Source organism: Cupriavidus sp. 05L411, from assembly GCF_056398045.1.
The window spans coordinates 1-55,728 of sequence record NZ_JBFTOQ010000012.1 but is presented as its reverse complement, the minus strand read 5'-3'; the positions used below and the strand labels follow the sequence as shown (position 1 = coordinate 55,728).

General features: G+C 65.7%; 55 protein-coding genes and 2 pseudogenes (1 of these 57 only partly in view). 29 read left to right on the top strand and 28 right to left on the bottom strand.

What is annotated here, in order from left to right; genetic code table 11:
• Positions 1-431, top strand: partial view of a LysR family transcriptional regulator gene (locus tag AC1DQR_RS16405; RefSeq protein WP_416051046.1) — the end only. 469 nt of this gene lie to the left of the window's left edge; 431 of the gene's 900 nt are visible here — the last part of the coding sequence; its start codon lies off the left edge, out of view; it ends in the stop codon at positions 429-431.
• Positions 432-443: 12 nt separating this feature from the next.
• Here AC1DQR_RS16405 and AC1DQR_RS16400 read toward each other — a convergent pair whose 3' ends face one another.
• Both AC1DQR_RS16400 and AC1DQR_RS16395 read right to left on the bottom strand, forming a co-directional pair.
• Positions 444-1,961: a sensor histidine kinase gene (locus tag AC1DQR_RS16400; RefSeq protein WP_477133370.1), complete on the bottom strand. Its 1,518-nt coding sequence runs from the start codon at positions 1,959-1,961 to the stop codon at positions 444-446.
• Positions 1,958-2,680: a response regulator transcription factor gene (locus AC1DQR_RS16395; protein WP_477133369.1), complete on the bottom strand. Its 723-nt coding sequence runs from the start codon at positions 2,678-2,680 to the stop codon at positions 1,958-1,960. The genes AC1DQR_RS16400 and AC1DQR_RS16395 overlap by 4 nt, the downstream gene beginning before the upstream one ends.
• Positions 2,681-2,906: 226 nt before the next feature.
• Here AC1DQR_RS16395 and msrB point away from each other — a divergent pair, with 226 nt between their 5' ends.
• The 3 genes from msrB to msrA all read left to right on the top strand — a co-directional run bounded on the left by msrB (position 2,907) and on the right by msrA (position 6,105).
• Entirely contained in the window at positions 2,907-3,419 is a 513-nt protein-coding gene (msrB, locus tag AC1DQR_RS16390; RefSeq protein ID WP_416051049.1) for a peptide-methionine (R)-S-oxide reductase MsrB, read from the top strand.
• 45 nt (positions 3,420-3,464) lie between these two features.
• On the top strand, positions 3,465-5,282 hold the full coding sequence (locus AC1DQR_RS16385) for a cytochrome c biogenesis protein DipZ (RefSeq protein WP_416051050.1): 1,818 nt from the start codon (positions 3,465-3,467) through the stop codon (positions 5,280-5,282).
• Between the two features lie 82 nt (positions 5,283-5,364).
• Entirely contained in the window at positions 5,365-6,105 is a 741-nt protein-coding gene (gene msrA / locus AC1DQR_RS16380; RefSeq protein ID WP_477133368.1) for a peptide-methionine (S)-S-oxide reductase MsrA, read from the top strand.
• Positions 6,106-6,129: 24 nt separating this feature from the next.
• Here the strand turns inward: msrA and AC1DQR_RS16375 are convergent.
• Both AC1DQR_RS16375 and AC1DQR_RS16370 read right to left on the bottom strand, forming a co-directional pair.
• A pseudogene (locus AC1DQR_RS16375) lies at positions 6,130-6,201 on the bottom strand (hypothetical protein); the annotation flags it as partial.
• A gap of 23 nt (positions 6,202-6,224) precedes the next feature.
• Entirely contained in the window at positions 6,225-6,680 is a 456-nt protein-coding gene (locus tag AC1DQR_RS16370) for a cupin domain-containing protein (RefSeq protein WP_477133367.1), read from the bottom strand.
• Between the two features lie 213 nt (positions 6,681-6,893).
• Between AC1DQR_RS16370 and AC1DQR_RS16365 the strand changes: the two genes are divergently transcribed.
• Positions 6,894-8,063 carry an MFS transporter gene (locus tag AC1DQR_RS16365; protein WP_416051052.1) on the top strand — a complete coding sequence of 390 codons (1,170 nt, stop codon included), beginning with the start codon at positions 6,894-6,896 and terminating at the stop codon, positions 8,061-8,063.
• Positions 8,064-8,132: 69 nt separating this feature from the next.
• Here the strand turns inward: AC1DQR_RS16365 and AC1DQR_RS16360 are convergent, their stop codons facing one another.
• Complete coding sequence (locus AC1DQR_RS16360) at positions 8,133-9,134, bottom strand: tripartite tricarboxylate transporter substrate binding protein (RefSeq protein WP_416051053.1); 1,002 nt, start codon at positions 9,132-9,134, stop codon at positions 8,133-8,135.
• A 281-nt stretch (positions 9,135-9,415) separates the two neighbouring features.
• Between AC1DQR_RS16360 and AC1DQR_RS16355 the strand changes: the two genes are divergently transcribed.
• From AC1DQR_RS16355 to AC1DQR_RS16345, 3 genes are read left to right on the top strand one after another with little or no spacing between them, the layout of a single operon-like run.
• Complete coding sequence (locus AC1DQR_RS16355) at positions 9,416-10,378, top strand: chromate resistance protein ChrB domain-containing protein (protein ID WP_416051054.1); 963 nt, start codon at positions 9,416-9,418, stop codon at positions 10,376-10,378.
• A 37-nt stretch (positions 10,379-10,415) separates the two neighbouring features.
• Positions 10,416-11,606 (top strand): chromate transporter, encoded by a 1,191-nt coding sequence (locus tag AC1DQR_RS16350; protein ID WP_477133366.1) that lies wholly within the window; start codon positions 10,416-10,418, stop codon positions 11,604-11,606.
• 47 nt (positions 11,607-11,653) lie between these two features.
• A complete protein-coding gene (locus AC1DQR_RS16345; protein WP_477133365.1) occupies positions 11,654-12,112 on the top strand; it encodes a chromate resistance protein ChrB domain-containing protein in 459 nt (152 codons plus the stop codon).
• A 22-nt stretch (positions 12,113-12,134) separates the two neighbouring features.
• On the opposite strand, the gene AC1DQR_RS16340 is transcribed toward AC1DQR_RS16345, so the two are convergent.
• Positions 12,135-12,452, bottom strand: coding sequence for a chaperone modulator CbpM (locus AC1DQR_RS16340; RefSeq protein ID WP_253930597.1), 318 nt, complete (start codon positions 12,450-12,452; stop codon positions 12,135-12,137).
• Between the two features lie 4 nt (positions 12,453-12,456).
• On the bottom strand, positions 12,457-13,404 hold the full coding sequence (locus AC1DQR_RS16335) for a DnaJ C-terminal domain-containing protein (protein ID WP_416051057.1): 948 nt from the start codon (positions 13,402-13,404) through the stop codon (positions 12,457-12,459).
• Between the two features lie 174 nt (positions 13,405-13,578).
• On the opposite strand from AC1DQR_RS16335, the gene AC1DQR_RS16330 reads away from it, so the two are divergent.
• The 3 genes from AC1DQR_RS16330 (at position 13,579) to AC1DQR_RS16320 (ending at position 16,075) form a co-directional block, all read left to right on the top strand.
• Complete coding sequence (locus tag AC1DQR_RS16330) at positions 13,579-14,895, top strand: NRAMP family divalent metal transporter (RefSeq protein WP_416051058.1); 1,317 nt, start codon at positions 13,579-13,581, stop codon at positions 14,893-14,895.
• A gap of 252 nt (positions 14,896-15,147) precedes the next feature.
• Complete coding sequence (locus AC1DQR_RS16325) at positions 15,148-15,519, top strand: BON domain-containing protein (protein ID WP_477133364.1); 372 nt, start codon at positions 15,148-15,150, stop codon at positions 15,517-15,519.
• A 94-nt stretch (positions 15,520-15,613) separates the two neighbouring features.
• Complete coding sequence (locus AC1DQR_RS16320; RefSeq protein WP_416051060.1) at positions 15,614-16,075, top strand: PRC-barrel domain-containing protein; 462 nt, start codon at positions 15,614-15,616, stop codon at positions 16,073-16,075.
• A 28-nt stretch (positions 16,076-16,103) separates the two neighbouring features.
• On the opposite strand, the gene AC1DQR_RS16315 is transcribed toward AC1DQR_RS16320, so the two are convergent.
• Complete coding sequence (locus tag AC1DQR_RS16315) at positions 16,104-16,721, bottom strand: acetate uptake transporter (RefSeq protein ID WP_416051061.1); 618 nt, start codon at positions 16,719-16,721, stop codon at positions 16,104-16,106.
• Positions 16,722-16,810: 89 nt separating this feature from the next.
• Positions 16,811-18,784, bottom strand: coding sequence for an acetate--CoA ligase (acs, locus tag AC1DQR_RS16310; RefSeq protein WP_477133363.1), 1,974 nt, complete (start codon positions 18,782-18,784; stop codon positions 16,811-16,813).
• 368 nt (positions 18,785-19,152) lie between these two features.
• Between acs and AC1DQR_RS16305 the strand changes: the two genes are divergently transcribed.
• Positions 19,153-19,470 carry a collagen-like protein gene (locus tag AC1DQR_RS16305; RefSeq protein WP_477133362.1) on the top strand — a complete coding sequence of 106 codons (318 nt, stop codon included), beginning with the start codon at positions 19,153-19,155 and terminating at the stop codon, positions 19,468-19,470.
• A gap of 113 nt (positions 19,471-19,583) precedes the next feature.
• Here the strand turns inward: AC1DQR_RS16305 and AC1DQR_RS16300 are convergent, their stop codons facing one another.
• Entirely contained in the window at positions 19,584-19,964 is a 381-nt protein-coding gene (locus tag AC1DQR_RS16300) for a hypothetical protein (protein ID WP_416051064.1), read from the bottom strand.
• Between the two features lie 453 nt (positions 19,965-20,417).
• Between AC1DQR_RS16300 and AC1DQR_RS16295 the strand changes: the two genes are divergently transcribed.
• The 4 genes from AC1DQR_RS16295 (at position 20,418) to AC1DQR_RS16280 (ending at position 24,198) form a co-directional block, all read left to right on the top strand.
• Complete coding sequence (locus AC1DQR_RS16295) at positions 20,418-22,115, top strand: ABC transporter ATP-binding protein/permease (protein ID WP_416051065.1); 1,698 nt, start codon at positions 20,418-20,420, stop codon at positions 22,113-22,115.
• Between the two features lie 159 nt (positions 22,116-22,274).
• The gene (locus tag AC1DQR_RS16290) at positions 22,275-22,757 is read left to right on the top strand and encodes a Spy/CpxP family protein refolding chaperone (RefSeq protein ID WP_477133361.1); all 483 of its coding nucleotides are present in this window, start codon (positions 22,275-22,277) and stop codon (positions 22,755-22,757) included.
• Between the two features lie 79 nt (positions 22,758-22,836).
• Positions 22,837-23,232 (top strand): hypothetical protein, encoded by a 396-nt coding sequence (locus AC1DQR_RS16285; protein ID WP_477133360.1) that lies wholly within the window; start codon positions 22,837-22,839, stop codon positions 23,230-23,232.
• Positions 23,233-23,478: 246 nt separating this feature from the next.
• Positions 23,479-24,198, top strand: coding sequence for a Crp/Fnr family transcriptional regulator (locus AC1DQR_RS16280; RefSeq protein ID WP_416051068.1), 720 nt, complete (start codon positions 23,479-23,481; stop codon positions 24,196-24,198).
• Between the two features lie 47 nt (positions 24,199-24,245).
• Here AC1DQR_RS16280 and AC1DQR_RS16275 read toward each other — a convergent pair whose 3' ends face one another.
• From AC1DQR_RS16275 to AC1DQR_RS16265, 3 genes are all read right to left on the bottom strand, one after another.
• Complete coding sequence (locus tag AC1DQR_RS16275) at positions 24,246-25,547, bottom strand: UDP-N-acetylglucosamine 1-carboxyvinyltransferase (protein WP_309405051.1); 1,302 nt, start codon at positions 25,545-25,547, stop codon at positions 24,246-24,248.
• Positions 25,548-25,762: 215 nt separating this feature from the next.
• Complete coding sequence (locus AC1DQR_RS16270; RefSeq protein WP_416051069.1) at positions 25,763-25,939, bottom strand: hypothetical protein; 177 nt, start codon at positions 25,937-25,939, stop codon at positions 25,763-25,765.
• Between the two features lie 129 nt (positions 25,940-26,068).
• Positions 26,069-26,278, bottom strand: a complete 210-nt coding sequence (locus tag AC1DQR_RS16265) for a DUF2188 domain-containing protein (protein WP_416051070.1) — start codon at positions 26,276-26,278, stop codon at positions 26,069-26,071.
• A gap of 140 nt (positions 26,279-26,418) precedes the next feature.
• Here AC1DQR_RS16265 and AC1DQR_RS16260 point away from each other — a divergent pair, with 140 nt between their 5' ends.
• Complete coding sequence (locus AC1DQR_RS16260; RefSeq protein WP_477133359.1) at positions 26,419-27,621, top strand: dipeptidase; 1,203 nt, start codon at positions 26,419-26,421, stop codon at positions 27,619-27,621.
• Positions 27,622-27,637: 16 nt separating this feature from the next.
• On the opposite strand, the gene AC1DQR_RS16255 is transcribed toward AC1DQR_RS16260, so the two are convergent.
• The 5 genes from AC1DQR_RS16255 to cyoA all read right to left on the bottom strand — a co-directional run bounded on the left by AC1DQR_RS16255 (position 27,638) and on the right by cyoA (position 32,689).
• The gene (locus tag AC1DQR_RS16255) at positions 27,638-28,465 is read right to left on the bottom strand and encodes an SURF1 family protein (RefSeq protein ID WP_477133358.1); all 828 of its coding nucleotides are present in this window, start codon (positions 28,463-28,465) and stop codon (positions 27,638-27,640) included.
• Positions 28,462-28,869 carry a cytochrome o ubiquinol oxidase subunit IV gene (cyoD, locus tag AC1DQR_RS16250; protein ID WP_416051073.1) on the bottom strand — a complete coding sequence of 136 codons (408 nt, stop codon included), beginning with the start codon at positions 28,867-28,869 and terminating at the stop codon, positions 28,462-28,464. Before cyoD ends, AC1DQR_RS16255 begins: the two co-directional genes overlap by 4 nt.
• Complete coding sequence (cyoC, locus tag AC1DQR_RS16245; protein WP_416051074.1) at positions 28,866-29,522, bottom strand: cytochrome o ubiquinol oxidase subunit III; 657 nt, start codon at positions 29,520-29,522, stop codon at positions 28,866-28,868. The genes cyoD and cyoC overlap by 4 nt, the downstream gene beginning before the upstream one ends.
• Positions 29,515-31,518: a cytochrome o ubiquinol oxidase subunit I gene (cyoB, locus tag AC1DQR_RS16240; protein ID WP_043353078.1), complete on the bottom strand. Its 2,004-nt coding sequence runs from the start codon at positions 31,516-31,518 to the stop codon at positions 29,515-29,517. The genes cyoC and cyoB overlap by 8 nt, the downstream gene beginning before the upstream one ends.
• A 91-nt stretch (positions 31,519-31,609) precedes the next feature.
• Entirely contained in the window at positions 31,610-32,689 is a 1,080-nt protein-coding gene (cyoA, locus tag AC1DQR_RS16235) for a ubiquinol oxidase subunit II (protein WP_416051075.1), read from the bottom strand.
• A 147-nt stretch (positions 32,690-32,836) separates the two neighbouring features.
• Here cyoA and AC1DQR_RS16230 point away from each other — a divergent pair, with 147 nt between their 5' ends.
• Complete coding sequence (locus tag AC1DQR_RS16230) at positions 32,837-34,183, top strand: MFS transporter (protein WP_416051076.1); 1,347 nt, start codon at positions 32,837-32,839, stop codon at positions 34,181-34,183.
• A gap of 70 nt (positions 34,184-34,253) precedes the next feature.
• Here AC1DQR_RS16230 and AC1DQR_RS16225 read toward each other — a convergent pair whose 3' ends face one another.
• The 3 genes from AC1DQR_RS16225 to AC1DQR_RS16215 form a co-directional block, all read right to left on the bottom strand.
• On the bottom strand, positions 34,254-35,861 hold the full coding sequence (locus AC1DQR_RS16225) for an alpha/beta hydrolase family protein (RefSeq protein ID WP_477133357.1): 1,608 nt from the start codon (positions 35,859-35,861) through the stop codon (positions 34,254-34,256).
• A gap of 196 nt (positions 35,862-36,057) precedes the next feature.
• Complete coding sequence (locus tag AC1DQR_RS16220) at positions 36,058-37,170, bottom strand: CaiB/BaiF CoA transferase family protein (protein WP_477133356.1); 1,113 nt, start codon at positions 37,168-37,170, stop codon at positions 36,058-36,060.
• A 7-nt stretch (positions 37,171-37,177) separates the two neighbouring features.
• Positions 37,178-38,182 (bottom strand): Bug family tripartite tricarboxylate transporter substrate binding protein, encoded by a 1,005-nt coding sequence (locus AC1DQR_RS16215; RefSeq protein WP_416051079.1) that lies wholly within the window; start codon positions 38,180-38,182, stop codon positions 37,178-37,180.
• Positions 38,183-38,273: 91 nt separating this feature from the next.
• Between AC1DQR_RS16215 and AC1DQR_RS16210 the strand changes: the two genes are divergently transcribed.
• From AC1DQR_RS16210 to AC1DQR_RS16195, 4 genes are all read left to right on the top strand, one after another.
• Positions 38,274-39,239 (top strand): LysR family transcriptional regulator, encoded by a 966-nt coding sequence (locus AC1DQR_RS16210; protein WP_416051080.1) that lies wholly within the window; start codon positions 38,274-38,276, stop codon positions 39,237-39,239.
• 158 nt (positions 39,240-39,397) lie between these two features.
• Positions 39,398-40,096: a YceH family protein gene (locus AC1DQR_RS16205; RefSeq protein ID WP_416051081.1), complete on the top strand. Its 699-nt coding sequence runs from the start codon at positions 39,398-39,400 to the stop codon at positions 40,094-40,096.
• An 881-nt stretch (positions 40,097-40,977) separates the two neighbouring features.
• Entirely contained in the window at positions 40,978-41,844 is an 867-nt protein-coding gene (locus AC1DQR_RS16200; protein ID WP_416051082.1) for an isocitrate lyase/PEP mutase family protein, read from the top strand.
• Positions 41,845-41,974: 130 nt separating this feature from the next.
• Positions 41,975-42,337, top strand: coding sequence for a translation initiation factor Sui1 (locus tag AC1DQR_RS16195; RefSeq protein WP_043353062.1), 363 nt, complete (start codon positions 41,975-41,977; stop codon positions 42,335-42,337).
• Between the two features lie 56 nt (positions 42,338-42,393).
• On the opposite strand, the gene AC1DQR_RS16190 is transcribed toward AC1DQR_RS16195, so the two are convergent.
• The gene (locus tag AC1DQR_RS16190) at positions 42,394-42,570 is read right to left on the bottom strand and encodes a hypothetical protein (RefSeq protein ID WP_170301757.1); all 177 of its coding nucleotides are present in this window, start codon (positions 42,568-42,570) and stop codon (positions 42,394-42,396) included.
• 356 nt (positions 42,571-42,926) lie between these two features.
• Between AC1DQR_RS16190 and AC1DQR_RS16185 the strand changes: the two genes are divergently transcribed.
• The 7 genes from AC1DQR_RS16185 to AC1DQR_RS16155 all read left to right on the top strand — a co-directional run bounded on the left by AC1DQR_RS16185 (position 42,927) and on the right by AC1DQR_RS16155 (position 48,598).
• Entirely contained in the window at positions 42,927-44,144 is a 1,218-nt protein-coding gene (locus AC1DQR_RS16185; RefSeq protein WP_416051084.1) for an amine dehydrogenase large subunit, read from the top strand.
• On the top strand, positions 44,141-44,761 hold the full coding sequence (locus AC1DQR_RS16180; RefSeq protein ID WP_416051085.1) for a MauE/DoxX family redox-associated membrane protein: 621 nt from the start codon (positions 44,141-44,143) through the stop codon (positions 44,759-44,761). The genes AC1DQR_RS16185 and AC1DQR_RS16180 overlap by 4 nt, the downstream gene beginning before the upstream one ends.
• A gap of 10 nt (positions 44,762-44,771) precedes the next feature.
• Complete coding sequence (mauD, locus tag AC1DQR_RS16175) at positions 44,772-45,359, top strand: methylamine dehydrogenase accessory protein MauD (protein ID WP_416051086.1); 588 nt, start codon at positions 44,772-44,774, stop codon at positions 45,357-45,359.
• Between the two features lie 19 nt (positions 45,360-45,378).
• The gene (locus tag AC1DQR_RS16170) at positions 45,379-45,900 is read left to right on the top strand and encodes a methylamine dehydrogenase light chain (protein WP_416051087.1); all 522 of its coding nucleotides are present in this window, start codon (positions 45,379-45,381) and stop codon (positions 45,898-45,900) included.
• Positions 45,897-46,352, top strand: a complete 456-nt coding sequence (locus tag AC1DQR_RS16165) for a c-type cytochrome (protein ID WP_416051088.1) — start codon at positions 45,897-45,899, stop codon at positions 46,350-46,352. The genes AC1DQR_RS16170 and AC1DQR_RS16165 overlap by 4 nt, the downstream gene beginning before the upstream one ends.
• A gap of 1 nt (position 46,353) precedes the next feature.
• Positions 46,354-46,839, top strand: coding sequence for a cytochrome C (locus AC1DQR_RS16160; protein WP_416051089.1), 486 nt, complete (start codon positions 46,354-46,356; stop codon positions 46,837-46,839).
• 304 nt (positions 46,840-47,143) lie between these two features.
• Positions 47,144-48,598 carry an amidase gene (locus tag AC1DQR_RS16155; RefSeq protein WP_477133407.1) on the top strand — a complete coding sequence of 485 codons (1,455 nt, stop codon included), beginning with the start codon at positions 47,144-47,146 and terminating at the stop codon, positions 48,596-48,598.
• Positions 48,599-48,673: 75 nt separating this feature from the next.
• Here AC1DQR_RS16155 and AC1DQR_RS16150 read toward each other — a convergent pair whose 3' ends face one another.
• From AC1DQR_RS16150 to AC1DQR_RS16125, 6 genes and pseudogenes are all read right to left on the bottom strand, one after another.
• Positions 48,674-50,065 carry an XAC2610-related protein gene (locus AC1DQR_RS16150; protein WP_477133355.1) on the bottom strand — a complete coding sequence of 464 codons (1,392 nt, stop codon included), beginning with the start codon at positions 50,063-50,065 and terminating at the stop codon, positions 48,674-48,676.
• A 39-nt stretch (positions 50,066-50,104) separates the two neighbouring features.
• The gene (gene tssJ / locus AC1DQR_RS16145; protein WP_477133354.1) at positions 50,105-50,710 is read right to left on the bottom strand and encodes a type VI secretion system lipoprotein TssJ; all 606 of its coding nucleotides are present in this window, start codon (positions 50,708-50,710) and stop codon (positions 50,105-50,107) included.
• A 59-nt stretch (positions 50,711-50,769) separates the two neighbouring features.
• Positions 50,770-51,747: a type VI secretion system baseplate subunit TssG gene (gene tssG, locus AC1DQR_RS16140; RefSeq protein ID WP_477133406.1), complete on the bottom strand. Its 978-nt coding sequence runs from the start codon at positions 51,745-51,747 to the stop codon at positions 50,770-50,772.
• Positions 51,748-51,821: 74 nt separating this feature from the next.
• Positions 51,822-53,645, bottom strand: coding sequence for a type VI secretion system baseplate subunit TssF (gene tssF / locus AC1DQR_RS16135; protein WP_477133353.1), 1,824 nt, complete (start codon positions 53,643-53,645; stop codon positions 51,822-51,824).
• 23 nt (positions 53,646-53,668) lie between these two features.
• A complete protein-coding gene (gene tssA / locus AC1DQR_RS16130) occupies positions 53,669-55,243 on the bottom strand; it encodes a type VI secretion system protein TssA (protein ID WP_477133352.1) in 1,575 nt (524 codons plus the stop codon).
• Positions 55,244-55,289: 46 nt separating this feature from the next.
• Positions 55,290-55,728 (bottom strand): annotated as a pseudogene (locus tag AC1DQR_RS16125) (ImcF-related family protein); the annotation flags it as partial.

The window sequence follows — 55,728 nt, the reverse complement described above, 5'->3', positions numbered from 1 at the left end:
GCTCGGGCGTGGCGGGAATCGAGCGCATCCGGATCGGCAATGTGATGCTATGGCCAGTTGCGGCGCCGGGCCATCCACTGGCCAGCGGCAACCCGAATCCACCGGGCGCCGCGCGCCATCATGTGCAACTGGTGCTGTCGGACCGCTCGGCGTTGACGCGCGGCATGGATTTCGCGGTGGTCAGCACGCATACCTGGCGGCTGGCCGATCTTGGCGCCAAGCACATGCTGCTGCGAGAAGGCATCGGCTGGGGCAATATGCCGGTGCCCATGGTGCAGGAAGACCTAGACGCGGGCCGTCTGGTGCTGCTCGACCTGCCCGACAATCACGGCAACTTCTACCCCTTCGATGCGATCTACCGGACCGACACGCCACCCGGCCCCGCCGCCGCGTGGCTGATCGAACGCTTCTCCGGCCAGGCAGCGGACTGAACCTGCCCGCCGCTAGCGGGCGTTGCCGGCAGCACCGCCGGACACCGGCAACTCAAAGCTGAACACCGTACCGCTGCCGGCGCGCTCCACCAGCCGGATCTGGCTGTGATGCAGCTGCAGCATGCGCTGCACGATCAGCAGCCCCAGCCCGCCGCCGCGATGCGCGCCGCCGGCGCTGAACGGCCGCTGGAACAGACTCTCGCGCAGTTCCGCCGGAATGCCGGGGCCGGTATCGCTGACGGTGACCGCCACCTTGCCGTCGCGCAGGGCGAGATCGACATCGATGGCGCCTTCGGCGGGCGTATGGCGGATCGCGTTATCCAGCAGGTTGGTCAGCACGCGCTCGATCATGCCAAGATCGGCCGTGACGGCGGGCAGGCGCTGCGGGATGCCGGCACGCAGCCGCACATGGCGCGCCTCGGCCGGCAGCTCGAACTTCTGGAACACGTCCTGCACCAGGTCCACCAGGGAGAAATCCTCCAGCGCCGGCTGCACAATGCCGTGCTCCAGCCGCGCCAGCTCAAACAGCGATTGCGCCAGCCGCCCCACCTTGACGCTTTGCGCCAGCGCGATGGCCAGGTAGCGCTGGCGCTCGGCATCGCTGAGCGTATCGGCCTTGAGCGACAGCGTTTCCAGGTAGCCGTGCAGCGAGGTCAGCGGCGTGCGCAGGTCATGGGAAATATTGGCAACCAGCTCGCGCCGCTCCTGGTCCTGCTTGGTCAGCGCGCGCCATTGCTCGGCGATGCGGTCCGCCATTTGCGCGAAGGCCGCTTCCAGCGCGACGATTTCATCGCGTGCATTGCCAGACGGCGAGCGCGGCACGCGCGGCTGCGTCTCGGGCGCGCCATCGGCATCAAACCGCCGCATCGCCTCGGTCAGGCGGCGCAGCGGCCGCGTGATGAGGCCGAACGCCATCAACCCGGCCAGCAAACCCAGCAGCGCCACCAGCCCCATCGACCACAGCGTGGTGCGCAGCACCGAGTTGGCGGAGGCGCGCGCCGCCAGTTCGTCATGCGCCTCGCCCAGCAGCACCACGTAGATGTAGCCGGCGGGCTCGGCACCGCCCACGCGCAGCGGCGCGGCGCTGAACACCTTGCGCCCGCCCGCGCTACGCGGATCGTCCCCAAGGATAGGCAGCGGCTCGCCGGCCAGCAGGCGCTGCACCGGCTTGAGGTCAACCTGCTGGCGCTGCAGGTGCCCGGCCGGCGCATCGTGCCCCTGGATCCGGCCCTGGCTGTCCAGCAGGTACACCTCCACGCTCGGGTTCACCACCATCAACTGGCCGAACAGGCGGCGCAACGCATCCGGCTTGAGCCCGTTGGCGTCCATCAGCGACGCATTGCGCGCGATATGGCCGGCCAGCCCGCGCGACAGGTCCTGGATGACTTCCTTCTCGCGCATGTCGTTGGAGCGGACCTGCAGCCACGCGGAGGCGCCGCAGCAGGCCAGCAGCAGCACGGAAAACACCAGGGACAGCCGCTGCGTCAGGGTCAGGCGGCGGCTCAGGTTCAGTCCAAGGTCAAGGCTCACGGCGCGCCTCCCTGGGTTACCGCCGCGAGCTTGTAGCCATGCCCCCACACGGTCAGGATGCGGCTGGGTTGTGCCGGGTCGGCCTCGATCTTGGTGCGCAGCCGGTTGATATGGGTGTTGACGGTATGTTCGTAGCCCTCGTGCTGATAGCCCCAGACGGCGTTGAGCAGGTCCATGCGGGAGAACACCTTGCCGGGATGCCTGGCGAAGAAATACAGGAGGTCGAACTCGCGCGGGGTGAGCTCGATGCGCCGGCCGTCCACGCTGGCCTCGCGCGTGAGCGGGTCGATCGACAGGCCGCCCAGCTCCAGGCTGCCCGCGTCGATGCGCAGGTCCTTGGCCATGGCATCCACGCGGCGCAGCAGCGCCTTCACGCGGGCCACCAGCTCGAGCACCGAGAACGGCTTGGCCAGGTAGTCGTCGGCGCCAAGTTCCAGGCCAAGGATGCGGTGGACTTCGCTTGCGCGCGCGCTGGTGATGATGATCGGCGTGTAGCGCGTCATGGCGCGGGCGCGCCGGCAGATCTCCAGCCCGTCCACGCCCGGCAGCATCAGGTCAAGGATCAGCGCGTCCCAGTTGCCCTGCGCCAGCAGGCGCAGGCCTTCGTTGCCGTCGGCGCTGTGCACGACTTCGTAGCGCTCGTCGCGCAGGTGCAGGCTCAGTACGTTGGCGATGTCGACGTCGTCTTCGACGATCAGGATGCGCTTGGGGTGATCCATGTTCAGCCTAGAGGCGCGAGCCGGCTCGCGCGTGACAGGGGAGGCACAGGAAAAGCGCCGGCCTGGCTATTGTGCAAAATTTCGAGGCGGCGAGTTATCACATTTAATTTAACCTTTGGTGAGGACTCCGGGATGGTGCCAGCCATACGATGCGGCCAACGATCCATGGCAGCGATCGACGGCAAGTCGGTCGCCGCGATCGATACATTGAGGCAAGGAGCACATCATGGGAAGCAGAAGGCGCTTTTTGGTATCGGGCAGTGCCGCCGTGGCGGCGCTAGCGGCCGTTAGCGGCTGGCGCGCGCTGGCCGCCGGCACGGCGAATGCGGGCAAGCCCACCGAAACCTTCGAGGTAGTGCGCTCCGACGCCCAGTGGCGCCAGATGCTCAGCGCAAGCCAGTACAACGTGCTGCGCCAGGAAGGCACGGAGCGGCCCTACAGCAGCCCGCTGAACGATGAGCATCGCGCCGGCATCTTCGCCTGCGCCGGATGCCAGCTCGACCTGTTCTCGTCGCGCACCAAGTTCGACAGCCGCACCGGCTGGCCCAGCTTCTGGGCACCGCTGGAGAACGCCGTGCGCACGAACGAGGACCGGTCCTTCGGCATATCGCGCACGGAGGTGCATTGCCGGCGCTGCGGCGGCCACCTGGGCCATGTGTTCGACGACGGCCCCAAGCCGACCGGGCTGCGCTACTGCATGAACGGCGTGGCGATGACGTTCAAGCCGCAAGCCGCCTGAGCCCGCGGGCCTCCAACGCCGACAACAACCAGACTGAAGCATTCCATGTTCCTCCTTATCCTCGCCTACCTTGGTGGCGCGCTCACCATCCTCAGCCCGTGCATCCTGCCCGTGCTGCCCTTCGTGTTCTCGCGGGCCGACCAGCCCTTTGTGCGCAGCGGCCTGCCGCTGCTGGCCGGCATGGCGCTGACCTTCGCGGCGGTGGCAACGCTGGCGGCGGTTGGCGGCGGCTGGGTAACCCAGGCCAACCAGTACGGACGCTGGCTGGCCATTGCCTTGCTGGCCGTGTTCGGCCTGACGCTGCTGCTGCCGCGCCTGGCCGAGCGGCTGATGCATCCGCTGGTAAGCGCGGGCAGCCGGCTCTCCGCGTTTGCGCAGGCCGATGGCGGGCAGGTCCGGCCGGGYTCCTCGTTCCTGCTCGGCATTGCCACCGGCCTGCTGTGGGCGCCTTGCGCCGGCCCGATCCTCGGCCTTGTGCTGACCGGTGCGGCGCTGCGCGGCGCCAGCGCCGGCACCACGCTGCTGCTAGTGGCCTACGCGGCCGGCGCGGCCACGTCGCTGGCGGTGGCCTTGCTGATCGGCGGCCGGGTCTTTACCGCGATGAAGCGCTCGCTGGGCGCGGGGGAATGGGTCCGGCGCGGCATTGGCGCGGCCATGTTGCTCGGCGTGGTTGCCATCGGGCTAGGGCTGGACACGGGTGTGCTGGCCCGCGTCTCGACCGTGGCCACGGGCGGCATCGAGCAGCAGCTGGTCGACAAGCTCTCCGCTAAACAGGCCGAAACCGGCAACGGCGCGGCCATGGCCACGTCGTCCGGCGCGATGATGCGCGCAACCAGCCTCAAGACCGGCAAGACCAGCGAGAGCGCCGCCGCGGCACTCCCCGTGGAAGGCCAGTTGCCCGGGCTGGGCGGCGCCGTGGCGTGGCTGAACTCGCCGCCGCTCACGGCCGAGGCGCTGCGCGGCAAAGTGGTACTGGTCGACTTCTGGACCTACTCGTGCATCAACTGCCTGCGCACCCTGCCCTACGTGAGGGCCTGGGCGCAGAAGTACCGCGACCAGGGGCTGGTGGTAATCGGCGTGCATGCGCCGGAGTTTGCCTTCGAGCGCAACCTCGACAACGTGAAGAAGGCCACGCGCGACCTCGGCATCGACTATCCCGTGGCGGTCGACAACAACTATGCGATCTGGCGCGCCTTCAACAACCAGTACTGGCCTGCGCACTATTTCATCGACGCGCAGGGGCAAATCCGCTTTCACCACTTCGGCGAAGGCGAGTACGCGAAATCCGAGCAGGTGATCCAGCAACTGCTGGCGCAAGCGGGCCACGCCGATGCGGCGAAGGTGGCGATGGGCATCAGCCATGCCGATGCGCAAAGCGTGCAAGGCGTGCAGATGGCTGCCGACAAAGCGGAAATCCAGTCCGGCGAAACCTACCTTGGCTATGAGCGGGCGCAGAACTTCGCCTCGCCCGGTGGCGAGGCGCAAGACAAGGCGCACACTTATACCGCGCCCGCAAACCCCGCGCTCAACGACTGGGGCCTGGCCGGCACCTGGCAGGTGGGTGCGGAGCACGCCACGCTGGCCGGCGCCTCCGGACGGATCGTCTACCGCTTTCACGCGCGCGACCTGCATCTGGTGCTGGGGCCGGGCAAGGATGGCAAGCCAGTGCGGTTCCGGGTGAGCGTGGACGGGGGCGCACCAGGCAGCGCGCACGGCACCGACGTGGCGGCGGATGGCAGCGGCACGGTGACCGAGCAGCGGCTATACCAACTGGTGCGGCAGACGGGCAGGGTGGCCGATCGCACGTTCACGATCGAATTCCTGGACCCCGGCGTGGAGGCTTACGCCTTTACCTTCGGTTGACGCGCACGCGAGCCGCCATATCGCCATATCGCCATATTCCATGCATTGATTACGACACAGCAACGTTCAAGGACAGGCAATCATGACCACGCAAACATCAACCGGTTTCTCATGGTGGACGCGCTCGTCCGCCGCAAAAGTCGCTGGCCTCGTCATGCTGGCGGCGGGCCTGCTGGCCTGGCAGCGCGTGGCCAACTCGGCTGAAGACGCCGTCAAGATCCCCCCGCCCGCGCTCGATGAAAAAGCCAGCGCGGCGCCGACGGAAACGGCCGTGTTTGCCGGCGGCTGCTTCTGGGGCGTGCAAGGCGTGTTCCAGCACGTGCGCGGCGTGAAGCAGGTCACGTCCGGCTATGCCGGCGGCGCGGCCAGCACGGCCCAGTACGAGACCGTCAGCGGCGGCGGCACCGGCCATGCGGAATCGGTGCGGGTCACGTTCGACCCGGCACAGATCAGCTACGGCCGCCTGCTGCAGATCTTCTTCTCGGTCGCGCACAACCCCACCCAGCTCAACTTCCAGGGCCCGGACCACGGCACGCAGTACCGCTCGGCGGTGTTCCCGCTCAACGCCGAGCAGCGCAGCGTGGCGCAGGCCTATATCGCGCAACTGGGCAAGGCCAACGCGTTCAAGGCGCCCATCGTTACCCGCATCGAGGACTACAAGGCCTTCTACCCGGCGGAGAGCTATCACCAGAATTTCCTGACCCTCCATCCTTCGCACCCGTACATCGTCATCAACGACATGCCCAAGATCGGCTACCTGAAGCAGATGTTTCCCGACCTGTACCGCAACGACCCGGTGCTGCTGAAGGTGGCGGGCTCGTGATGGCCGCGCGCCTGCGCCCCCCAGCTCGCGCTCGATGCGGATCAACGGGTTGTACTTCGCGGTGCGATCCGCGCGGGAGATGGAGCCCGACTTGATCTGGCCTAGGCAATGGATTGCGCTTAACCCGGTGCCGCCGGTGGTGCTGCCGGTAAGAGTCCGTAGCGGGACATGACCGCAACCAGCGCCGCGCGGTCGGGTGGCGCGCCGGCATTGACAACATCGGCGACGTCGCGGAAGTACTGGGCCCCGATGTCCGGCGTGAGAACAACCAGTGCGCGAGCCGCGTCGCCGTGCGGGTTGCTGAACTGATGCACCGATCCGCGCGGGGTATGCATCCACTCTCCCGGCGCCAGGTCTCGGGCCACCCCATCGACAGCGTACCGAAGCCTGCCAGCCAGCACATAGACACACTCTTCGTTGTGCGTGTGGCTGTGCGCTGGCGGCAACTGCGAGCCGGGCGGCACCGTCAATTCGAATACACCCATTCCACCCGTCGCTGCCCCATCGATCAGGTACTGGATGTGCAATTGACCCACCTGGATCGAATCGCCCGGAGTCCCGCCATCAAGTGCCATTTTCAGTCTCCCGCCAATTCAAAGAACCGCTCGCCCCTGCCGCTATTGCGATTCTAGGTCAGCGTGGATGCTTGCGACAGGACCATCGCCGAACGGGAAGCGGGAGGCAGGCGGCGCAATGGCTTGCCCTGCGCCCGCTCTGGCGCGATGATGCATGCTGCGCATTCCCCCGACCTGTCGCAGCTTTCCCACCAAGCCACCCGGCCTTTACCCGTGACCGCCCACGCCCAACCCTCCCGGAACGCCATCGCGTCGTTCTATCTCTACTATGTCGCGCTGTATGCCCCGGTTGCGATCACCATCAGTTTCTTCCCCCTCTGGATCCGAGCCCAGGGCCTGAGCGAGCAGCAGACCGGGATGGTGCTGGCGCTCGGCGCCGCGCTGGCGGTGCTGGTCAATCCGGCCGTGGGCGCCATGGCGGACCAGTACCGCAGCCGCAAGGTGATCCTGCTCGCGCTGGTGGCCGGTTCCGCGCTGAGCGCCGGGCTGTTGTTCAGCGCGCAGGGCTTCATCGGCGTGCTGCTGGTCTTCCTGGCCATCAAGGCCTGCTCGGCGGGCCTGATACCGCTGAGCGAATCCATGGTGCTGGCCGGCATGCCGCGCTATGGCTTTGACTTTGGCCGCTTGCGCAGCGCCGGGTCGATGTCGGTGGTGGCCATGTCGATCGTGCTTGGCTGGCTGGTGGATCGCGCGGGAACCGAGGTGATCGCGATCGTGTTCGTGGTGGCGTACCTGGCGCAGGGCCTGCTGGCGCTGGCGCTGCCCAACGACACGGTGGCAGCGCGCCATGCGGCGAAAGCGCCGTTGCTGCAGGTGCTGCGGCTGCCCGGCTTCTCGCTGTTCCTGGCCAGCGCCGCGCTGTCGCAAGCGTGCCACGGTTTCTTCTACAGCTACAGCGCGTTGTACTGGAGGAGCGTGGGGTTCCCGGCATCGACCATCGGCTACCTGTGGGCGCTGGGCGTGATCGCGGAGATCACGGCGTTCACCTTCGGCTCGCGGCTGCTGGCGCAGGTGTCGGCGCCAGCGCTGATCGCGCTGGCCTGCGCGGCGGGCATCCTGCGCTGGTCGATGATCGGCCTGGCCGAGAGCGCCGGGGTGGCCATGCTGGCGCAACTGCTGCAGGGCGCCACGCTAGGCTTCACGCAACTGGGCGCGGCGCAGTACATCCGCACCCGGGTGCCGGCGCAGGTCATCTCCAGCGGCACGGGCCTTTACTCGGCCTGTGCCGGCTTGCTGACGGCGGTCTGCGTGTTCCTGGGCAGCTACCTGTTTGCCAGCGTGGGCGGCCGCGCCTTCTTGCTCACGGCCGCGCTTTGCGGCGCGGGCCTTGCGGCAGCGCTTGCCCTGCAGGCGCATGAGGCACGCCAGGCGAGCATGGCGTAACGCCGGGCGTAATGGCGCACGTAATGGCGGGCATGACGGCGGGCATAACGCCGCGATGCGCGCCGGCGCCTACTCGGGCCGGATGTCCGCCGCCTTGGCGACCTTCCTCCAGCGCTCCACCTCGGACGCAATGAAGGTGGCGAACTCAGCCGGCTTCATCACCGCCGGCTCCGCGCCTTCCTTGAGGAAGAACGCCTTCATGTCCCGCGACTGGACGATCTTGCCGATCTCACCATTGAGCTTGTCCACCAGGGCTTGCGGCGTGCCGGCGGGCGCCAGTATGCCCCACCACAATTCCACGGCACTGCCTTTGTAGCCGGCCTGCTCCAGCGGCACCAGATCCGGCGCCACGGGCGAGCGCTCGGCCGTGGTAACCGCCAGCGCCCGGACCCGCCCGCTCTTGACCTGTGAGAGGATGGACGGCGCGCTGGCCACCATCATCTGGATCTGGCCGCCTACCATGTCGGTCACGGCCGGTGAGATACCCTTGTATGGGACATGGGTCAGCTTGATATCGGCCGCGTCCGCGAACAACTCGCTGGCGAACTGGTTGATGCTGCCCGCCCCCGAAGTCCCGTAGTTGAGCTTGCCCGGATTGGCCTTTGCGTTGGCCACCAGATCGGCCACCGACTTGAACGGCGAATTGGCGGACACCGTGACCAGCAAGGGCCCTTTGGCGAGCATGCCCACGGGCTTGAAGCTCTTCACCGCATCATAGGGCAGGTTGGTCCGGATGGCCGCCCCTGTCGTAAAGGTCGACGTCACCATCAGCAAGGCGTAGCCGTCCGCCGGCGCCCTCGCGACATAGGTACCTGCAATGACCCCGCCGCCCGCTGGCTTGTTCTCGACCAGCACGGGTTGCCCCAATGCGTCCTGCAGATGCTTGCCGATGGCACGCGCGAAGAGATCGACAGAGCCGCCCGGCGCACTGCCGACGACGAGGCTGATCGGCTTGGAAGGGTAAGGAGCGGCTTGCGCAAGCGCCGGTGCGGGAAGGCAAAGGGTTGCCAACGCCGCCAGTACGAACCTGCTGCGCGTGGCCGTGCGTGTAGTCAGTGTAGTAAATGACATCCATGTCTCCTCGGTTGATGCCTGTTGTTGTGGGGTTGCAGGCGAGCAAGCGTGGACATCAGCCTGGACCCCATGTATCGCGTGGAGCGGATTCTTCCCTGCACGACAGTTTCCGTCCAGCTTATTATTTTTATGTTTTTGAAATAAAAAGTAATCAATCAAATGGAAGCCGACGGGTGACGGTCCTCTGGGCGAAGGTGTCCCGCGGATTGCAAGATGCACGCACTGTAGAGATCTCTACATGGTTGAAATGACTGCTACGCGTTCCTATCATGCCCTCCATGACTCCCTCTTCCGACTCCTGGCTCCTACTGATCGTGAGCCTCCCGACGTCAGGCGCCACCGCCCGCATGCGAATCTGGCGAGCCGTGAAATCGCTTGGGTGCGCGGCTTTGCGCGATGGCGCCTACCTGCTTCCCGCCGGCACGTCACAAGCCGCGCAATTGCGCGAGCTGGCTGACGAGGCATTGCAGCAGGATGGGCAAGCATGGTTGCTGGATGTCCAGGCCAATGCGTCCGATGATCCGGCGGCCTATCGGCAGCTGTTCGACCGCACGCGCGAATACGGCGAGCTGGAGAGCACGTTGGCGGATGCGCGTAAGTCCCTGTCCGCCTTGAGCGAAGCCGAGCTGGCCAGGCTGCTGCATCGGCACGAACGATCCCTGGAGGCCATTCGTGCCATCGATTTCTTTCCGAACGAGGCCTCACTGCGTGCTCAGGCGCAATGGAAGGATTTCGCAGGCACCATCGGGGCGATTCTCTCGCCAGGGGAACCCCATTGCGCTGCCGGCGCGATCGCCCGCCGCGACCGCACCCAGTACCAAGGGCGCCTGTGGGCCACGCGCCAGCACCTGTGGGTGGACCGGGTCGCCAGTGCCTGGCTGATCCTGCGCTTCATCGACCCGCATGCCCGCTTCCACTGGCTGGAGAAGACCGCCGATTGCCCACCGGATGCGCTGGGCTTCGATTTTGACGGGGCGACCTTCACCCACGTTGGCGAACGCGTGTCGTTCGAGGTCCTGATGGCAAGTTTCGGCCTGGATGAGGACCGGGCGCTGCGCCGCCTGGGCAAGATCGTGCATGCGCTGGACGTGGGCGGAAACCAACAACCCGAGGCAAGCGGCTTCGAGGCCATCCTCGCCGGCGCACGCGAGCGGCTGCCCGACGATGACGCGCTGCTGGCTGAAGTCGGACTGGCTCTCGATTCGCTTTACACCCACTTCACCACCAACCGCCGAGGCTGAGACGGGCCTCGCGGTCCATCGTCAATCAGGAACGCCCATGAATACGCAGGACGCTTCGCCACCTGGTCATCCCGGCTATACGCTCTGGCAACTGGTCCTCTATATGCTGCGGCTCGGTACGCTGGGCTTTGGCGGCCCGGTTGCCCTGGCCGGTTACATGCACCGTGATCTTGTCGAGCGGCGCGCGTGGATCACGGATGCGGACTACAAGGAAGGCATCGCGCTCGCGCAGCTGGCACCCGGCCCCATGGCGGCGCAACTCGCCATTTATCTCGGCTATGTGCACCATCGCATCGTGGGTGCCACGCTGGTCGGGGTCGCGTTCGTGCTGCCGTCTTTCCTGATGGTGATCGCGCTGGGCTGGGCATACCGCGAGTTCGGCGGCCTCACGTGGATGCAATCGGTGTTCTACGGCGTCGGTGCCGCCGTCATCGGCATCATCGCGATCAGCGCCTATAAGCTCACGAGGAAGAGCGTCGGCAAGGACAAGCTGCTTTGGGGGATCTACCTGGCGCTGGGCGCGGTGACCGTCATCACCGAATCCGAGATTGCATGGTTGTTCGTGGCCGCGGGCGTGCTCTCCTGGTTCTGGCGCGCCCCACCGGCCTGGTTCCGCCAAGGCGGCCTCAATGCCCTCGCTGCCAGCCAGGTTCCTGCGGCCGGCGGCGTGTTCAGCACGCTGGATTGGCCACTGCTGGCGCAGATTGCCGTGTTCTTTGCCAAGGCCGGCGCCTTCGTCTTTGGCTCCGGCCTTGCCATCGTGCCCTTCCTCTACGGCGGCGTAGTGACCGAGCACCATTGGCTCAACGACAAGCAATTCGTCGATGCCGTGGCGGTGGCGATGATCACGCCGGGTCCCGTTGTGATCACGGTCGGGTTTATCGGCTATCTCGTCGCCGGCTTTCCCGGCGCCTGCGTGGCCGCCCTGGGCACCTTTCTGCCGTGCTACCTGTTTAYGGTCATCCCGGCGCCCTACTTCAAGCGGTATGGCAAGTTGCCCGCCATCGCCGCATTCGTGGATGGCGTCACGGCAGCGGCCGTGGGTGCCATCACGGGCGCCGTGGTCGTCCTGGCCAAACGCTCGATCGTGGACGTGCCCACCGCGTTGCTGGCGCTGGTCACGATCGCGCTGTTGTGGCGCTTCAAGAGACTGCCCGAGCCCGTCATCGTGGCCGGTGCCGCACTGGTCGGCCTGATGGCCTACCCTTTGCTGCACATGGCCCGATAGGCCGCCGATGGCCCAGCGAACATCGGCAATTCTCAAAGGAGCCAGCCATGCAATGGATTACCCGCGAAAGGCCAAAGATTGACCGGATCGCCTGCCCCTGGCTGATCGCCAGGTTCATCGACGACGCACCGGAGTTCCTCTATGTGCCCGCCGCCGAGGTCCTGAAGACCGCTCGCCAGACCGGTGCGGTTGCCTATGACATCCCCGACGTCGAGCTATCGCACGTTGGAGAGTTCTGCAGCTTTGACGCCTTCCTGGACAAGTACCGCCTGACGGATCCCGCCCTGCGGCATCTGGCCAGCATCGTGCGGGGCGCCGACACGTCGCGGCTCGATCTCACACCGCAATCGGCAGGCCTTTACGCCATCTCCCTGGGTCTGTCGCAGGTGTTCCCGGACGACCACGAAATGCTCCGCCACGGCATGGTGATGTACGACGCCCTGTATGCCTGGTGCCAACGTTGCCAGGCCGAGACGCATCGTTGGCCGCCGGAGATGCCGGCATGACGTGGCGCGCCGGCACGCGCCTTCAAGCCAGGTTCGCACGCCGCAGCTTCGCCCTTAACGTCTCGATCTCGTCCAGCAGGTCGAGCACGACGGCCGCGCCGGCCACCCCAAGCTCCAGGTCGCGCGCGAGCCGCAGCGCCGTGCGGGCACGCTTGAGCGTGGCGCCGTCGAAACGCCAGCGCGGCGCGTCCTCTCCGCGCGGCGTCAGCACGCCCTCCTCCACCAGCGCCACCACCTGTCCAATGTCGGCATGACAGGCCACGCTCAGCTCCACCAGCGTGAACTGCACCTCTTCTTCGACAAGGACGCCATGCAGCATCGATATGCCTTGATCGCTCATCGCATCAAGCCTCCAGTGAACGGCGCGGGGCAAAGCCGCTAAAGGTCTTGGCCATTTCCCGGTACGCATCGTTGGCCTTTTCCGTGTCCGCGGGCGGCAAGACGATCGACAGCACCGCGTACAGGTCGCCGGGCGGCGTGCTGGGAAGGCCCTTGCCCTTGAGGCGCAGCTTGCGGCCTGCCGACGAGCCCGGCGGCACGCTGAGTTGCACGCTGCCGTCCGGCGTGGGTATGCCGACGCTGGCGCCCAAGGCCGCTTCCCATGGGGCCACGGGCAGGTCGAGGTAGACGTCGCGATCGACTACGCGGAACAGCGGGTGCGGCGCGATCTCGATTTCGAGATAGAGGTCGCCGGCGGGAGCGTCTCCAAATCCGGGGCCGCCCTGGCCTGCAAGCCGAAGATGCTGTCCACTGCGAATGCCTTTGGGAATATTGACTTCCAGTTGCCGCTCCTGCAGTCGCACGTGCCCGCTGGCGTCTGCCTGGGGCGTGCGCAGCGTGATGGTGCGGCGCCCGCCCCGGTAGACGTCCTGCAGATCGATTTGCACCTTGGCATGGTGATCGCCCCCTGCCATGCGGGCAGCGCCTCGCCCGCCGCGAGACTGCGCATGCCTGGCGCCGAAGAGCGACTCGAAGAAATCGCTGCGATCCAGGTCTTGCTCGAAATCCGCCTCGCCGCCGCTGTATTCGAAGCCGCTATCCCATCCCGGCGGCGGCGTGAACTCGCGGCCGCTCTTGTACCGCGCCCCCACGTCGTCGTAAGCGGCGCGCTTCTCCTCGTCTTTCAGCGCTACGTACGCCTCGGCCACATCCTTGAAGCGGGCCTCCGCATCCGGCTCCTTGCTGACGTCCGGGTGATACTTGCGCGCCAGCTTGCGGTAGGCGCGCTTGATGTCATCCTGCGTGGCCGTGGGCTCCACCCCGAGCATCGCGTAGTAATCCTTGTACTCCATGAATGCCCCCGGCAACTGGCGTGCGGAACGCGCACGGCGCTTGGCGAATGATGCGCTTGACCTGCGGCTCTAAGTATAGGCAAAGGCACGGGCATGCGGCTCGATGCGGTTCGCTCTGCGCGCGCTGTCGGCGCACGTATCCATAACGTGGCGTGCGCACCTGCGGAACCTGCTATGTTAGCGGCAAGCCAGCTACTGGAGGCATCGGTGAAAGATGTGGCATCCGCCCCGCAAGACGCAGAACAATCATGGCTCGGCAAGCTCGGGCCGGGCTTGATCACCGGCGCGGCGGACGACGATCCCAGCGGCATCGCCACTTATTCACAGGCGGGCGCGCAGTTTGGCTTCAACATGTTGTGGACAGTGCTGCTCACCTATCCGCTGATGGTGGGCATCCAGGTGGTGAGCGCCAGGATCGGGCGGGTGAGCGGCCATGGGCTGGCCACCAATATCCGCAGGCATTACCCCGCGTGGCTCCTGTATGCCGTGGTCAGCCTCTTGCTGGTTGCCAACACGATCAATATTGCGGCCGACGTCTCGGCCATGGGCGAGGCGCTGCGGCTGATCGTGGGCGGGCCGGCCCAGCTTTATGCCGTGGTGTTCGGCATGATCTCGTTGCTGCTGCAGGTGTTCGTGCCCTACCGGCGCTATGTCCGCTTGCTGAAATGGCTCACGCTGGCCTTGCTGGCCTACGTGGCCACGGCGTTTGTCGTGCATATCCCGTGGTCGCAGGTGCTGTCGAAGGCGCTCCTGCCGCATATGTCCTGGAAGCCCGAGTACGTCACGACCGTGGTGGCGGTGTTCGGCACCACCATCAGCCCCTACCTGTTCTTCTGGCAAGCATCGCAGGAAGTCGAGGATCAGCTCGCCAGCCCGCGGGCCCGGCCCCTGATCAATGCACCCTGGCAGGCGCAAGCCAATTTGCGGCGCATCAAGATCGATACCTATATCGGCATGGGCTTCTCGAACCTTGTGGCGTTTTTCATCATCCTGACGACAGCGGTGACGCTCAACCTGCACGGCGTCACCGATATCCAGACCTCGGCACAGGCAGCCACCGCGCTACGCCCCATTGCCGGCGATTTCGCCTTCATGCTGTTCAGCGCGGGCATCATCGGCACCGGGCTGCTGGCGATTCCCGTGCTGGGCGGATCCTCCGCCTATGCCATGGCGGGCGCCTTCAAATGGAAGAACAGCCTGGAGCGCACGCCGATGACGGCAAAGGCCTTCTACGGCATCATCGCCGTCTCCACCCTGATCGGCATCGCGCTGGGCTTTACCGCGATCGACCCGATCAAGGCGTTGTACTGGAGTGCCGTCATCAACTGCGTGATCTCCGTGCCGATCATGGTGGTGACGATGCTGATGGCGGCGCGCACCGACATCATGGGCGAGTTCGTCATCAGCAAAAGGCTGAAGGTGCTGGGCTGGCTCGCCACGCTGATGATGGCCTTGGCTGTCTGCGCGATGCTGGTGACCATGCGCGCCTGAGCAACGCTTGAGCGGCGCCTGTCCGGCAAGTGCTTGCGCAAAGCGAAGTGCGATGAAAGACATCTCCGTGTCCGCCATCGTACCGACGCCATGGCCGATCCATGTCAGTCTCGAGCCATCGGATGCCGCTTGCAGGGAGATACGATCCCTCGCGACGTCATGCCGCGCGGTTGCATTTGCCCTGGGGCAGGCTCGCCTAACAAGCCGCTCCGGCATGTGACAACTGATTGGATCTGAATCGAGGTAACTGACGTGAAAACCATCCATCCCCTGCAATTCGCCATCGGCACCGCGTGCATCACCGTCGCGGCCAGCCTGTACGCTCCGCTGAGCCTTGGCGCCACGAACGACACCGGGCCGTCGCCCATGTCGTCGATCAATCCCACCCATGAGCCGGTTGGCGACGCCATGAGCGACACCGCCATCACGACCAAGGTCAAGGCCAGTTTGCTTGAACAGAAGAAGCTGAGCTCAACGCACGTGCATGTCCGCACCCGCGAGGGCGTGGTGCGCCTGACCGGCAGCGTCCCGAGCGCGACGCAACGGCAGACAGCAGCCGATGTGACCCATGCCGTCAGCGGCGTGAAGTCGGTCGAGAATCACCTGTCCGTCCAACACTTGTAACCAACAGCCCGCGCGGCGCCACGATCCACCGGCTGCGGCGCGGGCTGCCGCTTGTTGCATTCGCCTATTGCATTTCCCTGCCTGGAGTCACTCCATGAATCCCTATGAACTCGACCACAACAGCGGTGGCCCGCGCGCCACCATCGTCGGCAAGATCGAAGAGAACAGCCCGGGACCCGGGCCGTTCCTGATGGCTGCCGATACGCTGGAAGGCAACCCGGTGATCGGCCCCGGCGGCGACAAGCTGGGCAAAGTCGACCACATCATGCTGGACGTACCGGGCGGGCGCATCGCCTATGCGGTGCTGTCCTTTGGCGGATTCCTCGGCATGGGCGGAAAGCTCTTCGCCGTGCCCTGGTCCGCGCTCACGCTCGACGTCCAGCGCAAGAGCTTTGTGCTAGGCATCGAGAAGGAAGTGCTGGAGGCCGCGCCCGGCTTCGACAAGGATCACTGGCCAAGCATGGCGGATGAGCAATGGGCCACCAGCATCCATGAGTACTATGGCCAGCCCCCGTACTGGGAGCATGACCGGTACCAGCGGGAGACGCGGCTCTGAGACCGCTTGGCCTGCCTCGGCTGCGGCGCTACACTGCGTGCGGCACCGCTTCCGGGACGCGTTGCAGCGGGAAGCTCCGCGCTGCCCCGATTGGGAGCACGGCCCGCTGATACACCTCGTTGATGACGTCGGCCGCCGATAGATAGAACGCCAGTGCCGCCGTCAGGAGCCCGGTGTATCCGCCGGCGATATGCAACGCGCCGGAACCCGTCCAGTCGCCCGCGGCCAGCAGGAAGAAGGTGATCCACAGCGCCAGGAAAACCAGCTGCAGCGCCCGTGGCGACCTGAACGTGGCCAGCCACATGTAGAACGTAAAGACGCCCCACAGGAACAGGTACCACCCCACAAATGCCGCCGGCACCTTGTCGTGCGGGAACATCAGGAACAGCGCGAACGACCACCAGAACGCCCCATAACTCAGGAACGCCGTGGCGCCGAACGTATTGCCGCGCGGCAGTTCCATCACGCCTGCGATGGCCTGCGCGGTACCGCCATAGGCCAGCGCGCAGGCCAGCACAAGCCCCATGGATTCTGCCGGGAACCAGCCCGCGTTGATCATGCTGAGCAGCCATGTTGTCAACGCGAAACCCGCCAGTCCCAGCGGGGCGGGATTCGATAGCTTGAGTTGGGTCGGTGCGGTGCTCACTTTATATCTCCAAGATGGCGGGGGGCGGCGGCCCCGGGGCGCTCCCATGAGGAGACTCCCCGGCAGCCCGGATTCCGGCCTCTGCCTGTTCAACGAAGCTGCTCGAGAATCGCCGGGTTCTCAAGGGTTGACACGTCCTGCGTGATCTCTTCGCCCTTGGCCAGAGAACGCAACAGACGGCGCATGATCTTGCCGGAGCGGGTCTTCGGCAGGTTGTCCCCAAAGCGGATGTCTCGGGGCTTGGCGATCGGTCCGATCTCCTTGCCCACCCAGGCGCGCAGCTCGCTGGCGATCTTCTCCGCGGCCTCGCCCTCCGGCCGCGGGCCCTTCAACACCACGAACGCGATCACGGATTCGCCCGTGACATCGTCCGGACGGCCGACCACCGCGGCTTCGGCAACAAGGACGTTCGCAACCAAAGCCGACTCGATCTCCATCGTGCCGAGCCGGTGGCCGGACACGTTGAGCACATCGTCGATGCGGCCCATGATGGTGAAATAGCCAGTCTCCACATCGCGCACCGCGCCGTCGCCGGCGAGGTAAAGCTTGCCGCCGAGCTCCTCGGGGAAATAGCTGGACTTGTAACGCTCAGGATCGCCCCAGATGGTGCGCAGCATGGCGGGCCATGGGCGCTTGATGACCAGGATCCCGCCCTGGCCTGCCGGCACGTCCTGTCCGGTTTCATCGACGATCGCGGCCATGATGCCGGGCAGCGGCAGCGTGCACGAGCCTGGCACCAGCGGCGTGGCCCCGGGCAGCGGCGAGATCATGTGCCCCCCCGTTTCGGTCTGCCACCAGGTATCCAGAATCGGGCAGCGGGCGCCGCCGATGTTCGTGTAGTACCACATCCATGCTTGCGGATTGATCGGCTCGCCGACCGTGCCGAGAATACGCAAGGAGGAAAGGTCATAGCGCGAGGGATGTACCTTCTCGTCGACAGCCGCGGCCTTGATCAGCGAGCGGATGGCGGTCGGCGCGGTGTAGAAGACCGTGACCTTGTGCCTCGCGATCATGTCCCAGAAACGGCCCGCGTCGGGATAGGTCGGCACGCCCTCGAACATCACCTGGGTGCCGCCCATCGCGAGCGGGCCATAGGCAATGTAGCTGTGCCCGGTGATCCAGCCGATGTCGGCGGTGCACCAGAACACATCGGATGGCTTCAGGTCGAAGGTCCACGCCATGGTCTGCGCGGCCCACAGCAGGAAGCCCCCGGTGCTGTGCTGCACGCCCTTGGGCCTGCCGGTCGAGCCGGAGGTGTACAGGATGAAAAGCGGATGCTCCGCGCCTACCCATTCCGGCTCGCAGGTGCCGGCTTCCGGCTGCGCCAGTTCGTGCATCCAGAAGTCGCGATCCGCATGCCACTGGATCTTGCCGCCGGTACGCCGGTAGACGATCACGCTCGTCACGGCTTCGCAGCCGCCCTGGGCCAGGGCTTCGTCCGCGATATTCTTCAGCGGCAGCGCCTTGCCGCCGCGCATCTGTTCGTCGGCGGTGATGAGCGCAACGGCGCCTACGTCAACCAGCCTTTCATTGAGCGATTTTGCCGAGAAGCCACCGAACACGATCGAATGCGTGGCGCCGATGCGGGCGCAAGCCTGCATGGCGACCACGCCTTCCACCGACATCGGCATGTAGATCACGACCCGGTCGCCCTTCTTCACGCCCCGCGTCTTGAGCGCGTTCGCGAACCGGCACACACGCTGCAGCAAGCCCTGGTACGTCACGTCGACGACTGTGCCATCGTCAGCCTCGAAATGGATCGCTACGCGGTTGCCGTTGCCCGCGTCGACATGGCGATCGAGACAGTTATACGAGGCGTTCAGCGTGCCATCCTCGAACCATGTGTAGAAAGGCGCTTTGGACTCGTCGAGCACCTTGGTGAAAGGCGTCTTCCAGGTGAGGGCTTCGCGGGCAAGACGTCCCCAGAAGCCGTTGTAGTCGCGCTCGGCCTCGGCGACCAGCCTCTTGTACGCGTCCATGCTTGGAATCGCCGCGTGCGCAGCCAGGTCCGCCGGCGGCGGAAAGACGCGTCGTTCATGAAGAACCGATTCGATGGCTGACATTTCAGATTCCTCCGTCAATATCCTAGGGAAGCGTTATGCAAGACCCGATCACTGTCTTCCCCGAACCACGACGGCGTCTGTACGGTGACGGACCGGGAGTAAGGCAGCATCCATGAAAACGCATCCAGGCCGAGAAGCGGCCCCCGGCGATATCGATGCCCGCTAGCGTACCGACGCCAGGGTGAAGATCGCGTAGTGTCACCAAGGATGGCTGCACGCGAAGGCTGGTGTCTGGCTTCCTCGCAACGTGGAGACCGCTGAGACATCAGGGCGTTGCCCCTGCGTGTTCCCGCTCTCACTGGATAAGCAGCCCGTCAGACAGCCCACGACTTCATGGGCCGTTCAAGTCAGCAAAAAAAGGAATCATCATGAAATATTCGAACCTGATAGTCGCGGCGCTGATGGCGCTCGCTGTGACGGCATGCACGGGCCCGGCCGGGCCGCAAGGCGCAACGGGTGGCACCGGAGCACAAGGCAACACCGGCAATACCGGCTACATGGGCGCGACCGGCCAAACGGGCGCAACCGGAGACACTGGGGCGACCGGGGGCGCTGGGGCAATGGGCTCCACGGGCGCGACCGGCGATACGGGCGCAACCGGCGGCACGGGTGCCAGGGGTAGTACCGGCGGTACCGGGGCAAAAGGCAACAAAGCCGATAGCACTGTCGTCATCGTCCCTCGCTGAGGGCCGCTGAGCCGGCCATGGATTGAACGCGAAAAACGCATCGCTGCGCGCGGGTACTTCCGGCACGCAGCGATGGCGGTGCCAGGCGATATTCAGCCTCGACGTTCAGCCTGTCAACGAGAGACTGCGCCTCCGGCCGTCCAGCCTTGAATCCAGCCTTGAATACGGCGGCTGAACAAAACGCTCCAGGAAGCGCCAGCGGAAGGGGCCGACTGCATTTGCGCCGGCTCGATCGGCCATGCGCCGGGCGGCGGCGGACAGGCAACGCCCTGCGCGGTGCGCAACAGGGTGTCATCGTCGCAATCCGTCATGCCGGTAAGGGTTTCACGTGGTATGCCGGCAGGGTAGATGACGAGGAGAATATCGTTGACGATCTTTTCGCTCTCGAACGGGCCGAAGCGATAGGTGCAGCCGCCATCCACCTCCGCGAAGAACCAGTGCTGCGGATGGCTTCGATAGATGACGACCACGGTTCGGCGAGCTTCCTTTGACATTCCACTACCCCCAACTATCCGCGATCCGAATCTGAAACTGGTGGGGCCCCACACCGGACATGTTCCAGAAGATCCCAGCGCCAACTTTGGTATGTAGCGGCATGTGCGCCCCTACGTATACATATAGCTGCCTCCCGGCAGAAGTGCTGTCCGCGAGCGTACGCTTTGGCGACCTTATTTCGGCGCGGCCCGATGCCATGCCCACAGGTTCGCGATTCCCTGCAAAAGGCCGCCAGCGTCGCTGGGCTGGCCTATATTTCAGTTGCCGACGCGCCAATGACCCCGACAGACATCAAAGGGCGCATGCGGCGGGACATGCCATGGGCGAGCGCGTCACCGGGCCTGACGCCGCGTAGAGAAGCACCTTGGCCACGCCGATGACGCAATCAGGTATGCGGCCCCGGCAAGAGAAGCAAGAGAGGGATGATGGGAAAATCTCGCAGCAACTTGTGGATGCGATTCTGGGAAATTGCAAAGCCTTACTGGTTCTCTCAGGAGAAATGGAAGGCCAGGATGCTCCTTTTTCTATTGGTCTTGTTACTGCTCGGGCAAACTGGGACGAACGTACTGTTCAATGAACAATCGGGGGAGTTCACATCGGCGCTGGCCGCCAAGGATGCCGGCAGATTCTGGCACTCCATTCTGATATGCGTCTATGTGCTGATCGCCGCCGTGCCGGTCTACGCCTTCTACTACTACGTCAGGAACACGCTTGGCATTCACTGGCGCCGCTGGCTGACCCATCACTACCTGGATAAGTATTTCAGCCATCATGCGTTCTACAAGCTGAACGCCAGCGCCTCGATCGACAATCCGGACCAGCGGATCTCGGAAGACATCAACACGTTTGCAAATCAATCGTTGTATTTTCTCTTACTCAGTCTGGGGGCGCTTCTGCAGCTGATTGCGTTCAGTGGTGTTCTCTGGTCGATCTCCAGGCAGCTGGTGCTTTTTCTTGTTGTCTATGCGATTGCTGGCACGTCGATCTCGATCTTCGTGTTCGGCCGGATCCTGATCGGGTTGAATTTCTATCAGCTGAAACGAGAAGCCGATTTTCGCTTCAGCTTGATCCGGGTGCGCGAGAACGCCGAGTCGATTACCTTTCATCGCGGCGAGGCCCACGAATCCCTGCATGTGCGAGGCCGTTTCGACCATCTCTTCGCCAATTTCAACAAACTGATCCGATGGCAGCTGAACCTGAATCTTTTCCAGTATGGCTATGCGTTTCTCACCATCATGCTGCCGAGTGCCATTGTGGCTTCACGCGTGCTCTCCGGCGAACTCGAGGTTGGCCGGGCCATCCAGGCAGCCGGCGCATTTGCCGCGATCCTGGCCTCGCTGACCGTCATCGTCGACAACTTTGAAAGTCTGAGCCGGTTCGTCGCCGGACTCGACCGGCTGAGCACATTCTCTGGCGCCCTGGCGCAGACGCCTGTCACGCTGGGCGCGCAGGCCGCGCCGCATGGCGGTGGGAACAAGATCGAAGCGACGCAAGACGCTCGCCTGGCGCTCGAGCATGTCACCTTGCAGACGCCGAACTACGAACGGACCCTGGTCAGGGATCTCACGGTATCGATCAACCCGGGAGAGGGATTGCTGATCGTGGGCGCGAGCGGTGGTGGCAAGAGTTCGTTGATGCGCGCGATAGCGGGACTCTGGAACTGCGGGACCGGCCGCATCGTCAGGCCGGAACTGGAACATATGCTGTTTCTGCCGCAGCATCCCTACATGGCGCTGGGCAGCCTGCGCAGCCAGTTGCTCTATCCGGATCGCAATGGCCGCAAGGTATCCGATAAGGAACTCCGACTGCTGCTTGAGATGGTCAACCTGCCGGACGTCGTGGACAGATTTGGCGGCCTGGATGTGGATCTGGACTGGGGGAAGGTGCTGTCCGTGGGAGAACAGCAGCGCCTCACCTTTGCCCGCGTGCTGCTCGCCAAACCGCGCTATGCCATGCTGGATGAAGCCACCAGCGCCCTCGACATCGGCAACGAGGAACGCCTTTACTTCCAGCTTTCGACGGGTTCGACAACGCTGGTCAGCGTCAGCCACCGTCCCACTCTCCTGAAGTATCACCAGCAGGTGCTGGAGTTGAGGGGCAATGGGGAATGGGAGCTTCACCCCTCCGGGAGCTACCGCTTTAGCTGGTGAGCTCCCGCACCGCAACGCCTGCAACGGCCCCCGCCGTGCTCATCCTTGTCCGGTGCCGGACAGACACAAGCCGGAATCTGGTCCACAAGTAAGCATGCGATCGCGCCGCCAGCGATGGCGAGCTGCCGGCGGGATCATGGAATTCCATGGAGACCGATCATGAAACTCACTGCCCAATCATTCCTGCCGAAGACGGCATACGTGCTGCCTTCCGTCGCGCTTTTCTCCATGCTGGCGCTGGCCGTTCCCGCCGGGGCCATCACCGCCACGGACGCGCAGGGGTCCCCGCATGTCTTGAAGATCGCGAAGCAGGATCGTATCGACACGCACATCAGCGACCTCCACACGAAGCTCCAGATTACGCGCGCGCAGGAACAACTCTGGCAGAAGGTCGCGCAGGTCATGCGCGACAACGCAAGCAAGATGGATTCGCTGCGGCAGGAGCGCACTGAGGATGCCAAGGGCATGACCGCCGTCGGCGACCTCAAGTCCTACGGGGAGATCGCCGATGCGCATGCCGATGGCATCAGGAAGCTCACGCCCGTGTTCCGGGATCTGTACGACAGCATGTCAGACGTGCAGAAGAAGAATGCCGACCTGATCTTCCGGAACCGGCAACAGCATGCGTCGACAAAGAACTGAAGCCCCGGGCCCGGACGGCCGCCGCAGGCGCAAGCAACGCGGCACGGTTCGGGCTTTCGCTCAAGAACAGGAGAGCAAGATGAACACCTCAACAACGCGATCGCGCTGGATGCGCGCGGCGACCATGAAGGCCGCCGCGGCATTCGGCCTGGCGCTGGCACTGGGCGTCGTGTCGACGGCACCGGCCTTCGGCGACGACCACCATGCTGACCAGAACCGTGGCAACCAGCATGCTTCGTCCCATCAGGGACACAACGGCAACGGGCAGGGCAACCAACACTACGATCACTCCCGTGACCATCACGACTATCGCGGCTATCGCGACTATCGCGGCTATCGCGACTATCGCGACTATCGCGACTATCGCGGCAACTACTACGACAATCAGCGCTATGTCTACGCGCCGCCGCCGGTAGCTTACGTGCCCCAGCCGGCACCCGGCATCAGCCTGTTCTTCCCTCTGCAGATCCGCTAGCCTGGCAAGGCCTGGGCAAGCAGGCAAACCTCCCAGGCAACGAATACGTTGCCTGAGCGCCCACTGCCCGCGCCAGGTACGCGCCCGTCAGTGTGCAGTGTTCGCTACGCTGCCAGCGCCTTTGATCTCCCACATTGCTGACCTATATTTTGATGGGTGGCTCCGGGACTGTCCCGGGGGCTCTTACTTGCGCGGCTGGCGCAAATTGCCTGGCACATAACCCAACTCAGCATTGGGAGGCAAAAGATGGCATCCATCCACGATCCGAGGGCCAATCAACTCCTTGCCGTATTGCCCGAAGGGGAGTGGCTGCGCCTCGCGCCGCACCTGATCCTGACCGAGTTGCCCCTGGGCCATGTGGTGTATGAGTCGGGTGACCAACTCGGGTACGTGTATTTCCCGACCACGGCGATCGTCTCCCTGCTCTACGTGATGGAGGACGGGGCCTCCGCCGAGATCGCCATCGTCGGCAATGAGGGCATTGTCGGTATTGCCTTGTTCATGGGCGGCGAGACAACGCCCAGCCGGGCCATCGTGCAAAGTGCCGGCCATGGCTATCGCCTGAGCGCCAAAGTGCTGAAGCAGGAATTCACGCGCGGCGGCCCCATCCAGCATTTGCTGCTGCGATACACCCAGGCGCTGATCACCCAGATGGCCCAGACCGCGGTTTGCAACCGGCATCACTCCATTGAGCAGCAACTCTGCCGCTGGCTGCTGCTGAGCATCGACCGGCTGCCGTCCAATGAACTGACGATGACGCAGGAGCTGATCTCGAACATGCTCGGCGTGCGCCGCTCCGGCGTGACCGAAGCGGCCTTGAAACTCCAGAGCGCCGGCCTGATCCGCTACAGCCATGGCCATATCGCGGTGCTCGACCGGCCGGCGCTGGAAAAACATGCCTGCGAATGCTACGCGGTGGTCAAGCGTGAGTTCGACCGCCTGTTGCCTGCCGCGCCCGCGACCTGAACCTCAGCATCCTGGCCGTTAGCAGACGTTAGAGCCGCTAGTAGCCGTTACTCCTCGCTGGTCCACTCCACCTCGACACCAAGGCTGCGCAGGTTCTCGACGAAGCGCGGATGGGCACGGCGGATGGGCGCCGCGTTGCGGATCTCCGAGCGGCCATCGATGCTCGCGGCCACCATGAGCAAGGCGATGGCCACGCGGATGATGTACGGGCTTTCCACCACCGCCGGCGTCAGGGGATTGCCACCAAAGGTGATGAGCCGGTGCGGGTCGGACGAGAACACATGGGCGCCGAACTTCGACAGCTCGCCGGTCCAGCCCAGCGCGCCGTCGTACACCTTGTTCCAGAACATGGCGTTGCCCTGCGCGCGCACGCCCAGCGCGATGAAGATGGGCAGCAGGTCAACCGGGAAGTAAGGCCACGGCGCGGCCTCGACCTTGGTCAGCACGTTGCTGGTAAACGGCGTCTGCACTTTCAGGGGGCCGGCGCTGGTGGCGCGGGACCAGCCATCTTCGTGCGTGATCTGCACGCCGAACTTGGCGAAGGTGCGGTCGATCAGCGGGAAATTCCCCGGCGCGCTGTTGCGCACCACGACATCGCCGCCGGTGATGGCGCCCAGCGCCAGGAAGGTGGTGATCTCGTGAAAATCCTCGTCGAAGGTAAAGTCGCCACCCTTGAGCTTGTTGCCGCCATGTACCGTCAGGCGCGAGGTGCCCATGCCTTCGATGCGCACGCCCATCATCGCCATGAAGCGGCAGAATTCCTGCACATGGGGCTCCGATGCGGCATTGGTGAGCGTGGAGGTGCCACCCGCTGCGGCGGCACACAGCACGAAGTTCTCCGTGGTGGTGACCGATGCATAGTCAAGCCAGTGGTCAGTGGGTGTCAGCTGGCCGGCACTGCGCACCAGCAGCGATCCGTCGGCCCGCTCCACCTCGCCACCAAAACGGCGGAAGACATCGACGTGCGGATCGATCTCGCGCACACCAAGCGTGCAACCCTTGACGTTATCTTCAAGCCGGGCCACACCGAAGCGGGCGAGCAGCGGCGGCACCAGCATGATGGACGAGCGCATCTCTTCCGGCAGCCGATGGCGGGCCGCGTCGAACACGGTCTCCTGATGGTGCAGCGACAGCGTGCCGCTTGCGTCATCCATATGCACCTTGCTGCCCAAAGCACGGAAGATGTCGAGAATCTTGCGCACATCGGTGATGTCGGGCACGCCATGCAGGCGCAAGGGCTCATCGGTCAGAAGCGTGGCGCAGAGCACAGGAAGCACTGCATTCTTGTTGGCGGAAGGGGTAATACGCCCCCGGAGCGGCTTGCCGCCGTGCACGATGAGATTGGACATGGGATGGGATATTGCGAGACGAGCCCGGACAGGATGGAACAACGCCCAGCATTGTACTTGCACTGCCAAGGGCAAGGATGCCGCCCTGGCAGCGCTCACAAATGACGTTCTCGGAAAAAGACCAGGTTGGAGAAACTGCCGCAGTGAAGAATCTTCACGTGTTTCTTATCCTGGCAAAGCGTATTGACAAGGTGACAAGGCCTGCGCAAGTGCCACTAGTGCTCCAGCAGCGGCTGGCCGGAGGTGTTCGCCGGATCCGCAGGTTGCTGGCTCTGCGGGTCGCGTTCGCCCGGTTGCGTGGTCTTGCGGCCTTCTCCCGGCTGCTCGATATGGCCGCGGGCGCGGGGCTTGGCCCGCTTTCTGGCATCAGGCCCGGCGTTCTCAACTGTCATCGTCGATCTCCTGTGCTGTGAAGGCCACGGACTCTCTGGGCAATGCATATGCTCGCAAAATATGTGCCCGGCGTGGCACAACAGTACAGAGAGCGTTCGGGAAAATGCGGAACTGGCCGGGCGAGTAGCTCATCCCGCTATGGGAGCGTGGGAGCGCAGGCTTGCGCAGACGCCGTCTTCGTCCCGAATCAGCAGCGACACGCCTCGCCTGGCGGCCATCAGGGCGCCGATGCTTGCCGCTTCCTCCCGCGTTTCATACTCAAGGATCGCGGTGGCGGCCCCGTCGACCTTCAATGCCCAGCCCCCGCGCGCGGGGAGCACTACAAAATCGCCAAGCATCTGTTTCTCCGGCTGCGGGCGTTACAGCAAGGTTAGGCAGCGCGCAGGCCCTGGGCAATGGGATGGCGTCCTACAAGCGGCGCGCCTGGAGCACTTTGCGCCGCGATATCATGGTGGGTGCACAAACGCRTGGAGCGACAATGCAGATTGACTGGACGACGATCCGTCGGAGCGATGCCGATGCACCGCCTGGGCAGCCACCGGGCAGTATCAGCCGCCGCGCGTTCCTGGCGTCAGGCGCTGCGCTGGCGCTAGCCGCCTGTGCGCAGGGACACCTTGCCGGGGACACCCAGCCGCAGGGTTCAACCAGTACGAAGGCCGCTAAAGACGTTAACAATGTCAAAGACGCCTCCGCCTGGAAGCCCTCCCCCACCGCGCTGGTCATCGACATGCACAGCCATGCCGGCCGCGTGATCGTGTCGCGCGATCCCGCCATCGGCGCTGACCGGCCCTTCCTTCCGCTGGCCGCGCCGATGCGCGCGGGCGGCGTGAACGTGATCTGCCTGGCGATCGTGACGGATACCATCGTCACGCGCGTGTCGGCCGATCGCACGCGCTTCGAAGCCTGGCGAACCCCGTCCGAAGGCGAGCTCTACGCGCTTGGCGTGGCCGAATTCGCGCGCGCGCATCAACTGGTGGAGCGTGAGCAGATGCAAGTGGTAACCGATGCGGCTACGCTGGCCACGCGGGCGCCAGCCGGGCCGTGCGTGATCATCGCGTCGGAGGGCGCGGACTTTCTGGAGGGCAGGCTGGAGCGTGTGGACGAAGCGTACGGCATGCACCAGTTGCGGCACCTGCAGCTCACGCACTACCGCGTCAACGAGCTGGGCGACATCCAGACGGAGGCGCCGGTACACGGGGGCCTGACGGATTTCGGCGCGGATGTGGTGCGGCGCTGCAATGCCTTGGGCGTCGTCGTCGATGTCGCGCACGGCACCTATGACCTGGTCAAGCGCGCCGCTGCCGTCTCCACCAAGCCGCTGGTGATTTCGCACTCCGCGCTGGCGACGCGCCCCAGCCTGCGCAGCCGGCTGATCACGCCCGATCACGCGCGCGTGATCGCGGGCACCGGTGGCGTGATCGGGGTCTGGCCCAGCGCGGGCACCTTCCGCGACCTGCCTGCGATGGCGCTAGGCATCAAGCGCATGGCCGACGTGGTTGGCGTGGATCATGTCGGCGTGGGAACGGACATGCTCGGCTTCATCTCGCCGCCGGTGTTCCGGACCTACGATCAGTTGCCCTCGCTGGCCGCCGCGCTGCTGGCGGCAGGCTTCACGCAAGAGGAAGCCGGCAAGGTGCTCGGCGGCAATTACCGCCGGGTGTTCGAAGCGTCCGTGGGGTAGCGCGAGGGACCCGCGCTTACGGCGCCCGCCGTCCCGCCTTGCCCTCGCCCTGTGTATCGTCGGCCCGCGACCGGCGGTACGCCTCCCGCCCGGCATAGACGGCGCCCGCGGCAAACATCAGCGCCAGCGCAAACCAGGTGATCGCATAGACGAGGTGGTTGTTGTTGAACGTGATGACGGTCAGCCCGCCCACCGGCCAGGTGCGCTTGCTGGCGYCCCCGAGCGGCACGGCCGCGTCTGCATCGATGAAGTAAGGCGCCACGTTGCGCAGGCCGCGCGCGGCGGCAATGGCCGGCACATCGCGCGCGTACCAGCGTCCGGCCGCCGGATCGTTGGTGCGCAGAAAGCCGTTGCCGGGCTCGCTGAAGCGCAACAAGCCGGTGACGGTGGTCTCGCCGGTGGGGTCGTCCCCGCCGCGCTTGGCGCGCTCGCTCAGCTCAGGCGGCACAAAGCCGCGGTTAACCAGCACCACATTGCCGTCCGCCGTGCGCAACGGCGTCACCACCCAGAAGCCGCCACCCAGCTCCGTCACGGCCTGCACCAGGGTCTCGCTGTCGTTCAGGAAGGTGCCGGTGAGACGCACGCGGCGGTACTCGTCGGCGGCCTTGGTGAGCCGCGGCCACTGATCCGCGCTGGGTGCGGCCGTGGCGGGAGCATGCACGCGCGCGTTCACACGTTCGATGAGGTCGAGCTTCCACGCGCGGCGTTCGACTTGCCAGACGCCAAGGGAAAGCAGCCCGGCCACCGCCACGATGGCGAGCAGGGCAAACGCCACAAGCGCGCCAGTGGCGCGCTTGCGGGAAGACGGGTTGGATTGGGCTACGCCCGGCTGCCGGGCCGTCAAGGCAGGTTCTTCATGTCGTGCATTGGCATCATGTTCTGGTCGAGGTGGAACATTACCCAAAGCGAGCCGCTCAGCGCGATGACCACCAGCACGATCGTGAAGATCAACGCCAGCATGGTCCATCCGCCCTCGGATCTCGCATTCATATGCAGGAAATATATCATGTGGACGACGATCTGCACCGCGGCGCAGCCCAGCAGGAACAACGCGGTGGTGCTGGATTTATCGAAAACCTTGGCCATCACCAGCCAGAACGGGATCGCCGTGAGGACCACCGCGAGCACGAAGCCCGTCATGTAGCCCTTGAAGGTGCTATGGCTGACCTCGCCATCGTGGCCGTGGCCGTCATGGCCATGCCCGTGGCCATGGGGATCGCCTGCAAGGGCATTGTCATGCGCGTTCATGGCAGCACTCCCATCAGGTAGACGAAGGTAAACACACCGATCCAGACCACATCCAGAAAGTGCCAGAACATGGACAGGCACATCAGGCGGCGCTTGTTCTCCGGGATCAGCCCGTGCTGCCCCACCTGCACCATCAGCGTGATGAGCCAGACGATGCCGACCGTCACGTGCAGCCCATGGGTGCCCACCAACGTGAAGAACGAGGACAGGAACGCGCTGCGCTGCGGCCCCGCGCCGTCGTGGACAAGGTGCGCGAACTCGTAGAGCTCCAGGCTGATGAACGCCGCGCCCAGCAGGCCGGTGATGCCGAGCCAGATCAGGGTGGTGCGCACCTGCGCCTTCTGCATCTCCAGCACGGCAAAGCCGTAGGTGATCGACGACAGCAGCAGCATGGTGGTGTTCAGCGCCACCAGCGGCAGCTCGAACAGCTCGGCGCCCGTGGGGCCGCCGGCGTAGCGCCGCCCCACCACGCCGTACACGGCGAACAGGCTGGCAAAGATGAGGCAGTCGCTCATCAGGTACAGCCAGAAGCCGAGCAACGTGCCATTCTGCGCATGCACCTCGCTGGTTGCGTAGAAGCTTAGCTCGCTCTGGCGCGGGGTGTCCGGCATGCTCACGTCGCCGGGGCCGTAGGGGGCAGTGGTATCAACCATGGGTGGCAAGCAGGCGCGTGCGCTCTGCCTCGGTGCGGACGACGTCGTCGGCCGGGATGTAGTAATCGCGCTTGTAGTTGAAGGTATGGCCGATCGCCACGATCAGGATGGCAGCGAAGGACACGATCACAAGCAGCCACATGTGCCAGATCAAGGCGAAGCCGAGCACGGTGCTCAACCCCGCCAGGATGATGCCCGCGCTGGTGTTCTTTGGCATGTGGATCGGAATAAAGCCCTGCTGTGGCCGCTGGTAGTGGTGCTCTTTCATCTGCCACCACGCATCGTTGTCATGGATGACCGGGGTAAAGGCAAAGTTGTACTGCGGCGGCGGCGATGAGGTCGACCACTCCAGCGTGCGGCCGTCCCACGGATCGCCCGTGGTATCGCGCAGGGATTCGCGCCGGCGGTAGCTGACCACCAGCTGGATCAGGAAGCAGCCGATGCCTAGCGCAATCAGGAACGCGCCGAATGCCGCCAGCTGGAACCAGATCTGCAGGGACGCGTCCTCGAAGTGGCTCATGCGGCGGGTCACGCCCATCAGCCCGAGCACATAAAGCGGCATGAAGGCAACGTAGAAACCAACCAGCCAGAACCAGAACGAGCACTTGCCCCAGAATGGATCCAGCCGGTAGCCGAAGGCCTTGGGAAACCAGTAGGTGATGCCGGCCATCAACCCGAACAGCACGCCGCCAATGATCACGTTATGGAAGTGCGCGATCAGGAAGAGACTGTTGTGCAAGGAGAAATCCGCTGGCGGCACGGCGAGCAGCACGCCGGTCATGCCCCCGATCACGAAGGTGACCATGAAGCCGATGGTCCAGAGCATCGGCACCTCGAAGCGGATGCGCCCGTGATACATGGTGAACAGCCAGTTGAACATCTTGGCCCCGGTCGGGATCGAGATGATCATGGTGGTGATGCCGAAGAACGAATTGACGCTGGCGCCCGAGCCCATGGTGAAGAAATGGTGCAGCCAGACCAGGTAGGAGAGCACCGTGATCACCACCGTGGCGTACACCATCGACGCGTAGCCGAACAAGCGCTTGCGGCAGAACGTGGAAACCACTTCCGAGAAGATCCCGAACGCGGGCAGCACCAGGATGTACACCTCCGGGTGGCCCCAGATCCAGATCAGGTTCACGTACATCATGGCGTTGCCGCCAAGATCGTTGGTGAAGAAGTTGGTGCCTGCATAGCGGTCCAGCGCCAGCAGGGCCAGCACGGCGGTGAGCACCGGGAAGGCGGCGATGATCAGCACATTGGTGCACAGCGCGGTCCAGGTGAACACCGGCATCTTCATCATGGTCATGCCGGGCGCGCGCATCTTGACGATGGTCACGAGCAGGTTGATCCCCGATAACAACGTGCCCAGCCCGGCGACCTGCAAGGACCAGATGTAATAGTCCACGCCCACGTCCGGACTCTGCAGCACGCCCGACAGCGGTGGATATGCCAGCCAGCCGGTGCGCGCGAACTCGCCCACGAACAGCGACATCATCACCAGCACGGCGCCGCCAACCGTCATCCAGAAGCTGAAGTTGTTGAGAAAGGGAAAGGCAACGTCGCGCGCGCCGATCTGCAACGGCACGACAAAGTTCATGAGCCCGGTGACCAGCGGCATGGCCACGAAGAAGATCATGATCACGCCGTGCGCGGTGAAGACCTGGTCATAGTGGTGCGGCGGCAGGTAGCCCAGCGAATCGCCAAAGGAGACCGATTGCTGCAGCCGCATCATGACCGCATCGGCAAAGCCGCGCAGCAGCATGACGATGCCTAGCACGACATACATGATGCCGATCTTCTTGTGGTCGATGCTGGTGAACCACTCGCGCCAGAGGTAGCCCCACGCTCGCAGGTAGGTCAGTGCGCCAACCAGCGCCAGCCCCCCGATCGCGACGGCCGCGAAGGTCGCCAGCAGGATGGGCTCGTGATAGGGGATTGCCTCCCAGGTGAGGCGGCCGAATACCAGTTGCGTCAGGTCGAGGTGCTCGGGCATTGTGTCACCAGGGCCGCAAGGGCGTTGTTTCAGGAATCGGGGAGCAGCGGGTCATTGTTGCAACATCATTGGGCAATGTCATTGGGCAATGTCATTGCGGCAACGTCCTGGCGGACGCCACACGGGGGCCGTTGCCAATGCCGGCAGGGTCGCCTGCCGTGCAGACGGCGCCCAGGCTCGCGCCAGCGGCGCCGCGTTCGAGCGCCGCCACGTTGAAGGCCCGTGGCTTGTCCTTGCCCTGGCCCTGCCTCGCACTCATGGCCATGTCCTTGATGCAAGGCCGGTTGGCTTGCACGCAGCGGTTCAGGATCGCGTCGTACAAGCCCGACGCCACGCTGGCGTAGCGCCTCACCGGCTCAAGCTCGCTGGGTTGCTCCAGCTGCAGGTAAGCGTCGCGCGTCAGTGCCCCGCCGCCGGCTTTGGCTTGCTGGACCCAGCGCGCGAATTCCTCCGCGCTCATGCCATGGAACTTGAAACGCATGCCAGAGAAGCCCGCGCCGCTGTAGTTGGCGGAGAAGCCCTCGTAGACACCGGGCTGGTTGATCACCGCGTGCAGCTTGGTCTCCATGCCCGGCATGGCATAGACCTGCCCCGCCAGCGCCGGGATGAAGAAGGAGTTCATCACGGTGGACGCCGTGATCTTGAAGCGGATCGGCTGATCCACCGGCGCCGCCAGCTCGTTGACCGTGGCGATGCCCTGCTCCGGGTAGAAGAAAAGCCACTTCCAGTCCAGCGCCACCACCTCCACGGTGAGTGGCTCCATGGCCATGGGCACCGGGCGCCCGGCATCGATGCGGCTCAAGGACTGGTAGGGATCGAGCTTGTGCGTGCTGACCCACGTCAACGCGCCCAGGGCGATGATGATCAAGAGCGGCGCGGCCCAGATCACCAGTTCCAGCAAGGTCGAATGGTCCCAGTCGGGCTCGTAGATGGCCTCCCTGTTGGCCTCGCGGTAGCGCCAGGCGAAGAGCAGTGTCAGCGCGATCACCGGCACGATGATCAACAGCATCAGCCCGGTTGAAATGATGATTAGGTCACGCTGCCGGATCGCGAGATCCCCGGCCGGGGCTAGCAAGACAGCATTGCAGCCCGTCAGCAGCAGGATGGCAGCAAACAACAGACACCCGCGCGTCGCGTAGCGGGATGGCACTATCCGAATGCGAAATTGCATAGCCGTGGAAGTGATCGTTGGAACTACGCCGGTGGGCTGGCCGCGGAAACTCAACATTTCCTATGGCACTGTAGTCAAAGAAGTGCCATTCTTAAAGGAGTGACACAAAACGCCACCCCGAACAACGAGAGACGAGAGGGCCTGACGATGTCCAGCAGCAGCAGCAGCAGCGGCGTTGCGCACCAGCACCAGCCGTCACCGTCTTCCCCCACGCCAGCGCAAGACGCGGCGCACCGGGCGCGGGTGGCGCCAGCCGAGATCGCCGCCGGCGTCGTCATCGGGCGAGCGTCCGAGTATTTCGACTTCTTCGTCTACGGCATCGCCTCGGTGCTGGTCTTCCCCAGCGTGTTCTTCCCGTTCGTCAGGCAACTGGAAGGGCTGCTGCTCTCCTTCACGATCTTCTCCTTTGCTTTCATCGCCAGGCCGTTCGGGACCACCTTGTTCATGGCGATCCAGCACCGCTGGGGACGCAGCATCAAGCTGACGGCCGCGTTGTTCCTGCTGGGCACCGCCACGGCGGGCATGGCGTTCCTGCCGGGCTACGATGCGCTCGGCAACCACGCCATCGTCATCCTGGCGGCGCTGCGCATCCTGCAGGGCATTGCGCTGGGCGGCTCATGGGACGGGCTGCCATCACTGCTGGCACTGAACGCCCCGGCGCACCGCCGCGGCTGGTACTCGATGCTGGGACAGCTCGGCGCGCCAATCGGCTTTCTCCTTGCCGGCTCGCTGTTCCTCTACCTGCGCGCCAACCTGGATTTCGACGAGTTCCTGGACTGGGGCTGGCGCTATCCGTTCTACGTGGCGTTCGCCATCAACGTGGTCGCGCTGTTCGCGCGCCTGCGGCTGGTGGTGACCCAGGAGTACACGCAACTGCTGGAAGAAGGCGAGCTGGAGCCGATCAGCCCGGTGCAGATATTGCGCGCCCAGGGCTACAACCTGTTCATCGGTGCCTTCGCCGCGCTGGCCAGCTACGCGCTGTTCCACCTGGTCACGGTGTTCCCGCTATCGTGGGTCGCGCTGCACGCCACGCAGGACATCAATGACGTGCTGATCATCCAGATCATCGGCGCGGGGATCGCCATGGTGGCCACCATCGCCTCGGGCTGGATCGCCGACCGCATCGGGCGGCGCACCACGCTGGCGCTGATGGCAGTCCTGATCGGCATCTTCGGCCTGTTCGCGCCGTACCTGATGAACGGTACCCCGGCGCGGCAAGACCTGTTCATCCTGATCGGCTTCGGCTTGCTGGGCTTGTCGTACGGGCAGGCCGCGGGCGCTGTCACGGCAAACTTCGGATCGCGCTTTCGCTATACCGGCGCGGCGCTGACGTCCGATTTTGCGTGGCTGTTCGGCGCCGCCTTTGCGCCGCTGGTGGCGTTGGGACTGTCGGCGGAGTTCGGCTTGTTTGCCGTCAGCGGTTACCTGCTGTCCGGCGTGGCATGCACGTTGCTCGCGCTGTGGATCAATCGCAAGATGGAAGCCCGCGACTGACCCGGCCACGACAACACAAACGGCCAGTCATGCGCGATGACTGGCCGCTGTCTTTTCCGCGCCGATTTGCTCAGAAATTCCCGAAGAACCCGCGCGCGGCGACCATGCAGAACGGCGCCACCAGGCTCCCGTGGTAGGCCTCGATCACCGCCGACGCACCGCCATCGGTCGCGCCCGCCGCCACGGCCTGCGCGGCGAGCGTAGCCTTGGCCAGCGCAAAGCCCTGCTTGATCGGGGCATACGGATCGGCAGGCCCGGCCACCGGCGCATCCACATCCAGCACCGAAGTCAGCCCCGCCGGCACCTTGGCGTTGCGCCAGTAAGCCTGCTGCACGGTCGCGTTGAAGAAGAACACCGTCGGGTCGAAGCGACCGCCGCAAAGCTGCACCGGGACACGTGGGATCCAGTTGCGCAAGTCATTGCGCTTGAACGCCTGGCGCAGCGGCGCAACCGGGTTGGCCGCCGGCGCCATCGCCACCGTGGTGTACGGGAACGCACCATCCGGATTCACCAGCGCGTCTTCCAGCAGGCCGAGGCGGAAGCTGTTGCGCACCAGGTTGCCTTTGCCAAACCCGAGTGCAAAGATCGGCGTCAGCTCAGGCGGCGCCAGCGGGGGCGAAGTGGGCGGCGTCAACGAGGCAAACTGCGGGGCCGGCGGATAAGGATTGAAGAGCGCCGTGGCGGGCAATTTTCCGTTGCCGATCAGCGTGTCGATTGGTGTCACGCTCGGCAAGAGATCCTCGATGCCACGCGCGTAGGTTGGCTCAAACAGGTCGCCCGGCCTGCGGTAGATGTTGCCGTAGGCGTTCTGGTAGCTGGTCGCCACCAACGTCGTGAAGATGGTCGAACCCACATCCACCTCACCCGCGATCAGCGCGTCCCCGGTGGCCGCCATGGCATAGGGCCCCGAACCCGTGGAAGCCGCCGTCACGTTGATGCCCGCCGCCTGCAGCGCGCGATGCGTGGCCATGGCAACGTGGCCGCCCTGCGAATATCCGGTGATAAAGAGCTTGCCATTCTCCCGGGCCGCTCTGCCCGAGTCCGCCCGGCCCAGCGCAACCCGTGCGGCCCGCAGCGAGTCGATCATGTCCGCCGATTGCTGCTGGGCATTCAGGTAGGGATGATAGGAAAGCTCGGAGCCGGCGTAACCTGCATAGTTGCTCGCCACCACGATATAGCCCTGCGCGGCATACATGGCAGCAACGCTGATGCCCTCCGAGGCGCCATCACCATTGCCCGGGTCCTTCTGCGTCAGGTCCGCAAGGTTGTATTTGCGGTAGGTGGTGGTGCCATGCGCATACATCAGCGCCGGGCGTGGCCCACTGCATGCGCGCCCGCCGCTTGGAATCATCAGCGCGCCGCTCGCGGTGGTGGGCTCATTGGCGCCGCCGATGGTGCGGTAGCGGAAATAGACGATCTCCAGGTCGCACGCAGGGGTGCCGGCGATCTGCAATAGCTGCCGGCCTGAATCGCTCGCATTGAGAACGCCTGCCAGCGCGGCCGCGCTCAGGCGCAGCGTGGTCCTGTGATCGAGAAGCTGGCCGCGATTACTGTTGTAGTTGTAATTGTTGTTGCAACTGCCCCCGCTGCAAGAACTCGCCGATTGCGCGTAAGTCCCCGCGCTCAGCGCCAGACACGTCAAGCCCGCAAAGCCCGCCTTCGCCATGGTCAATCGCATCTTCCATCCCCCCGCCTGTGGACTACGTCAGTTAGCCTGATCCACACAGTTAGCGGAGTGTAGGTAAACGGATCAACCACCCGCCAGCCTTATAGCGCACGATCTCGCATTGTGAAAAAGGGATGAACAGGTCGTGATGCCCGTTCATCCCAAGGGTCAAGACCAGTAACCCACGGTTGCAGCCAAGCGGCCCGGCCTAGTGCCCGGTGCGCACCCGGAAGCCCAGCCCCGGCGACACCACGGCGGCATCGCCATCGCGCAGCTCGATGGTTTCCAGGCTGCCATTGTCCCGGGATTCAGCGGCAAACTCTGCGATGTTGCGCAGGCGCGCGGCCGGAATGCCGCACGCGCTAAGCCGCGCTTCCAGCTCCGTGGCCAGGCCATCGGCCAGCGCGGCGGCGAGCGCCGCCTTGAGCGCGCCCGGATCGAGCGAGCGCACAAAGGCAGGCAGGCCGCTGCGTTCCAGCGGCGGATTGAACAAGGCGGGGTCCCGCGCAAGATGGCCAAGGCCCAGCGCTTCGAGCAATGCCAGCAACTGGCCTGGCGTGTTCGCGCCGATGGCCAGCCAGCCGTCGCGCGTGCGGAAGAAATCGGCGGAGGGGCTGCCGGAGTAGCCCTGGTTGCCCTGCCGGGGCGGCGTGGCACCGTGCGTGAGCGCGTCGCAGGCCATGGGGTACATCAGCTGCATGCCGGCGCTGGCCATGGAGATATCGAGCAGCATGCCGCGCCCGGTGCGCTCGCTGTCGCGTACGCCGGCAAGGATGGCGAAGGCCGCGAGCAGCCCCGTGGCGGAGTCGATGACCGGGAACCCCGTCTTGATAGGCGGGTCGCCCTCGTTGCCCGCCATGTAGGCCATGCCGGTGGCGGCCTGCACCACGTGGTCATAAGCGGGCCGGCCGCGCCATGCCGGCGCGCCGCGCCCAAAGCCGGAGATGCTGCAATAGACCACGCGCGGATTCAGCGCAAGCACGGCCTCGAAGCCGAGTCCGAAGCGCTCCAGCACGCCCGGCCGCAGGTTGTCGACGAAGACATCGCAAGTGGCGGCGAGCTCCAGCGCATGCTGGCGCCCTTGCTCGGTGCCAAGGTCGAGGGCAAGCGACGACTTGCCAGCGTTGAGCGCCACGAAGCCCTCGCGGCCCCGTCCGGCGCGGCGCATGACATCGCCGCCGTTGGCGTTTTCCACCTTGGTCACGTCGGCCCCGAGCTGCGCCAGCAGGAAGGTGGCGAAGGGACCGGCGATGACGTGCGAGAAATCGAGCACGCGGATGCCCGCGAGCGGGGTGAATGAATGGATAGCGGTGATAGGCATGGCAGGCTCACTCGATCGTGATGTGGTTTTTCTCGATCACCTGCCGCATCCTGGCGGTTTCCTCGGCGACAAGGCGGGTGAAGGATTCGGGCGTGGGGCTCGGTTCGATGAGCGCCCCCGTCTCGGCATAAAAGCGGCGCAGCCCGAGATCCGCCAGTGCCTTCAGCATGGCGGCATGCAAGCGCGCCACCAAGGGCTTCGGCAGGTTTGCCGGGGCCCAGATGCCGCTCCAGGAATCCAGCGTGAGATCGCTGCGCCCAAGCGCCTCGTTCAGGGTCGGCACGCCTGGCAGCCCGGAGATCCGCCGCGCCGAGGTCACGGCGAGCGCGCGCACCTTGCCATTGCCGATCTGCGGCACGGCGGTGGCCGCTACCGGAAAGCCGAATTGCGTGTCGCCCTTGATCAGCGACGGCACGATTTCCACCGAGCCCTTGTAGGGGATATGGACCACGTTGATGCCTGTCGCCGATGCGAAGGCCGCGCCGCAGATATGCGCGGCCGAGCCGATGCCGCCCGATGCATAGTTCAGCGATCCGGGCGAGCGCCGCGCGGCGGCCACCAGTTCGCCCACGGTGCGGTACGGCGAATTCGCCCCCACCACCAGCACGGCGGGGCTGACGCCGATGCGGATCACATGGGTGAACGCCGCCGGATCGAACTTGACGGATGGCTGCAAGAGTTTCTGCGCGACATGGGTGGAGGCGCCCAGCAGCAAGGTGTAGCCATCGGCCGGCTGCTGCGCCACGGATTCGGCGGCAAGGATGCCTGCCGCGCCCACCTTGTTCTCCACCACGACGGGCTGGCCCAGCTCCCTGCCCAGCACTTCGGCCAGCTTGCGCGCCTGGATATCCGGGCCGCCGCCGGCGGCATACGGCACCACCAGGCGAACCGGGCGGCTGGGGTAGTTGTCCGCGGCAAACGCCGAAGCTGGCAAGCCGGCCGCTGCCGCAACGGGCAGCGTCAGCAGGGTCCGCAGCATCAGGCGACGCGTGCGGCGGGTGGATGCGGGCATCTCAGGTCTCCTTTCTGGTTTTGCCCGATTGTCACGCCGCGCCATCATTCGAGACAATGATCCAGTTCTTATGAATCCATCAGGATTGGTTATGGCAACGGTTTCCCCTTCGCGCGTGGCTGCGGCGCGCGCCGCCCATCCGAACCGGATCGACCGCCTGCGTATCCGCCATCTGCGGCTGCTGGACCTGGTGGCGCGAACCGGCTCCCTGACCGCCGCCGCCGAGGTCATGCACATCAGCCAGCCGGCGGTGACCAAGATGCTGCAGGAGCTGGAGCAAGCCTTCGGCTGCACGCTGATCGAGCGCACTACGCGAGGCGGCCGCCTGAGCCCGGCGGGCGAGCGCGCCCTGGAGCGCTTGCGCATTGCGCTGGGCGCCCTGGATGCGGCCAGCGAGGCCCTGGCGGCCCGGCCGGAGATCCCGCTGGTGCGCATGGGCGTGCTGCCGCTGGTCGGGGTCAACGTGCTGCCAAGGCTGGTCGCCACGCTGAGCCAGCAGGGTGTGCTGCCGCGCTTGCAGGTAAGGGAGCACACCGTCAGCGGCCTGCTCGGGTTGCTCGCCAGTGGCGAGCTGGACTGCGTCATAGGCCGGCTGGAAACCGGTCATCCCGCGCAGCCGCGGGAACGGCTGGCCATCACGCCGCTATGGGACGAACACCTGGCCGTTGCCTGCGCGCGGGACCACCCCCTGGCCAGGCGCCGCGAGGTCAGCCTGCCGGCATTGCATGAAGGACCTTGGATCCTGCCGCCGCGCGGCACCCACACGCGTGAGATCTTCGAGCAGCCGTTTCTCGATAGCGGCCAGTTGCCGCCCGTGCCGCATATCGAATCGATCTCATTTCACAGCAGCTTGTCGATGGTTGCCGCGAGTGGCTTCCTGACGGTTGCGCCGGCCAGCGCCGTGCGCCACTACGGCGAGACGTCCATGGTGCATCAGGTGCGCTTGCGCACGCCGTTCGCCTCCGGGCGGATGGTGTTCATTACCCAACGGGATGCGGCAGTTGCGCCGGCGGTCACGTTGATCGCCGATGCCCTGCGGCAAGCCGGCAACCCTTAGGGGCGCACCGGGCGGACGCCAGGTTCACGCAAACTCACATTGCCCCGCCACCCGAGCGGATATCATATGCCCACCAAACAAGGCGCTCCCGGCTGGCCCGCGATCCGCGGATCCGCGCATCGGCCCGGGGCAAGCAGCTTCACCTAGTGATACCACTCATGAATCCCAATCCCGACACCCCCGCACGCCCGGCCATCCGTTCCCTGACGCAGCTTGAAGGGCGCGTGCTGGCCGTGCTGGTCGAAAAGCAGCACACGGTGCCGGACACCTATCCGCTGTCGCTCAACGCACTGACATCCGGCTGCAACCAGAAGACCGCGCGCTCGCCGGTGATGAATGCCTCCGAGGCCGAGATCCTCACTGCCATCGATGGCCTGAAACGCCTGAGCCTGGCCATGGAAGGCAGCAGCAGCCGCGTGCCACGATTCGAGCAGAACATGAAACGCGTGCTGGGCGTGCCGAGCCAGTCGGTCGCGTTGCTCACCACGCTGCTGCTGCGCGGGCCCCAGACGGTCGCGGAGCTGAGGCTGAACTCCGCGCGCCTGCACGCATTTGCCGACATCTCGTCGGTCGAGGTGTTCCTGGAAGAACTGGCCGCCGCCGAGCCACCCTTCGTCGTCAAGCTGCCGCGGGCTCCCGGCGGACGTGAGAACCGCTGGATGCACCTGCTGTGCGGGGAAGTCAGCGTCGATGACATCGCCGAGCGCGGCGGCACCGACGACAGCATCTCGCCCTCCGAATTCGAGTCGCTCAAAGCCGAGCAAAAGGAACTGGCGGAAAAGGTGAACCGGCTCCAGGCGCTGGTGGAGCGCATGGCGGGCGAACTCGGCATTGCGATCGACAAAGCGGCGCTTTAGTCGCGAGCGCGGGCGGGGGAGATCGCACGCTGCAGCCGGTGAAAATGTGCCGGGTAATCTATTTTTTCCCGGACCGGCCACGAACCCGGCTGGAGCCGGAAGCCGAATGGCCGCGGCGCCCGCCGCAGGCTGTTCCCCGCCTGTCGACGCGCCACAACAGATGCCGTTGGCCCGATTAGTGCTTGCGCGTATGATCGGGCATGGATGCTCCCGATTCACCGCGAGGCCGCAAACCAGATTGTCACGGCTTCGCCAAGCCCCCATGGCGCAGCCTTCCAGTGCAGATCAGGACACTACGCTGTCACAAATCTGTCCTTGAAAGGCAGCCATACTTTGCAGTCCAAACACGTTGAGGCCTTTGACGATGCGCGTGACGATTCGCACCATTACCATTCCAGGAAGCCAAGGCCGGGCCGCCCTTCACCAGGCCGTCGTGTATGCCACGACGGAGCAGGAGGCTGCACCACTCATGACGAGTGACTGGAGCCAGCGCGAGCCTGAAGTCTTCATGGCTGCCCAGACTTGGGCAAGACGCAATACCTACATCGTTTCGAATCCCCGCACTGGTGCATTTTACGGGAGCCCTGCCGGGCGCTAGGCAGCGCCATCGACAGTGCGCAAGGGGGCGCCGCACAAGCGCCCCACCATCAAGCACCCGGGCCCGATGCAGACATTGCGTGCCTTGCGAGCGCCTTCAACGAAGGCCCGGGCATCTTTCGCTCTGACAATTTCGCCCCCTAATGTATGGACATGGCGCACCTCGCGCCAGCGGCTGAGCGCTCGCTCGTTATTCGCTATCATGCCGCACCACATCCCCTCGAAGGGCAAGCACCATGCCGGCGTTTTCCACGCCGGCCATGGGCCGCCACACCGCAAAAAAAATGACAACTCCATCCCTCGCCGAGCGCCTGCGCCAACCGCGCGTGCTGCTGGTGCCCGGCGTCTACGACGCGTTCTCGGCGCTGGTCGCCGCGCAAGCGGGATTTGAAGCGCTCTACCTGTCTGGCGCGGCCGTCGCCTACACGCAACTCGGGCGCTCGGACGTGGGCCTGACCACCGCCACCGAGACGGTGGATATCGTCGGCAGGATCACCGACCGCGTCGACCTGCCGCTGATCGTCGATGCCGATACCGGCTACGGCAATGCGCTCAACGTGATACGGACCGTGCGCACGCTGGAACGCGCCGGCGCGGCCATGATCCAGCTCGAGGACCAGACCTTTCCCAAGCGCTGCGGCCATCTGGACAACAAGCGCGTTGTCGCGGCAGCCGAGATGTGCGGCAAGCTCAAGGCCGCGCTGGACGCGCGTGCTTCGTCGCGGACCCTGATCCTGGCCCGCACCGATGCGGTGGCCATCGAGGGACTGGACGCAGCGATCGAACGCGCCGAGGCCTATGTGGCATGCGGAGTCGACGCGCTGTTTATCGAGGCCTTGCGCACCGAGCAAGACATGGCTCGCATCTGCGCGCACTTTGCCGGGCGCATTCCCTTGCTGGCCAATATGGTGGAAGGCGGCAAGACGCCAGTGCAGAGCGCGGCCGAACTCGCCGGCCGGGGCTTTCGCATCGTGATTTTCCCGGGTGGCGTGGTGCGCTTCATCGGCGCGCAGATGCAGCGCTACTACGGCAGCCTGCTCGAACATGGCACCACCGCGCCGATGCGCGATGCCATGCTGGATTTCGACGGGCTGAACGGCGTCATCGGTACGCCGGAGCTGATCGCGCAGGGGCAGAGCTACGGCGAGTGAGCCACGGCCGTTGGCGAGGGCAGCAAGTGGCACCTGAAGTGCGCCGTCGCCCTCTTGCAGGCGCCGCGCGCTTGTCGTACGCTGCCTGCCCCGGGCTGCGCCAGCCAGCCCGTCACCCGGAACGCCTGTCATGTCTCACCCGAAACCCGCCAGCTCGCTGGTCTACTCCACTGAACACGGCCGCATGTGCCCCGGCTGCGGCAATGCGCTGGCGGCCTGCACCTGCGGCAAGGCGCGGCCGGTCGCGCAAGGCGACGGCATCGTGCGGGTGTCGCGGGAGACCAAGGGCCGCAAGGGCAAGGGAGTGACACTGGTGCGCGGCGTGGCGCTGGACGCGCTGTCGCTGGCGCAATTGGGCAAGGAACTGAAGGCCGCCTGCGGCTCGGGCGGCACCGTCAAGGACGGTGTGATCGAAATCCAGGGCGACCACTGCGACACGGTAGTGGAAAAACTCAAGCAGCGCGGGATGACCGTCAAGCGGGCCGGTGGCTGAGCGCCCCTGGGCGGCGCGTCAACAGGCCGGCCTTGATCAGCCTCTTAGCCAGCTTCTTAGCGGGTGCGCTGCTTGTAGACGATGGTGCCGTCGGACTTGCGCTGGGGCACGACCGGGTTGCGGGAGTTGCACACCGGACAGCGAAACAGCGGGCCCTGGCCTTCGTCCTTGACCGTGACGTCCTTGGGGTCCCAACGCGTCTGGCACGACTGGTTCTGGCAGGTATAAAACATCTTCTTTCTCCGTATTAGGCGCGGATCGTAGCATGGTGGCAGCCTCGGCCCGTTCTGGCGCCGCTGCGCAGCCGCTTTTGCCGCCCTAGCTGCACCGCCTTCGCTCTCTTCAGCCCTCTTCATCCCTACTGTCCATTCTGCTCCGTTTCCGAAAACGGATAAGCCCGCGCCTTGGCATTTGCCCCCCGCATGGCGCTGCGTGCACAGCAGCAGTGCAGGTTCGCCCTGATGCCGGATGGCAGCCCGGGCCGCATCGGTGAATATCCCCGTGCCGCCGTTGCCGATTTCGGATAACGCCCGCGCCCCACCGTTCGTAGACTGGCCCCATTGCAAAGCGCATCCCAAGGAGCCATCCAGTGAACGAGGTAAGCACCAGGGCCATCACCCGACGGCCCGGCGTGGTACGCAGAGTAGCCGCAGCGACGATGTTGAGCGTGCTAGCCTTGCCAGCTGCCGCCGCCCCCAATGCCAGCGATGCCGCCAGCACCGCCGAACTGCAGCCGGAAACCCTCTCCGTGCAACCGCTCGCGCCGGCCGACGATGGCCGGCTCTACATCTCCGATGTGGCGTTCAAGCATATGGTGGACGGGCGCCTGCACGTGGTGGACGGCAAGCGCATGCGCTACCTCGGGCTGGTGCCCACCGCGTTCGGCGGCCAGAGCGTGCTGTCCCCGGACAAGCGCACGCTGTATGTGATCTCCACGTTCTACACGCGGCTCGCGCGGGGCGAGCGGGCTGATGTGGTGAGCCTGTATGACACCGCCACGCTGGCCTACCGCAGCGAGATCGTGATCCCGCCCAAGCACGCACAGTCCCTGAACTACCGGGGCATCGCCGCAGTATCCGCCGACGGCCGTTTTCTTTATGTGCAGAATGCCACGCCCGCCACCTCGGTCAGCATCGTCGACCTGCAGGCTGGCAAGTTCGTGGCGGAGGCACAAACCCCGGGCTGCTGGGGCATATTTGCCACCGAGGCATCCAGCCAGCGTTTTCGCACCCTGTGCAGCGACGGCACGATGCTGACGGTGACGCATGACGCTGCCGGCCAGCCCAGCGGGCAAAAGCGCAGTGCGCGCATGTTCGATCCCGATGCCGACCCGGTCTTCCTGCACAGCGAGCGCGTGGGCAACACGCTGACCTTCGTGTCCTTCAACGGCAACGTCTACAGCGCGGATCTCGCGGGTGAGACGCCGGTCTTCGCGCAGCCCTGGCCCGTGGTGGACGCGGCGGACCGCAAGGCGGGCTGGAAGCCGGGCGGCTACCAGTTGTTCGCGCTGCACGCGGCCACGGGCCGCCTGTACCTGGGCATGCATCCGCGCAGCAAGGAGGGATCGCACAAGACCCCCGCCGCCGAGATCTGGACCATCGACCTGGCGCAGCACAAGCGCATCGCCCGCGCGCCGGGGCAGAACGCGCTGGCGCTTACCATCACGCAAGGGCCGCAGCCGACGCTGTATGTGCTGGACGCCGCCAGGGCCGGCGTGGTGTCGCTGGACCCGGCCCGGGGCCTCAAGCCCGTGGCGCGCCTGGACCAGGTGGCGGAGAACGCGGTGCAGCTGGAGCTGCATCAATGAGCGCCGCCGCCGTGGTCTCCGACGTGCTGCGCGATCCGGTCGTGGCAGCGGCCTGTTCCGCCGCTGCCGCACTGGTGCTGGCGCACTCACTGTGGCCCAAGCTGCGCGACTTCTCCGGCTTCTGGGGCGCCGTCAGCGCCTACCGGCTGGTGCCCGACGCATGGTCGCGCCCGGTAGCGCTTGCCTACCTGGGCGCCGAGACGGCCAGCGTGGCGGCGCTGGTTGCCGCGCCGCTGCACCCGGGCGCGGCGCTGCTGGCGGCATGCGTGGTGGCAGCAGCCAGCGGCGCGGTGGGCATCAACCTGCTGCGCGGGCGGCGCGACATCCGCTGCGGCTGCGGCAGCCACGCCGACAACCTGCGGCTATCCAACGGCCTGCTGCTGCGCAACCTTGGCTTGCTCGCGGTGCTGGTGCTGGCCGCGATCGCTGCTGCCGGACTGGCGGCGGGCACGGCACCCCGGGCGTTCAACCTGCTCGACACCCTCGCCGCCGGCTTCTGCGCGCTCGCGCTGTTGCTGCTCTGGCTCGGCGCCACGCAATTGCTGGTCAACGCCGACCGCGCTGCCCGCCGCACTGGCCGCCTGGCTTCCAGCCACCCTACGCATTCCACCCTCTAGTGAGACTCCCATGACTGCCCTTGTGATTGCCAATATCGTGCTGTGGATCGTCGTGCTGGCGCTGCTCTTCGGCTTCTATGCCCTGGCCCGCCAGGTCGGCATCCTGTTCGAGCGCGTCGCGCCGATGGGCGCGCTGGTGATCGACGCCGGCCCGCGCGTGGGCGAGGCGCTGCCGCCCTTTGCCTTGCAGGATGTGCGCGGCGCCCCGGTAGCGGTGGGCGGCGCGCAGCCCCGCAGCACGCTGCTGTTCTTTCTCTCGCCGACCTGCCCGGTCTGCAAGAAGCTGCTGCCGGTACTCAAGTCGATGCAGGCCAGCGAGGCTGGCTGGCTGCGCGTGGTGCTCGCCTCCGACGGCGAACAGCCCGAGCACCTGGCCTTCCTGCGCCAGGCCGGGCTGGAAGCCTTCCCCTATGTGCTATCGCCCGAGCTCGGCATGCACCTGCAGATCGGCAAGCTGCCGTACGGCGTGCTGATGGACGTGCGCGGCACGCTACGCGCCAAGGGCCTGGTGAATTCGCGCGAGCAGCTGGAGAGCCTGTTCACCGCGATGGACCTTGACGTGGGCTCGGTGCAGCAGTTCCTGGAAACGCGTGCCTGAAGGCAGGGAGAGAAAACCCATGTGGATTGACCGATTTTTCGAACACCAGACCCGGCGCGCGGCGCAGCGCACGGGCCGGCGCAGCGTGCTGGCCACGCTCGGCAAGGTCATGGTGGGGACGATGGCGCTGCCGGTGCTGCCCTTCGACCGCAGCGCGCACGCGGCGGGAGCACACGGCAGCAAGGCCGCCGGCCCGCAAGCGCAGGACGAAACCGCCTGCGACTACTGGAAGTACTGCGCGGTGGATGGCTTTCTGTGCGCATGCTGCGGCGGCACTTCCACCTCCTGCCCGCCCGGCACCGAGCCCTCGCGCGTGTCGTGGGTCGGCACCTGCCACAACCCGGCCGACGGCAGAAGCTACATGGTCAGCTACAACGATTGCTGCGGCAAGACCACATGCGGGCGCTGTGAGTGCAACACCAACGAGCGCGAACGGCCGGGCTACCGGCTGGGCGTGCACAACGATGTGAACTGGTGCATGAGCAACGACAGCACCATGTTCCATTGCACCACCTCGATCATTCTCGGAGCCCAGGGATGAAGCGGTCTCTCTCACAACTAGCGCTGTGCCTGGCATGCGTGGCGCCTGCAAGCATCGCCCTTGCCGAGTCGCTGGCTGACCAGGGCAAGGCCTTGTTCGGCACGCACTGCGCCGCTTGCCACAATGCCGATGCCTCCGGCATTGCCGGCGTGGCGCCGCCGCTGGCCGGCGCGCTGCGCGAGCGGCTCGCCACACCGGCGGGCCAGGCCTACCTGGCCAATGTGCTGACCCACGGGCTCGCCGGCCCGATCCAGTCGCAGGGCCAGTCGTTCAACGGCGTCATGCCCAGCTTCGCCACACTGCCGGATGCATCGCTGGCCGCCGTGCTGTCGTGGCTGGCGGCGAGCAACGGCGCGCCCGAGCAGGCCGTGAACACCGATACGCTGGCCCGCGCACGCGCCGAGCGCAAGACCCCGGGGGCCGTGCGCAAGCTGCGCGAGGCGGGGCAATAGCATGGCATCACGCAGCGCTCGCACCTTGCGCGCGGCCGCGCGGCGCGGGCTGTGCCTGCTGGCGCTGGCCACGCTGGCCACGACCGCAAGCGCACAGGCCGAGCTGCGCCACGCGCGCGACAACTACCTGCTGCACTGCTCCGGCTGCCACCAGCCCGATGCGCGCGGCAAGCCCTCGGCCGGCATCCCCGACATGCGCGAGACCGTGCCCTTGCTGCTTGCCACGCCGGCCGGGCGCGCGTTCCTGATCCAGGTGCCGGGCACCTCGGCCTCCGCCCTGAGCGACGCAGAGATCGCAGGGCTGATGAACTGGCTGATGCCCGCGCTCACCGGCCACAACGACGTGCAGGCGTTCAGCACCGAGGAGGTGGGCCGCTATCGCCGCCAGCCGCTCGACGACGTGAGCGCGCACCGCGCGGCGATCCTGGGCAGTGGCGCAACGCCGACGCCGGGCAAGACCGCCCGCGCGAGCCCCGGGCCAATGTGACAAACTCACGCAAACAAATACGCGGGACAAAAAAACCGGAACGAGGAACGACACGATGACCCCCACAGGCAACACAGACCGTGACCGTGATAGCGGCAATGCGCGCAACGCCGTCAATGGCCCCGCCCCCGGACAACCTTCGCGGCGCCATTTGCTGGGCCACCTGGCAGGCGCCACGCTAGCCGGCATCGCCGCTGGCGTCACTGCCAGCAGCGCCGGCGCGGCGCCCCCCGCCGGCAAGAACGGCGCACCGGACGCATCCGCCCCCACCACCACGGCTGGCGGCCCGAATCCCATCGTCATGATGCCGGCCTGGCAACTCTCGCGCGAGATCCATGCTCGCAAGCTGTCGGCCCGCGAAGTCATGGCGGCCTACCTGGACCACATCGCACGGGTGAATCCCAGCGCCAACGCCATCGTCGCGCTGCGTGAGCCTGAAGTGCTGCTGCAGGAAGCCACCGCCTGCGACCAGGCCCTCGCCGCCGGGCGCTCAGCCGGCTGGATGCACGGCATGCCGCAAGCCCCCAAGGACCTGGCGCTCACGCGCGGCATCCGCACCACCTTCGGCTCACCCATCTTTCGGGACAACGTGCCCACGGTGGACGCCATCATCGTGGAGCGCGCACGCGCCGCCGGCGCCGTGCTGATCGGCAAGACCAACACGCCGGAGTTCGGCCTGGGCTCGCAAACCTTCAACCCTGTCTACGGCGCCACCCGCAACCCCTATGACGCCAGCCGCACCGTCGGCGGCAGCAGCGGCGGCGCGGCCGCCGCGCTGGCTCTGCGCATGCTGCCGGTAGCGGACGGCAGCGACTTCGGCGGCTCGCTGCGCAACCCGGCCGGCTTCTGCAACGTCTATGGCATGCGCCCCAGCGCCGGCCGCGTGCCCTACGGCCCGGCCCCGGAAGTCTTTATCCAGCAACTCGGCTACGAAGGGCCCATGGCACGCACCGTCGCCGACGTGGCCCTGCTGCTGGCCACACAGGCTGGCCCCGATGCGCGCACGCCGCAGGCACTGGCGCAGGACCCGGTGCTGGCCACGCTCACCCCGGCCAATGTGGCCGACGTGCTGAAGACCAACCTCAAGGGCAAGCGCGTGGCATGGCTGGGCGACTGGGACGGCTACCTGCCCATGGAAGCCGGCATCCTGCCGCTGTGCGAGGATGCCCTCAACACCTTCCCGGCCTTTGGCGTGCAGGTGGAAGCCATCAAGCCTCCGTTCTCGCCGGAACGGCTCTGGAAGACCTGGCTGGTGCACCGTCATTTCCTGGTCGGCAACGGCATGCTGCCCTTCTACCAGGACCCGGCCAAGCGCGCGCTGCTCAAGGACTCCGCGATCTGGGAGATCGAAGGCATGCTCAAGCTCAGCGCAAGCGACGTCTATGCCGCCAGCATGGAGCGCAGCGCCTGGTATCAAGCGCTGCTAGGCGTGTTCAAGCAGTTCGACTACATCGCGGTGCCAACGGCGCAAGTCTTCCCATTCGATGTGAACCAGCCCTGGCCGAAGCAGATCGCCGGCCGCGAGATGGATACCTATCACCGCTGGATGGAAGTGGTGTTTCCCTGGACGCTGTCGGGATGTCCGGCAATCAGCGTGCCGGTGGGATTTGGGCCGCAGGGGTTGCCGATGGGGATGCAGTTGATTGGGCGGCCGCGGGACGATGTGTCGGTGTTGCGCCTGGCGCGGGCCTATGAAGAAGAGCGGGATTGGGTGGGCAAGCGGTTGCCGTCGGCGATGATGGGGTCAAGGACCGCTTGAGGATTGCGTATTCAACTGGCCATCCCGCAAACCGCAGGCGGGATGCGCCACGCCGCCCCTGTTGTATCAACGGTATCAGCGCTCCGGCTTTGTTCGTCGTGTCTGGTAATGCAGCTTCCCATTGCGCGCGCGGCCTATGGTTGTCTCCAGCCATTTCCCATCGGCCGTCAGGCTTTCGTCCCAGGTCGAAACCAGCGTCAGCGTTCCGCCGGCGTAACGGTAAGTTTGCGCCGAGTGGCTGCAGCAGCTATTGCGCTGCGCCGAGGAAATGGAGCGCGTGCGGGAGTCGATGGCGATCTGCAACAGTCCCGACAAGGTCTCATCAAAAACGAACCGTCGCCGGGCGGCGTCAAACAAGAAGAAATTCTCGGTGCTGTTCGGCCCGGCGCCTCCCGACATGCCAAAAATCGAAATGTCCGGATAGCCGTCGAAATTAGCGTCGACCACGCGCAAGGCGTTCGCGGGCGCCGCAAAGCCGGGATCGGAATCGAAGTCACGAATGACCTGGGTACGAACGCCGGATTTTCGATCGATGATCTCAATGGCGACCGCGTGCGGAGAGTCGGATGTGAGCTCGCCTTCGATAAATGCGACACGAAACAGGAAATTGCGCGTTCTGGCACGTTGCGCAACCCAATTCACCGCGACCGCATCGTCGCGGTCGACCCAGCCGTGGGTAATCGAGCCGTCGCGCCCGACGCGCTCGATTTCGTACCATTGCGCATCCGTGGAGAGGACAGGAACATAAGTCCCCGCGTCGAGACGGGTCAGGATCGTGTCACGTTCGGCTCGGGCAAACAGTGGCACCGCCTGGGTGAGATACAAGATTGTCTGGTAAGGGCGGACTCTGTCGAGGGCAAAGCTATCCGCGTAGTAAGCCATCTCATAATGGTTGACCCCCTTGCCATACGCCTCGGGGCTGCATACGCCAAGCGCGCAAGCGCCGACCTCGTCGGCCGTTGGCTTGCGTTGTGGCCGAATGGTCTCGGTGCTCAGGTACGTCTTCCTGGGCTGCCAGGTCACGGTGAACGCCACCGCCGTCCGCTGTTTCAACAGTGCCTCAGACTCGTTGCTGATGTTGGTTCGGCAGAACGGCTGGGATGCCGAGTAGTCGTTCCAGCCCGGAAAGGCGTAGGCCACGCATAGCTTGTTCGCGGAGTTGACGTCGGTCTTGTAGTCCTTGTCTACAAGAAAGTGCACCCTGTTGCCGCCCGAACCGGGTTCGTGCGACACCACGGCATAGGTGATATCCGCCGACTTGGGCAAGGCGTGCTCGAAGCGCTCCTTGAAGCGGCTTGTCTCGGCCTCCGGCATTCTGTTGGGCGGGCTCAGATGGGAGTCTGGCTCGACACGATAAATGCCTGGCGCCAGGAAGTCGGTCGCGAAAGCCGAATTCACGCACGCGATAGCAAGGGCCAGAGCGGCGGAGGCAGCAGAAGTGGCTTTACTGCGAATGGGGAGTAGCACGGCGATATGTCAGGAAATTGCAGGAATGCAAGCCGCAGCTTAACTTACATGTGGTGCAACGTACTCACTATTGCGGAGCGTGCTGGCGAAACGCACAATGACAGCGCCATCCACGGCGCCGGGACCGTCAAAGCTGGCCCCCACCAGCTCCAGCGTGCTGCCGCGCACCTCGATCCTCACCGGATCGGTCTTCTTCCACTGTTTCTTCGGCACCACCAGCTTCCAGACCGTTTCCTTGCCGGGACTGCGGAAGAGCGCGATGACCCCGACATACTCCGCCTCGGCATGCATCGGCTCGCTCAGGCTCACGCTCGCGTCGGGGCGCAGGATGACGTCCTTGGTCGCCAGCAGATCGGGCTGGAGTAATTCGAGATCATTGGCCTGCAGTCGCGCGTAGCTCAATTGCTCAAAGGCCTGCGGCGATTTCAGCTGGTAGATCCGCACCACCGTCGACAACGATTGCCCGGCGCCGTTTGTATTTAACGACGACCGGCTGGTCAGATCGAGGCTCATGGTCTTGACCTGCGTCGTGAAGGCCCATTTCGCTGCCTCCACCGTGCTGTCCTTTACGGCCTGGCCCACGCCGCAACCGGCTATATGGGTGGCAGCCAGCAGTAGGGCGCCGTTTCGAAGCTGTCGCCTCATCGTGTTGATCCTCTTTGTGTAGCTGTAGCGTATTGCTGCGTTTCATTGACAGTGCGGGTTCAGCGTTGCGTTGGCTGCGCCGAGCTGTGCCCGCGCCAGTTGCCGAGCTGCACACGGGTGACGGCGTCACTGGCGCCCGTGGCTTCGGCTTCGTCGGGTTGCCTGAGCTGCGTGGTGTAGCCCAGGCTCACCTGGTCCGAATTCAAGGCCGGCGCCGGCATCAGCGCCGGCCTCACATGCATCTCCAGATGCGCGTGCGCTTCATAGCCCAGGTAGAAGTGCAACAGCGCCGTCACCTCCCGGTGCATGGCACGGCCCGGCATCAGCCCCAGCACCGAGTCGCGTGCCTGCGGCGCGATCACCACGCGTACGGTGTTTGCGCGGTCATAAAAGCCGCGCCCGAGCACACAGTTCTCCCCCAGCGGCATCCGCTCGGTGGCGTCGAGGCGCACCCACACGGGGTGGAACTCCTCCACCGTAATGCGCGCGTCCGGCACGGCATGCTGCAGCACGCCGGCAAGGCCCTCGGCGGTGCGTGTGCGCTGGCTGGCCAGCCCCAGCATCGACAACAGCTTGCGTGTGGGGACGGTCTCTTCGGCACCCGGCCTGCCGAAGCCCAGCCCGAGCAGGCTCAGCAGGTAACACGACACTTCGTCTTGTCCGCCGCGCCGGAAGCCCATCGGATAGCGGTACTTGCGCGCGACGCGGTAGAACTGCGTGACGATCCGGTGGTGAAACAGGTCCAGCAAGGCCGCCAGCGGCTCTGCCCCGTCGCGACGCTGGGCGATCTCGTCCACGAAGTAGGACGGCATACGCGCATCCACGCCGTAAAGGCCCAGGAAGGTGGTCCGCACCACCGGTGGCCGCTCGGGGTGGTCGCTATCGCACTCCACCGCGTCGATCTCCCGCCCCGGAAAGCCTAGCCGTCCGTGCGAGCGAAACCGCACGGGCTCGTTGGCCGGGGAATCGGTGGTGCCCAACGGCGGTTGCTGCGGCGCGGCCAGTTCGATCAGCTCGCAGAGCCGGAAGAAGTTCATCTGCGGCGCTTGGGCGAGCAGCGCCGGCAGCAAGGCGCGCTCCTGCGCCTGCGTTGCTGTCAGTTTCGGCAGGCTCAAAACGGTGCCCCCTCGGCCTTGCTGTCGGGCCATGCGAGCCGCTTGCCGCTTGGCTGCGAGACGATCACCAGCCGGGTGTACAGGTTCAGCGTGGCATAGAGCAACAGGAACCGGTTGAGCATCTCGCCGAAGAGCTCGACGTCGCCCTCGCCGGCAAAGCGGGTGCTGTCCAGTAATACCTCGATCTCCACGCCGCGCAGCAGGCCGCCTTTAACGAGCTTTTGCAGGGGCCGGTGCCGCACGTCCGTGATGGCGTCGATGCGCCTGCGGTTCATCTCGCCTTCCGTCCAGTCGTAAAGGGCAAGACTGCCGCGCAAGACCTCGGCATCGAGCAGCGACAGGTAGTTTGGCGCCAGGTGCGACAGCACGCGCCAGTGGAAGCGGTCGGCGGTGGGCGGGTACACCGGCAGGGTCGGCGCGGTCAGGTTGCGCACCGTGCCGATGTTGGCGAACCCGCTCCGCATATGCGTGATGCCGGCCTCGCGCAGGCCCTTGCGGGGCAGCATGCCGTTGGTGCCCGTGACCGACAGCGATAGCGTCTCCCGCGGCAGGGTCTGTTGCTGCTCCCAGGCATGGCCGCCGAGCACCACCCAGGTGTCGAACTTGCCCGATGGCCCCCGGCGCACCCGGGTGTGGAAGTAGCGCTCCGGCATCTCGTGGCGCAGCATGCCACCCCGGTGGCGAAAGGCGGCGAACGGCGCGTACTCGAAGCGCGCGCCGCTCGCTGCCTCGAAGCCGCGCACGGTATCGACCGAGTACGCTTCGACATGCTGCCCGTGTTGCTCCATGGCCCGCACCCGGTACTCGGTCTCCACGTGCGTGACCGTGATCGGGTCGGCTTCCAGTTCGAACAGGTTGATGATGGGCGTGCAGAAGAGCCGCACGTTCTCCGCCGAGAAGCGCATGTCGTCGGGGAACGGCCTGGCCAGCACCACCTCCACGTCAACATGCCTGGTACCTGGCGGGATGGCTGCCATATCCAGCCCGACAAGATCCACGAACATGAACTTCTCGGGAAAGGTGAAGTACTCCAGCAGTAGTTGGTAGCCACCAAAGGCATTGTCCGGCTTGGGCCACAGGCGCGCCTGCGCGTCGAAGCCGGCCGCTTCCAGCGCCAGGCCGGGCATCGCCAGGGGCGCACCCGGACGTTGCTCCGGGTAGCCGGGAATGCGCACCTGCATGGCCAGCGGCCGGGCGGTCAGCGCGGCATACAGCGCCAGCGCCACTGGCCGGTCGGCATGCAGGTAGAGCCGCAGGCGCGGCACCGCCAGTGGCTCGCGCAGTGCCTGCGCCTGTAGTTCGAGCCTGAGCCGGATCACCGAGCGGCCATCCTCGCGTGCATAGGCGTTGGCCTCGGTCAGGCGCAGCGGGTACAAGTCGACCGCTTGCGTGGTCCGGTAGATGCATTGCACGGCATCATTGCCACCGGCTGCCTGCGTGCCAAGCGGCACAGGGTCGGACAGCACCTCCAGTCCGGCCGGCACGGTTTCGTGGCGCTGCAACGTGTCAATGGTCGGGGACAACTCGAGGATCGACAGCGACGGGATCATGCGCAGGTAGTGCGGCCACAGCATGCTGACCAGCCCTTCGGTCAGCTCCGGCAGCTCGTCGTCCAGCTTATGGCGCAGCCGCCCCATCAGGAAGGCAAAGCCCTCGAACAGCCGCTCGACATGGGGATCGCGCTCGCCGATGCCGTCAATATTGAGCATCCGTGCACGGTCGGGAAACGCCTGGGCGAACTCCTTGCCGGCTTCGCGCAGGTAGCGCATTTCCGCTTCGTAGTAGCGCAGGATTTCGTTGTCTTGGGTGGGATCGGTCATGAGGCTGTCAGTTAACTCGCCAGTCAGGCGATGGCCACGGCACGGGCCGGGTCGATGGCGGTCAGATCGCCGAGCAGGGCTTCGATACGCTGGGCAAGCGCGCCCTTGTCCGCGTCCTTGCGCGTCATGCGGGCCTTGAGCAACCGCAGCAGCTGTTGCTTGGCCTCGAACGCGAGCGAGGGCTCCCAGGTGGCCAGCTGAAAGCGTTGCGCGTTCACCTCGAGGGCGCCCAGCAAGTGCCACGCCGTGTCCGCGCGGCCCGCCCGTTCGGCCACGCGCGCCATCACCAGTTGCCGCACGAAGCGGTCGCGCTCGCCGTCCGGCGCCGGCAGGCCCTGCAACCAGGCGAACGCGGCATCAAGGCTCTGTTGGGCGGCGAGGTCCGCCGCCTGGGCTTCCGTCTCCGCCCAGTCGGTGCTGGCGGACGCGACCGATACCGGCGCCATGGGCTCGCCGCGCTCGACATCGCGTACGGTGGCATGGCGCCCAATCCACGCCAATGTGATGTCATCCGCAAACGGTGTGCCGTCCGTGAAGGCCAGTTGATCGAGGCCGGGCAGGCGTTCGAGCATCAGCGCACAGTCAGTGGCGAGCAGGTCGCGCGCGCGGGCATACTCGCCGCCGGCCTGATCCTGGGCCGTGAAAGCGTAGTACGGCAGGTCCAGCCAGAAATGATTGGCGCCTTCGGCGAAGGCCTGCTCGACGCGGTCGAGCAGTTCCGGCCACTGCTTTTGCAGCATCAGGCGCTTGAGCTGGGCGCGCAGTTCGGCGCGCGGCGCCACCAGGCGCGTCTTGCCGCCGTGCTCGTGCGGCGGGATCTCGGTCAACGTATCCCACCGTACGCAGCGCATCAGGCGGTAGGCCGCGAGGTAGCCCTGCGGTTGCTGGCGCAGGTACAGCGCCATCTGGCGCGCCCGATCCAGCAGATCGCGCGTCGAGGCCACCTCGCCCAAGGCTGGCAGGACCGAGGCGGCCGCGGGCCCGGATGGTGCGTCCCCACCAGGGTTGCCGGTGGCCGACGGTGACTCGACCCGGCCCTCGAAGCGGCGGATGAGCCCATCCAGTGCCGGGCGAGCCGGTTCCGGCCACTGCGCCGTGCGCTCGAGAATCAGCGCCAGTGCCGACAAGGTACGTTCCAGCTGCGCACCGGCCAGGCCCGGCACCCGCTCGAGCCGGTCCGTGAACGTCGCGCCGGCCAGCCATTCGAGCGCCGCCTTGCGGCTCTCGGCCCGGGCGGGCAGCAGCCGGGTGCCAAAACGGTCGACCAGTGCCGACAGCAGCTCGAAGCCAGCGGCGACCCCTTCGGCACCATCGCGCCGCATGCGCCCGTAGACGTAATACACGGCAAGGCGCAAGTCCTTGGCGGTCAGCTTGAGCAGCCGCTCGGCGGACTCGACGATCAGTGTGTCGTTCACGCCGGACAGCTTGGCCACCTCCTCCTTGATGGCAAGGAAGTCGTCGTCGTAGCCCGGATCGTCGCCGGCCGGGGCGTCGGGACGGATGGGTTGCAGCCATGGGTCCCAGCGCACCTGTGTGGAGCGCGCGAGATCCGCAGGGGCACGCGCGCCGAAGAGCGCGTTGAGAAGCTTGTTGAACATGGTTTGTCGTTTGTCCCTGTTTGTCTGCGTTTGTCTCTGTCTATCTCTACTTGCGCAGGGCGGGTGTGGCGCGGGCCGCTGCCAGYGGCTCCCGGCCCACGAAGATCCGCGTTGGCAGCACAAAGCCCCGCAGCGCCAGCATCTCCAGCGGCCCCTGCCCGACTTCGGTTCGCATCAGGTAGCGCACCGGATAGGTCACGTCCGCCGCAACAGGCGCCTGGGCGCTGCGCGCGGTCAGGCTGTCGGGATCTTCGGCGAAGGTCCGGCCGTGCGCATCGGCCTGGCGCTCGGCAGTGGCCTTCGGCGCGCCGGGCCCTTCCTGCGCTTCCGACGCATCCAGCGCGTCCGGCTTCGCCTGCCACGTCAACTGGTAGTTCGCGCTATCCACCGGCTCGACGTGCGCGCGCTCCAGCATCCGCACCAGGCCCCAGCGGCCGCCGAACTCGTAGCTCTTGCTGGTGCCGGCGCGCTCGGTCTGCCATTGC

Coding starts and splice junctions, on each gene's coding strand:
- AC1DQR_RS16290 (WP_477133361.1), top strand. CDS start 22,275: ATGAAACTCACTGCCCAATCATTCCTGCCGAAGACGGCATACGTGCTG.
- AC1DQR_RS16155 (WP_477133407.1), top strand. CDS start 47,144: ATGCCGGCCTGGCAACTCTCGCGCGAGATCCATGCTCGCAAGCTGTCG.
- AC1DQR_RS16285 (WP_477133360.1), top strand. CDS start 22,837: ATGAACACCTCAACAACGCGATCGCGCTGGATGCGCGCGGCGACCATG.
- AC1DQR_RS16300 (WP_416051064.1), bottom strand. CDS start 19,964: ATGTCAAAGGAAGCTCGCCGAACCGTGGTCGTCATCTATCGAAGCCAT.
- cyoA (WP_416051075.1), bottom strand. CDS start 32,689: ATGCAATTTCGCATTCGGATAGTGCCATCCCGCTACGCGACGCGCGGG.
- AC1DQR_RS16275 (WP_309405051.1), bottom strand. CDS start 25,547: ATGTCCAATCTCATCGTGCACGGCGGCAAGCCGCTCCGGGGGCGTATT.
- cyoC (WP_416051074.1), bottom strand. CDS start 29,522: ATGGTTGATACCACTGCCCCCTACGGCCCCGGCGACGTGAGCATGCCG.
- tssJ (WP_477133354.1), bottom strand. CDS start 50,710: ATGAGGCGACAGCTTCGAAACGGCGCCCTACTGCTGGCTGCCACCCAT.
- tssF (WP_477133353.1), bottom strand. CDS start 53,645: ATGACCGATCCCACCCAAGACAACGAAATCCTGCGCTACTACGAAGCG.
- AC1DQR_RS16345 (WP_477133365.1), top strand. CDS start 11,654: ATGCAATGGATTACCCGCGAAAGGCCAAAGATTGACCGGATCGCCTGC.
- AC1DQR_RS16330 (WP_416051058.1), top strand. CDS start 13,579: ATGTTAGCGGCAAGCCAGCTACTGGAGGCATCGGTGAAAGATGTGGCA.
- AC1DQR_RS16190 (WP_170301757.1), bottom strand. CDS start 42,570: ATGTTTTATACCTGCCAGAACCAGTCGTGCCAGACGCGTTGGGACCCC.
- AC1DQR_RS16355 (WP_416051054.1), top strand. CDS start 9,416: ATGACTCCCTCTTCCGACTCCTGGCTCCTACTGATCGTGAGCCTCCCG.
- AC1DQR_RS16170 (WP_416051087.1), top strand. CDS start 45,379: ATGTGGATTGACCGATTTTTCGAACACCAGACCCGGCGCGCGGCGCAG.
- AC1DQR_RS16180 (WP_416051085.1), top strand. CDS start 44,141: ATGAGCGCCGCCGCCGTGGTCTCCGACGTGCTGCGCGATCCGGTCGTG.
- AC1DQR_RS16305 (WP_477133362.1), top strand. CDS start 19,153: ATGAAATATTCGAACCTGATAGTCGCGGCGCTGATGGCGCTCGCTGTG.
- AC1DQR_RS16220 (WP_477133356.1), bottom strand. CDS start 37,170: ATGCCTATCACCGCTATCCATTCATTCACCCCGCTCGCGGGCATCCGC.
- AC1DQR_RS16225 (WP_477133357.1), bottom strand. CDS start 35,861: ATGCGATTGACCATGGCGAAGGCGGGCTTTGCGGGCTTGACGTGTCTG.
- AC1DQR_RS16370 (WP_477133367.1), bottom strand. CDS start 6,680: ATGGCACTTGATGGCGGGACTCCGGGCGATTCGATCCAGGTGGGTCAA.
- AC1DQR_RS16205 (WP_416051081.1), top strand. CDS start 39,398: ATGAATCCCAATCCCGACACCCCCGCACGCCCGGCCATCCGTTCCCTG.
- AC1DQR_RS16260 (WP_477133359.1), top strand. CDS start 26,419: ATGCAGATTGACTGGACGACGATCCGTCGGAGCGATGCCGATGCACCG.
- AC1DQR_RS16160 (WP_416051089.1), top strand. CDS start 46,354: ATGGCATCACGCAGCGCTCGCACCTTGCGCGCGGCCGCGCGGCGCGGG.
- AC1DQR_RS16265 (WP_416051070.1), bottom strand. CDS start 26,278: ATGCTTGGCGATTTTGTAGTGCTCCCCGCGCGCGGGGGCTGGGCATTG.
- AC1DQR_RS16210 (WP_416051080.1), top strand. CDS start 38,274: ATGGCAACGGTTTCCCCTTCGCGCGTGGCTGCGGCGCGCGCCGCCCAT.
- AC1DQR_RS16335 (WP_416051057.1), bottom strand. CDS start 13,404: ATGGAGTACAAGGATTACTACGCGATGCTCGGGGTGGAGCCCACGGCC.
- msrA (WP_477133368.1), top strand. CDS start 5,365: ATGACCACGCAAACATCAACCGGTTTCTCATGGTGGACGCGCTCGTCC.
- AC1DQR_RS16270 (WP_416051069.1), bottom strand. CDS start 25,939: ATGACAGTTGAGAACGCCGGGCCTGATGCCAGAAAGCGGGCCAAGCCC.
- acs (WP_477133363.1), bottom strand. CDS start 18,784: ATGTCAGCCATCGAATCGGTTCTTCATGAACGACGCGTCTTTCCGCCG.
- AC1DQR_RS16230 (WP_416051076.1), top strand. CDS start 32,837: ATGTCCAGCAGCAGCAGCAGCAGCGGCGTTGCGCACCAGCACCAGCCG.
- AC1DQR_RS16295 (WP_416051065.1), top strand. CDS start 20,418: ATGCGATTCTGGGAAATTGCAAAGCCTTACTGGTTCTCTCAGGAGAAA.
- tssG (WP_477133406.1), bottom strand. CDS start 51,747: ATGAACTTCTTCCGGCTCTGCGAGCTGATCGAACTGGCCGCGCCGCAG.
- cyoB (WP_043353078.1), bottom strand. CDS start 31,518: ATGCCCGAGCACCTCGACCTGACGCAACTGGTATTCGGCCGCCTCACC.
- cyoD (WP_416051073.1), bottom strand. CDS start 28,869: ATGAACGCGCATGACAATGCCCTTGCAGGCGATCCCCATGGCCACGGG.
- AC1DQR_RS16360 (WP_416051053.1), bottom strand. CDS start 9,134: ATGTCATTTACTACACTGACTACACGCACGGCCACGCGCAGCAGGTTC.
- tssA (WP_477133352.1), bottom strand. CDS start 55,243: ATGTTCAACAAGCTTCTCAACGCGCTCTTCGGCGCGCGTGCCCCTGCG.
- AC1DQR_RS16340 (WP_253930597.1), bottom strand. CDS start 12,452: ATGAGCGATCAAGGCATATCGATGCTGCATGGCGTCCTTGTCGAAGAA.
- AC1DQR_RS16320 (WP_416051060.1), top strand. CDS start 15,614: ATGAATCCCTATGAACTCGACCACAACAGCGGTGGCCCGCGCGCCACC.
- AC1DQR_RS16215 (WP_416051079.1), bottom strand. CDS start 38,182: ATGCCCGCATCCACCCGCCGCACGCGTCGCCTGATGCTGCGGACCCTG.
- AC1DQR_RS16195 (WP_043353062.1), top strand. CDS start 41,975: ATGTCTCACCCGAAACCCGCCAGCTCGCTGGTCTACTCCACTGAACAC.
- mauD (WP_416051086.1), top strand. CDS start 44,772: ATGACTGCCCTTGTGATTGCCAATATCGTGCTGTGGATCGTCGTGCTG.
- AC1DQR_RS16395 (WP_477133369.1), bottom strand. CDS start 2,680: ATGGATCACCCCAAGCGCATCCTGATCGTCGAAGACGACGTCGACATC.
- AC1DQR_RS16165 (WP_416051088.1), top strand. CDS start 45,897: ATGAAGCGGTCTCTCTCACAACTAGCGCTGTGCCTGGCATGCGTGGCG.
- msrB (WP_416051049.1), top strand. CDS start 2,907: ATGGGAAGCAGAAGGCGCTTTTTGGTATCGGGCAGTGCCGCCGTGGCG.
- AC1DQR_RS16280 (WP_416051068.1), top strand. CDS start 23,479: ATGGCATCCATCCACGATCCGAGGGCCAATCAACTCCTTGCCGTATTG.
- AC1DQR_RS16200 (WP_416051082.1), top strand. CDS start 40,978: ATGACAACTCCATCCCTCGCCGAGCGCCTGCGCCAACCGCGCGTGCTG.